This is a genomic window from Streptomyces adelaidensis (genome assembly GCF_016598475.1).
GTDB lineage: Bacteria > Actinomycetota > Actinomycetes > Streptomycetales > Streptomycetaceae > Streptomyces > Streptomyces adelaidensis.
This window is the reverse complement of the sequence record NZ_JAEMUX010000033.1, coordinates 1-56,228: the sequence shown is the minus strand read 5'-3', so window position 1 is coordinate 56,228 and position 56,228 is coordinate 1. Positions and strand designations below refer to the sequence as shown.

Genomic DNA, 56,228 nt, shown 5'->3' with positions numbered 1-56,228 from the left:
GGCCTGGCGGGCCTCGGCGATTCTGCCGGGGTCGGAGGAGAGCAGCAGCAGTCCGTCGGAGGAGACCACCGCGACCGACAGCAGCCCCGGCACCTCCTCGACGAGGTTCGTCAGCAGCCAGTGCAGGTTACGGGCTTCACTGCTCAGTCCGAAGGTAATGGGCGCGGTCAACTGCTTTCCTCCTCGGAAGTGCCCCCCGTGGTGTCAACTGCCTCTGTTCGGTACTCGATCGTCGCGGGAATCCGTGTCTCGCCCGACTGCTCGGCGATCTCCGCCTCGACGTCGCGGCGCCCCTCCTTGGCCCCCTGGTGGAATCCGCCGAGCCGCCGGCGGAGCTCCTCGGCGTTCACGCCCCCGACCCTGGGCCTGGGGGCCGTGGGCACGGGCGCGGTGATCCTGGGTGTGCGCTTGGGCAGGCCCTTGTCGGTGACGCGTGGGGCCTGCTCGGCCCGCGGCGCCTCCGCCGGGGGCCACGCGGCCTCCGCCGTGCGCGCCGAGTCCCCTTCGCCGGCTTCGTCGGCGGCACGCTCATGCGTGTCGGATCCGAAGCCGTACGGATCGTCGGCGTCCGCGGCCGCGATGTCCTCGTCGTCGAGGTCCGCCTCGTCGGCCCTCCCCGGGCCCACCGGAGCGAAGAGCTCCATGGTCGTCTCGGACACGGATTCGGAGACGGGCGCGGACTCAGGCGCGGGTGCGGGCGCGGGTGCGGGCGCGGGCGCGGGTACGGGCGCGGGTACGGGCGCGGGCGCGGGTACGGGCGCGGGCGCGGGTGCGGGCGCGGGTGCGGGCGCGGGCGCGGATTCGAAGACGGACTCGGTCCGGGCGTCGGCGGCCGTCCCCACGGCCTCCCTCGCCAGGATCGCCCGCTCGGCCGCCTCGATGAGCGGGTCGCCGTCGCCCTCCGGCTCGCGTACGGCGACGGATCGGCCGGGCAGGACGTTGGAGTTGGCCTCGGCACCGGCGCCCGGCAGGGTGAGCGTGGGCATGACTCCGGCCGGGGTGCCCGCGGGTGCGGCGGACCCGGTGGCCAGCAGCCCCTTGGGCACGACGACCACCGCGGCGGTGCCTCCCGAGCCGTGCTCCTGGAGCCGTACGCGGGTGCCGAGCCGGTGGGCGAGGCGGGCGACGACGTACAGGCCGAGGCCGAGGCCCTGGCCGCCCTCCTGGTCGTAGGGGGCGTCGGGGTCGAAGTCGGTGAGGCGGGAGTTGAGCCGGGCGAGCCGGTCGGGGGCGACACCGATGCCGCCGTCCTGGACGCAGAGGGTGATCTCGCCGTTCTCCGTCAGCCGGCCGGAGACCTCGACGGACATCTCCGGCGGCGAGAACGACGTGCCGTTCTCCAGGAGTTCGGCGAGGAGGTGGCTGAGGTCGTCGGCGGCGAACCCGGCGACGTGCGCGCCCGGCGGCAGCGTGGCGATGCGGACCCGCTCGTAGCGCTCGATCTCGCTGACCGCGGCGCGGACGACGTCGACGAGCGGGACGGGTCCGGCGTGGTGCTGGATGTGCTCGTGGCCGGCCAGGACGAGGAGGTTCTCGCTGTGGCGGCGCATGACGGTCGCGAAGTGGTCGAGCTTGAAGAACGTGGCGAGCCGGTCGGGGTCCTGCTCGCGCTCCTCCAGGGACTCGATGACGGCGAGCTGCCGCTCGACGAGGCCGAGGGTGCGCAGCGCGAGGTTGACGAAGGTGGCGTGCACGCTGTGCTGGACCTTCGCCAGGTACCCGGTGGCCTCGGCGAGTTCGGCGCGCAGCCGGTCGCGGTCGTCGGCCATGGTCCGGCGCTGGCCGATGAGGTGCTTGCGGTCGCCTTCCAGGGGCGCGAGGCGCTCGTGCAGCGCGAGGGCGTGCGCGTGGAGCGCGTTGACGGAGCGCACGACCTGGGCGAACTCGTCGTTACGGCCGGTGAACTTGACGGGTTCCTCGGTGGCCGGGTCGCCGGCGAGCCGGGCCGAGCCGATGCGCAGGACCGCGAGCGGGCGGGTGAGCGAGCGGGCCATGCCGGTGGCGACACCGACGGCGAGCAGCATCAGGGCGCCGAGGAGGGCGACGCGGATCTCCAGCGCGGTGACGTCGTCGTCGCGGAGCTGGGCGAGGTCCTTGGTGCGCCGGTCGTAGAGGGAGGACTCGGCGCCGCGCATCAGGTCCACGCGGGCGGAGAGCGCCGCGTCGACCTTCTTGGCGCTGGTGCCCGCCTCGCTGTCGGAGAGGGTGGGCTGGTCGGTGAGGCTCGCCAGGTACGTGTCGGCGGTGTCCGCCTCGGGTCCGGTGACCGTGGCGTCGTACGAGGAGCGGGCGGTGGCGGGCGCGATCTCGCGGAAGTGGGCGAGAGCGGCGTCGGAGCGGACGCGGGCCTGCTGGGCGGCGGCACCGAGGGCGTCGCGCTGCTTCTCGTCGGCGGCCGTGGCGCCGGTCGTGGTGGTGGGCAGCCCGGTGATCGGGTCGACGACCGTCCGGGTGGTGGTCGGCACGCTGAGCGCGGCGACCAGCAGGCCGCGGGCGGCGGCGGCCTGCTGGACGGCGCTGTCGAGTTCGGCGAGCGCGTACGCCCCGCCGCCCGCGCGGGGCGGCAACTGCTCGGCGAGTTCCTCGGCGAGGGCGTGCAGTTCGGTGACGACGGCGGTGTACGCCTGATGCGTTTCGAGAGCGGTGCTCTTTCCGGAGAGCGCCGCTTCCCGTACGCCGGCGATGGACTTGATGTCCTCCCGCAGCGCGGCGGACGTGTCGGTGTCCGCGCTCAGCTCCTCGACCTGGAGGTCGACGCGGTCACCGCGCTGTTTGCCGGGCACGGCCGACTCGGGCCGCCCGGCGGCGACGTACACGGTGATCTCGTCCCGCTCGTCCGCCAGCGCGTGCGCCAGCGTGAGCGTCTCCTGGGTCTGTTCGGCGAGCGTCACCAGGCTCTGGGTGTCGTGCAGTTGCTCCGAGGCGGCGAGGACCGAGGGAGCTCCGGCGCCCGCTATGGCGGCGGCCACGACGGCCACGGCGACGATGAGCCGGTTGCGTACGTGCGCCTTCCGCCCGGTGCCGACGGCGGGGGCCTGCCGGTCCGCCGTCCCCTGCTGGTTCGGGGAGGCCGCGGAGGCCTTCGAGGCCGCCTGCTTGCCTGCGCGCCGAGGCCGCGTCTTCTGCACCGGTGCTCGCATTCCTGACTCGTTTACCCATGGGCCCGGGTGACGTTCCGTCAACTTATGAGCGTCCCCCGGTACGGCTCCCGACCCTCCCAGTGCCGGTGGGCAGCGGTCCCGCATCATCAGTCCCGCCACCCGAAGGAGTGAACATCCCCGGGGAGTTGGCGAGCAAGTTCCTTCGGCTCGTGCCGATGCCCCGTGTGGCGGGCCGGTTGGACGTCGGCGACGCGCTTTGACAGTATTCGCCGCCGCGCTTCGCCACTGACGTTCATTCCATGCCAAACCCGGCGCCCGGCCTGGAGGGTCCGGGGCGTACGGCGACCATTGTCGGCCTTTCGCGGATCTCGTGGAGGGCTCGTGCAGACTGGCCGAATGCGCACTGAACTCGTCTCGGAGCCCGGCGACCCCACTCGCCCCAACGAGGACTTCGCGTCGGTCGCCCTGCCCGCGGCGGGACAGGGCGGCGCCCTCGTCCTCCTCGACGGTGTGACCCCACCGGCCACCGACTACGGCTGTCGACATTCGGTCGCATGGTTCACTTCCCGCCTGGGCGGCGCCCTGACCGAACTATCCGTTTCACTACGGGATTCCCCCTTGCCCGAGGTCCTCGCACAGGCCATCTCTCGTACCGCGCGGGCCCACACCCAAACCTGTGACCTTTCTCACCAGCGAACTCCGCAGGCCACAGTGGTTCTCGCCCGCTGGTCCGCCGCCGCCCTGGAGTACCTGGTCCTGTCGGACTCCGCCCTCCTGTTCGAGCGGCCGGACGGCACCGTGACAGCCGTACTGGACGACCGCCTCTCCCGGCTCCCGAGGTCCTCCCTGGCCACCGCCGCCATCGCCGATTCCACGGTCCGCAACAAGGAGGGCGGCTTCTGGACGGCGGCCGCCGATCCGGCCGTCGCCGCGCGGGCGGTGACGGGCGTCGTGCCCCGCGAGGAGGTCCGGGCACTCGTCGCGTTGACGGACGGGGCGAGCCGGTGGGTGGAGAAGTTCCGCGAGGGCGACTGGGCGGACTGCCTCACCCTGGTACGGAAGACGGGGGCCCGGGGGCTGGTGCAGCGGGTGCGGGAACTCGAAACCACCGATGTGGAGCGGGAGTTCCTGGGGCGGAGCAAGACGCATGACGACGCGAGTGTGGTGGTCGTGGAGTGGTGAGGGTGCGCAGTGGTGAGGTGCGCAGTGGTGCGGGTCAGGGGTAGTGGCCCTCAGCCCTCCACACCCCGGTTCAGCTGATGCAGCAGCCGCGCGAGTTCGGCCACCTCGTCCCGGTCCCACCCGGCCAGCTGTCGTACGTACGCGACCCGGCGGGCGTCCCGGACCGCGCGGAACCGGTCCCGGCCCTCCTCCGTGAGGTGGACGAGCCAGGCGCGGCCGTCGGCGGGGTCGGGTTCGCGGGCGATGAGGCCGAGGTGTTCCAGGGCGCGGAGTTGACGGGACATGGTGGCCTTGCCGACGCCGATGAAGGCGGCCAGTTCGGTGGCGCGCAGGCGGCCGGTCTGGTCGAGTCGGGCGAGGAGGCCGTACGCGGCGGACTCCAGGTCGGGGTGGACGGCCCGGGCCATCTCCCCGGACTTGGCGCGGGCCCGCCGCAACAGGACCGTCAGCTCCCGTTCCAGCGCCAGATACGCCTGGTCCATGCCGCCCACCGGCGTACCGGCCGGGGGCATACCGCCCACCGGCATGTCGGCCCCGACGCCGCCGTCGTCGTCGCCTTTCCCGCCCTCGTCGTGCACGTCGGTGCTCCTGATGTCGATGCCGCGTCTCTGAGAAATTTCCGCCGAAGACCGCCATTGCCGGCAGCAGCGCAAGTATTTCGCAGGATGGGGCCGTCGGCCGACAACCCTTCACCCGGCCGGCGCGAAGGAGAGGCCCGGACCCCTTCACGGGACCCGGGCCTTCTCCCCTCCGGTGGGTGTCCGTCACACCACCACCGGAGCCTTGTGGAGCCGCCGTGCCTGGCGCGGCCGCGCCTCGCGGAGCAGCCGTCGGGGTCAGGCGGCCACCGGCACCTCCACGGCCGCCGGAGCGAGCGCCAGCTCCAGCACCTGGCGTACGTCCGTGACGGCGTGGACGTCGAGCTTGTCGAGGACCTCGGCGGGGACGTCGTCGAGGTCGGGCTCGTTGCGCTTGGGGATGACGACGGTGGTGACGCCGGCCCGGTGCGCGGCGAGCAGCTTCTGCTTGACGCCGCCGATGGGCAGCACCCGCCCCGTCAGCGAGACCTCACCCGTCATCGCCACATCCGTACGGACGAGCCGCCCGGACAGGAGCGAGGCGAGGGCCGTCGTCATGGTGACGCCGGCGCTCGGGCCGTCCTTGGGGACCGCGCCCGCCGGGAAGTGGATGTGCACGCCCCGGTCCTTGAGGTCGGCGACGGGCAGCTCCAACTCCGCGCCGTGCGAGCGCAGGAAGGAGAGGGCGATCTGCGCGGACTCCTTCATCACGTCGCCCAGCTGGCCGGTGAGGGTCAGCCCCGCCGCGCCGGTCTCCGGGTCGGCGAGCGACGCCTCGACGTAGAGGACGTCGCCGCCCGCGCCGGTGACCGCGAGGCCGGTCGCGACACCCGGCACGGCCGTCCGCCGCTCCGCCGGGTCCTGCGCCGACTCGGGCACGTGGTGCGGGCGCCCGATGAGGCCGCGCAGATCGCCGTCCGTGACGGTGAACGGCAGCTCCCGCCGCCCCAGTTCGTGCTGGGCCGCCACCTTGCGCAGCAGCCGGGCGACGGACCGCTCCAGGTTCCGTACGCCGGCCTCACGGGTGTACTCACCGGCGAGCTTGCGCAGCGCGCTCTCGTCGAGGGCGACCTCGTCGGCGGCGAGCCCGGCGCGCTCCAACTGCCGCGGCAGCAGGTGGTCCCGGGCGATGACGACCTTCTCGTCCTCGGTGTACCCGTCCAGCCGGACGAGCTCCATCCGGTCGAGCAACGCCTCCGGAATCGCCTCGAGCACATTGGCCGTGGCGAGGAAGACGACGTCGCTCAGGTCCAGTTCCACTTCCAGGTAGTGGTCGCGGAAGGTGTGGTTCTGGGCGGGGTCGAGGACTTCGAGGAGGGCCGCGGCGGGGTCGCCCCGGTAGTCGGAGCCCACCTTGTCGATCTCGTCGAGGAGGACGACGGGGTTCATGGAACCCGCCTCCTTGATGGCCCGGACGACCCGTCCGGGCAGTGCGCCCACGTACGTACGCCGGTGTCCGCGGATCTCCGCCTCGTCGCGCACACCACCGAGCGCGACCCGGACGAACTTGCGCCCCATGGCATGCGCCACGGACTCGCCGAGGCTGGTCTTGCCGACGCCGGGCGGCCCGACGAGGGCGAGCACAGCGCCGCCGCGCCGTCCGCCGACGACGCCCAGCCCCCGCTCCGACCGCCGCTTGCGCACGGCGAGGTACTCGGTGATGCGCTCCTTCACGTCCTCCAGACCCGCGTGCTCGGCGTCGAGCACGGCCTTGGCGCCCTGGATGTCGTACGAGTCCTCGGTCCGCTCGTTCCAGGGAAGCTCGAGAACCGTGTCCAGCCAGGTACGGATCCAGCCGCCCTCGGGCGACTGGTCGCTGGACCGCTCCAGCTTGTCGACCTCCTTGAGCGCGGCCTCCCGTACCGTCTGAGGCAGATCGGCGGCCTCGACGCGCGCCCGGTAGTCGTCCGACTCCTCGCCGTCCTTCTCCCCGTTCAGCTCGCGCAGTTCCTTGCGTACGGCTTCGAGCTGGCGGCGCAACAGGAAGTCGCGCTGCTGCTTGTCGACGCCTTCCTGGACGTCCTTGGCGATGGTCTCGGCGACGTCCTGCTCCGCGAGGTGGTCGCGCAGCTGCTGGGTGGCGAGCTTCAGCCGGGCGATCGGGTCGGCCGTCTCCAGGAGCAGCACCTTCTGCTCGGTGGTCAGGAAGGGCGAGTATCCGGAGTTGTCGGCGAGCGCGGAGACGTCGTCGATGGCCTGGACGCGGTCCACGACCTGCCAGGCGCCGCGCTTGCGCAGCCAGCTGGTGGCGAGTGCCTTGTACTCCTTGACGAGTTCACCGGCATGGCCGGGCAGCGGCTCCGGCACGCTCTCGTCGAACCGCGTCCCCTCGACCCACAGCGCGACGCCGGGCCCGGTCGTCCCGGCCCCGATCCGCACCCGTCCGATCGCGCGGATGAGCGCCCCGGGATCCCCGTCGGCCAGCCGTCCGACCTGCTCGACGGTCCCGAGCACACCCGTGCCCGCGTACGCCCCGTCGATCCGCGGCACCAGCAGCACCCGCGGCTTGCCGGACTCCGCCCGCGCCGCCGCCTGCGCGGCCTCCACCGCGGCCCGTACATCCGTGTCATTGAGGTCCAACGGCACCACCATGCCCGGCAGCACGACCTCTTCGTCGAGCGGCAGCACGGGCAGAGTGAGCGGTGCGGACGTCGAAGCCATGATCTCTCCTCAGGCAGTCAAGTTGAGCAATGCCGACTCAATGCAGCTGAGCGGAGGAATGTTCCCCGGGAGAGCGTGCGTTCGCTGTGGGCGATCACCGCAGGGATACGGGCACGCAGTCGACGTAATACCCTTAGGTCAATCACACCTATTACACACATGGAGTCGCGGTGGACGGAATCGTGCGGGCCTGGGTCGACGGATGGGTCGTATCGCGTGGCGCGGCGCCCCCGGCGGCCGAGCCCTGGGGCTGCACGATCGACATGGGCATGGCCCACCACGTCACCCGCCACGTCTTCTCCGCGACGGGCGACGAGGTGGAGGAAGCGACCGTCCGGAAGGTGGCGGACGCGGTCACCGGAGCGGGGGTCTGGCTCAAGGTGTTCGCGGAGCCACAGAGGGTGACCCCCTGGCTGGGCGAGGGCTGGTGGGTCGACCCGGAGCCGGGGTACCTGATGTCCGTACGACTGAAGGCGGATGAGACCCCGCCCCCCGCCCCCGACGGCTACCGGTTGCGCACCTGGTCGCGCGGCGGCGTGACCCGGGTGATGGTCGCAGCGCCGGACGGCTCCCTGGCCGCGCGCGGCCAGATCGCGCCGACGGGGAGGACGGCGGTCGTGGACCAGATCGAGACCTCCCCGGCCCACCGCCGCCGCGGCCTCGGCACCCTCGTCATGCGCACCCTGGCCCAGGCCGCCGCCGAGCTGGGCGCGGAGACAGGGGTGTTGGGTGGAACACCGGACGGGCGGGCACTGTACGAGTCCTTGGGCTGGGCGGTGGTGGCGCCGCTGACGAGCGCGAGGTTCACGGGCTGAGGCCGGGGGCAGCGCGCGCCCCCGGCCTGACCGGCGCGCGGGCCGTGCCCGCACCACCGGCGCACACCCCCGTCCCTGAGGACCTGACGGCCCGATCGACCGACGGCCACCGACGCCGCATGACCACGTTTCCCGGGTGCCGGTCCTGCACCGACCCGCCGCCCGCACCCGGATCAGGGCCATCGGCGCCGCCGTACTCGTAGAACTCCTCTACCTCCGCCACCACGCCTTCAGCACCCCCGCCCACCCCGGGGCCCCGGTGACTCACACCGACCGTCTCTCCGTACGCCGCCGCGCCCTGATCCTCGACGATCTGACCCTCACCCTCACCCCCGGCGTGGGCGTCCACGCCGTCCTCGGCCCCAACGGCGCCGGAAAGTCCACTCTCCTCCGGGTCCTCGCCACCACGACCGCCCCCACCGAGGGCTCGGTGAGCCTCCTGGACCGCGACCCCCGCGTCCCGGCGCAACGTCTCGAAATCCGGCGCCGTCTCGGCTGTCTCCCGCAGGAATTCGGCGTGTTCCGCGGCTGCGCGGTCCGCGAGTTCCTGTCCTACGCGGCCTGGTTGCGCGAGATGCCAGGTCGGCGCGTCCCGAAGGCGGTCACCAGTGCGGCGGAAGCCGTCGGCCTGCGCGACCGCCTCGGCCACAGACTCCGGACCCTCTCCGACGGCATGGAGCAGCGCGCCGGCATCACCCAGGCCATCGTCAACTCACCCGCCCTGCTCCTCCTCGACGAGCCGACGAGCCGACGACCGGTCTCGGCCCCCGTCGGCGATCCGACTTCCACGCCCTCGTACGGCGGTTGGGCCGCTGGGCCTGCGTGGTCGTGTCGACGCACCTCATGGAGGACACGGAAGGCGCCTGCGACGACGCCACCGTCCTGTCGCCCGCCGGCCGGGTCGCCTTCCACGGACCGCCGGCCACCCTCGCCGCGGCCGGCGGCTACGCGGCCGTCGTGGCGGCCTGAGCCGCCCGCCGACGCGGGCACCACCGCCGCACCACCGGCCACGTCGCGACCCCGATCGCCAACGCCATCAGGTGCCCCCAGTTCGTCATCGGGTCCGTGAACGCGAGCAGGTCGTCCACCAGCATCGCCCCGTAGCCCACCAGGATCGGCCACCGCAGCCACTGCGACAGCAGCCCCGCCAACGACCCGGCAGTGGCCGCCACCCCGAAGCTGATGCCGTAGTCGAGGCGGTGGAGGGAGCTGTCGGGAAGGTGGCCCGCCAGGACGGCGAAGCCCACCGGGACCTCGGTCGCGAGGGTGGCGAGCACATGACCCAGCAGGAAGACGCCAGCCGTGCGCCACCCGCCGATACGGCGCTCCAACGCGGTCAGCACCAGCAGAAAACCGAGGGCGTACGGCGAACCGACCCCACCCGCGACCCACAGCGCACTCGCGAACAGCACGAGCGCCGGGGTCCGGACGAGGTGTGCCACGTCCGTGCTGGAGCCCTGGTGCAGCGCGTGCACGAGGGCCGGGTCGGCGTACGCGGCGACGACCGAGGTGATCACCAGGACGGTGGCGTAGGAGAAGGTGAAGGGCGTGGCCCTGGGGGTGGGGAGCAGCCGCCAGGGGCGAAGGCGGGTGAGCCGGGCGGGCCCCTCTTCCGGTTCCGACGCCCTCACCCGCGCGGGTGCCGCCCCCGCCTGCCTCGGAATCCCGTCGAGCACCGGACCAGCCACCGACGGCGTCACGTCGGCCCCCGCCGCCGCCCCGGCAGGGGCCTCGGCGGTCTCCGCGGTCACCACGGTCTCGGCGACATCCAAGGTGAGGCGCTCCTTCCGTTTCACCCCACCCTCGACGCCCCGGTACGCCCCTGTCTGTGACCCCCGCCACCCTCGACATGATTCACAGTCAACCGACAGCTCTACGCCGTCTCCGTGCTACGCGCTCTCCGTGCCGATCCCCCGCAACACCCGCTCCGCGTACGCCCGGAACCGGCCCGTCATGTCGAACCCCTTCGGGTCCAGCACCCACTGGACCTGGAGGCCGTCCATCACGGCTGCCAACTCCTGCGCGACGGCGACCACATCCGTGTCCGGCCGCAGTTCACCCGTCTCGATCGCCCGCCTCAGCGCACCGGACACGGTGTCCACCACCATCGCGTACCGCTTGACGAAGTACGCGTGGGCGGGGTGCCCGGGGTCGCCCGCCTCGGCCGCGAGGATGTTGAACATCCGGGTGCGGCCGAGCCTGGTGCTGTTGTACTCGGCGAGCTTCACGAGCACGGCGAACATCTCCGCGGCCGACCCGAAGTCGCGCGCGAAGAACCGCTCCTGGTCGTTGTCGTCTATGCGCTCCAGCACCTGGACGAGGAGGTCCTCCTTGGTGCGGAAGTGGTGCAGGAGCCCGCCCTGGGTGATGCCGACGGCCTTGGCGATACGGGCGAGCGAGGAGGCGTGAAAACCCCGCTCGGCGAAGTGGTCGACGGCCGTGTCGAGAATCCGCAGCCGCCGCTCGTCACCGACGGCGTACGAGCCACGCGCACCGGACCCTTCCCGCTTCCCTCCGGCGGAACCCTCTCGTTTCCGTCCGCCGGACCCTTCCCGCTTCCCTCCGCCGGAGCCCTCCCCCCTCCGGCCGCCGGAGCCTTCTCCCCCTCGCGCGCCGGAGCCGTCCCGGCTCCGCCCACCGGACCCTTCCGGCCCGCCCGCGCCAGACCCTTCCGACCTCCGGTTCTGCACCATGCCCGTCACCATATCCCCGGATCAGCCGCGTATCCCGCGCCCTCGAAGGCCCGCGCGAACCGTCGGTTACACGAGTCAACCGGCCCTCCCTTCAAGCCATGCGCGGCGTGATTCTGGCCACTTGACCAATACCTAGCACCCACTCGGTTTTGCTGCTTCCCTGAACGGGCCTGCGCGGCGATGATGCCGCCCTCGTCCCCCAGGAGAGCCCATGGCCGTCACCCCAGACGCCTCCCCGCTCAGCAAGGCGACCGCTGCGTCCCCCACTCCCTCGGAACAGATCGAGCCCGCCTCCGCCACCCTCGTCCTCGGCCTGGCCCTCGCCCAGTTCGGCGCCTATCTCGCCGTCCTCACCCCGGTCATCGTCACCCTCGCCCTGCGGGTGAACCAGATCGTGCCGGAGGCGAACCGGGGTGCGGCCCTCGGTCAGGTGCTGTCCGTCGGCGCGCTGCTCGCGATGCTCGGCAACCCGGTCTTCGGCGCCCTGTCGGACCGTACGACCAGCCGTTTCGGCCGGCGCCGCCCGTGGCTGCTCGGCGGCATGGTCGCCGGGTTCGCCGGTCTTCTCGTGGTCGCCCTGGGCACCAGCGTGCTCACGCTGATGCTCGGCTGGGCGCTCGCGCAGCTCGGCATCAACGCCACCCTCGCCGCGCTCACCTCGTGCGTACCTGACCTGGTCCCGGACCGGCAGCGGGCCCGGGTCTCCGGGATCGTCGGCATGACGCTGTCGCTGTCGATGGTCGCCGGGGCGGGGCTCGCCCAGCTCTTCAGCGGTTCGCTCTTCCTCGCGTTCCTCGTGCCCGGGCTGATCGGGCTGGCCTCCGTCGGCTTCCTGACCGTGGTCATCAAGGACCGCGACCGCCCGGCGCGCGCCGGCGCTTTCCAGCCGTACAGCGTGAAGGAGTTCCTGCGCAGCTTCTGGGTGAATCCGCGCCGGCACCCCGACTTCGCGTGGAACTTCGCCGGCCGCTTCCTGATCTTCACCGGCGCCGCCTGCGTGACCAGCTACTCCGTCTACTTCCTGATGGACCGGATGGGTTACGACGGCACCGAGGTCGCCGACAAGTTCTTCGTCGGCATCCTCGTGATGGTCGCGGCCACCGTCGTCGGCTCGCTCGTCGGCGGTCAGCTCTCCGACCGCTCGGGCCGCCGCAAGCCGTACGTCCTGGGCTCCTCGCTCGGCATGGCCGTCGGTCTGGGGCTGGTCGCGACCTCCCAGACGTTCGGGATGTACCTGGTCGCCATGGTCGTGTTCGGCTTCGCGAAGGGCCTCTACCTCTCGGTGGACATGGCACTGGCCGCCGCGGTGCTGCCCAACCCGGAGGAGTCCGCCAAGGACATGGGCGTCCTGAACATCGGCAACGCCCTGCCCCAGTCCCTCGTCCCGATCATCGCCCCCAGCCTGCTCGCCATCGGCGCGGGAGGGAGCGGCGGCAACTACAGCGCCCTGTTCCTCTTCGGCGCCGTCGTCTCGGTCGCGGGCGCCCTCGCCGTCCGGTTCGTCCGCTCGGTCAAGTAGCCCCGCACCGGCCCGCCCGGCCGCCACATACAAGGAACCCGGATGCCCACGTCCCCGTACCGCGACCCGAACCGCCCCGTCGACGAACGGGTGGCGGACCTCCTGGCCCGGATGACCCTCGCGGAGAAGGCGGGCCAGCTCTTCCACTCGATGCTGACGATGAACGGCGACGGGACGCTCGTCGACGCCACCGACGGACCGTTCCTCCGGCGCGGCACCACCGAGCTGGTCACGGAGGGGCATCTGACCCACTTCAACCTCCTGGGTCAGCACGGCGTCCGGGAGACGGCCGAGTGGGTCAACCGGCTCCAGGCGCTCGCGGCGGACACCCGGCTGGGCATCCCGGTCACCCTCTCCACCGACCCGCGCCACTCGTTCACCGACAACCCGGGCGCGTCCTTCAACTCCGGCGCCTTCTCGGCCTGGCCCGAACCCCTGGGCCTGGCCGCGATCGGCGAACCGGAGCTGGTGGAACGGTTCGGCGACACGGTCCGCCGCGAGTATCTCTCCGTCGGCTTCCGCGTCGCCCTGCATCCGCAGATCGACCTCGCCACCGAGCCCCGCTGGTCCCGCCAGTCCGGCACCTTCGGCTCGTCCGCCGAGGTCACGAGCGCACTCGTACGGGCGTACGTACGCGGTCTTCAAGGACCCCGGCTCGGTCCGCGCTCCGTCGCCGCCATGGTCAAGCACTTCCCCGGCGGCGGACCGCAGAAGGACGGCGAGGACCCGCACTTCCCGCACGGCAAGGACCAGATCTATCCGGGCGGCATGCGCGACCACCACCTCGCGCCGTTCAAGGCGGCCATCGAGGCCGGCTGCTCGCAGATGATGCCGTACTACGGCCGGCCGATCGGTGTGGACGACTGGGAGGAGGTCGGCTTCGGCTTCAACCGGGACGTCCTGACCGGGCTGCTGCGCGAACGCCTCGGCTTCGACGGCATCGTCTGCACCGACTGGGGCCTGCTCACCGACGCGCCCATCGGCGACGAGATGCACGAGGCCCGCGCCTGGGGCGTCGAACACCTCACCGTCGCCGAACGCGCGGCGAAGTCCCTGGACGCGGGCGCCGACCAGTTCGGCGGCGAACAGTGCCCCGAGGTGATCGTGGAGCTGGTCCGCTCCGGCCGGATCTCCGAGGAGCGCCTCGATACCTCCGTACGCCGGCTCCTGCGCGAGAAGTTCGTGCTCGGGCTCTTCGAGCGGCGCTACGTCGACCCGAACCGGGCCGAGGAGACCGTCGGCGCGAGCGAGTTCACCGCCCTCGGCCGCGCCGCCCAGCGCCGCTCCCTCACGGTCCTGACCAACCACTCCCTGCTCCCCCTCACCGACCGCCCGAACCTGTACGTCGAGGGCGTGGGCGCGCAGACGGCGTCCCTGTACGGCAATGTCGTGGCCGAGCCGGCCGACGCGGACGTGGCCGTGCTGCGGCTGCGCACGCCGCATGAGGAACGGCCGGGGTTCTTCGAGTCGTTCTTCCACGCCGGGTCGCTGGCGTTCGGCGAGGAGCGGCTGAAGGAGATCCTGGCGCTGCTCAAGGCCGTGCCCACCCTGGTCTGCGTCAACCTGGAACGCCCCGCCGTACTCCCGGAGATCGCCGCGAAGGCCGCCGCGCTCGTCGCCGACTACGGGGCGTCCGACGCGGCCCTGCTGGACGTGGCCTTCGGACGGGCCCGCGCCGAGGGCCGGTTGCCCTTCGAGCTGCCGCGTTCCATGGCGGCCGTCGAGGCGTCCCGCTCCGACGTACCCAACGACACCGAGGACCCGGTCTTCCCGTACGGCCACGGCCTGGTGCTCTGATCACGCCAAGTGGCGGCGGGGCCGCCGTAATTCGGCCGCCCGCGTGCCAAGGACGCGTGAAGATGGGCCAATGCCCACCACTGACCCACCCGAAGTCATCGACCGGCGCGAGGGCCCGTACGGCGAGGTCGTGCTGCGGCGGCACGGGGAGCTGCTGCAGATCATCGCCAACGGGTGCTTCCTCATGGACACTTCGGACGGGCGCTCGGAGCGGTTACTGGTCGACGCCGCCCTCGACGCGCTGGCCGGTCGTTTTCGGCCGAGTGTGCTGATCGGGGGTCTGGGCGTCGGTTTCTCGCTCGCGCACGCCGCGGCCGACCCGCGTTGGGGGCCGATCACAGTTGTCGAACGCGAACTCTCCGTCATCGAATGGCATCGCGCGGGACCACTGGCCCAAGTCTCCGAGCGGGCGCTCGCCGACCCCCGCACGGACATCGTCGCAGCGGATCTCGTCGAGTACGTCAATGAGACATCCGACACGTTCGACGCGCTCTGCCTCGACATCGACAACGGGCCTGGTTGGACCGTCTGCGAGGGCAACGGAAACCTGTACTCACCTGCCGGACTGGCAAGCTGCGCAAGGGTGTTGAGGCCTGGTGGGGTACTCGCGGTGTGGTCCGCCCAGCCATCTGCGGAATTCGAGGAAACCTTGGGGAATGCCGGGTTCCAACACGTGCGTACCGAAGAGATCCCGGTTGCCCGGGGAGTTCCGGACGTCGTACATCTCGCGGTCCGACCTGGATAGCCGTGGCGTGGTGACTGCCCGTACCCTGCTTGCCTGGCGCCGATCATTCAAGCGTCAATCGCAGTCATGCGCACCCATGCGCAGTCAAGGGATCACCCCACTGATTCCGGAAAGCAACTCAGGGGCGGGCGATGGAGCAGACACACACCTCCCACAGCAGCACGACAGCGACGCCGGGCGCGCAGCGCCGGGTGCTCGTGGTCGAGGACGACCCGACGATCGTCGACGCCATCGCGGCCCGCCTGCGCGCCGAGGGTTTCGTCGTACAGACCGCGTCCGACGGTCCGGCCGCCGTGGACACCGCCGAGGCCTGGCAGCCCGACCTGCTGATCCTCGACATCATGCTGCCCGGCTTCGACGGCCTGGAGGTGTGCAGGCGCGTCCAGGCCCAGCGGCCCGTCCCCGTGCTGATGCTCACCGCCCGGGACGACGAGACGGACATGCTGGTCGGGCTCGGCGTCGGCGCCGACGACTACATGACCAAGCCGTTCTCCATGCGTGAGCTGGCCGCGCGTGTGCACGTCCTGCTGCGCCGGGTGGAGCGGGCCGCGCTGGCCGCCACCACACCGCGCTCGGGCATCCTGCGCCTCGGCGAGCTGGAGATCGACCACGCGCAGCGCCGGGTCCGGGTGCGCAGCGAGGACGTACACCTCACGCCCACCGAGTTCGACCTCCTCGTATGCCTCGCGAACACCCCGCGTGCCGTACTCTCGCGCGAACAGCTGCTCGCCGAGGTGTGGGACTGGGCGGACGCGTCGGGGACGCGGACCGTGGACAGCCACATCAAGGCGCTGCGGCGGAAGATCGGCGCGGAGCGGATCCGCACGGTGCACGGTGTGGGGTACGCCCTGGAGACCCCGACGCCCTGAACCGGTGCTCGCACCGCGTGCGCAGAGCACACGCAGGCACGTAGGCACAGGGGGCTGGTGGCGGTATGAGCGGTGTCGGTGACCCACGGTCGCGGAACCTCGGTGACCCACGCCCGCCGAGCGTGGGTGACCCACACTCGCCGAGCGTCGGTGACCCACACTCGCCGAGCGTCGGTGACCCACACTCGCCGAGCGTCGGTGACCCACGCCCGCTGAGCGTCAGTGGCACGCAGTCGCGGAAGGGCGCGGGACCGCTCGGCGGTCTGCGCCCCTTCTCGATCAAGACGAAGCTCGGCGCGCTCGTCGTCATCTCGGTCCTGATCACCACCGGTCTGTCGATGATCGCGGTGCAGACCAAGACCGAGCTGCGCTTCATCATGGTGTTCTCGATGATCGCCACACTTCTGATTACGCAGTTCGTGGCGCATTCGCTCACCTCCCCGCTGGACGAGATGAACGCGGTCGCCCGGTCCATCTCGCGCGGCGACTACACGCGCCGGGTCCGGGAGAACCGCCGGGACGAGCTGGGCGACCTCGCGCACACGATCAATCTCATGGCCGACGAGCTGGAGGCCCAGGACCGCCAGCGCAAGGAGCTCGTGGCGAATGTCTCGCACGAGCTGCGCACGCCCATCGCGGGCCTGCGGGCCGTCCTGGAGAACATCGTGGACGGCATCTCGGCCGCCGACCCCGAGACGATGCGTACGGCCCTGAAGCAGACCGAGCGCCTGGGCCGGCTGGTGGAGACCCTGCTGGACCTCTCCCGCCTGGACAACGGCGTCGTCCCCCTGCGCCGCCGCCGCTTCGAGGTGTGGCCGTACCTCTCGGGCGTCCTCAAGGAGGCCCAGATGGTGTCCACCGCGCGCGGCGGCATCACTTCGGGCTCCGGCAACCACACGCGAACGGACGTCCATCTGCACCTCGATGTGCACCCGCCGGAACTGACGGCCAACGCGGACCCGGAGCGGATCCACCAGGTCGTCGCCAACCTCATCGACAACGCGGTCAAGCACAGCCCGCCGCACGGCCGCGTCACCGTCAAGGCCCGCCGCGGCCCCACCCCCGAGTCCATCGACCTCGAAGTCCTCGACGAGGGCCCCGGCATCCCCGAGTCCGAATGGCACCGCGTCTTCGAACGCTTCAACCGAGGTGCCGTCAGCTCCCCCCACGGCCCCGGCAGTGACGGCGGCACCGGCCTCGGCCTCGCGATCGCCCGCTGGGCGGTGGACCTGCACGGCGGCCGCATCGGCGTGGCCGAGTCCCCCAAGGGCTGCCGCATCCAGGTGGCGCTACCGGCGCCATGAGGCGCCGCCCCGCGACAGGGGCGCCCCGGATACCCGCCACACCCCTGGCTGAATCCCCCCGCCATTGCCGGATTTCGCTCATCCTCCCGGGGCTTACTTCTTCGCCAAGTTGACGTAAAGTTCGAAACGGAGCCACAAGATCCACGCCAGGTCCGCACTGACGGACACGTGTGATCAGGTGCGTTCGGGCAAAGGGCCGCGTGTACATCACCGCAGGCCCGACCGTACGCATGCCCACACCGCGCCCCTCACCCCCGTTCCGGACCGGAACCACGCTTGTTTCCCGCCATTTCCGCCACCGAAACGCACTTTCCGATGTGACTTACACGACGATGGGCGGGCTCGGCCTGACCTTCCCGGCCACGGGGGCGTAGCCTTTATTCCCGCTGTCCATCACCTTGTGAAGCGGAAGAGGGCGGTTGCCGCCGTGTCGCCACAGTCCCCCAGTAACTCGAGCATCTCGACCGACGCAGACCAAGCGGGTAAGAACCCCGCTGCGGCCTTCGGTCCGAACGAATGGCTCGTCGACGAGATCTATCAGCAGTACCTCCAGGACCCGAATTCGGTAGACCGAGCCTGGTGGGACTTCTTCGCCGACTACAAGCCGGGCGCAGCTGCCGCCTCGGCTCCGTCGGCCACTGCGGCCGCGGGGGCCGCAGCGACCACCACACCCGCGGCGCCCGCCGCCCCGGCCAAGGCCGCCCCGGTGGCCCCGGCCGCGCCCGCGCCGGCGGCCCCGAAGCCCGCCGCTGCCGCCCCGGCCCCGGCCGCCGCGAAGCCCGCGGCCGCCAAGCCGGCCGCTGCCGCCGCCCCCGCGAAGGCCGCGTCCGCGGCTCCCACCGGGGGCCCGGAGCTGGTCACGCTGCGCGGCCCCGCCGCCGCGGTGGCGAAGAACATGAACGCCTCCCTGGAGCTGCCCACGGCCACGTCCGTGCGCGCCGTCCCGGTGAAGCTGCTGTTCGACAACCGCATCGTCATCAACAACCATCTGAAGCGCGCCCGGGGCGGGAAGATCTCCTTCACGCACCTGATCGGCTACGCGATGGTGCAGGCCATCAAGGCCATGCCGTCGATGAACTGGCACTACGCGGAGAAGGACGGGAAGCCCACCCTCGTCAAGCCGCCGCACGTCAACTTCGGCCTCGCCATCGACCTGGTGAAGCCCAACGGCGACCGTCAGCTGGTCGTCGCGGGCATCAAGAAGGCCGAGACGCTGAACTTCTTCGAGTTCTGGCAGGCCTACGAGGACATCGTCCGCCGCGCCCGTGACGGCAAGCTGACGATGGACGACTTCACCGGCGTGACGGTCTCCCTGACCAACCCCGGCGGCCTCGGCACCGTCCACTCCGTGCCCCGTCTGATGCCCGGCCAGTCGGTCATCATGGGCGTCGGCTCCATGGACTACCCGGCCGAGTTCCAGGGCACCTCCCAGGACACCCTGAACAAGCTCGGTATCGCGAAGGTCATGACGCTCACGTCGACCTACGACCACCGGGTCATCCAGGGCGCGGCCTCGGGCGAGTTCCTGCGGGTCGTCGCGAACTCCCTCCTCGGCGAGACCGGCTTCTACGACGAGATCTTCGAGGCGCTGCGCATCCCCTACGAGCCGGTCCGCTGGCTCAAGGACATCGACGCCTCGCACGACGACGACGTCACCAAGGCCGCGCGGGTCTTCGAGCTGATCCACTCCTACCGGGTCCGCGGCCACGTGATGGCCGACACCGACCCGCTGGAGTACCGCCAGCGCAAGCACCCCGACCTGGACATCACCGAGCACGGGCTCACCCTGTGGGACCTGGAGCGCGAGTTCGCGGTCGGCGGTTTCGCCGGCAAGTCCCTGATGAAGCTGCGCGACATCCTCGGTGTGCTGCGCGACTCGTACTGCCGCACCACCGGCGTCGAGTTCATGCACATCCAGGACCCCAAGCAGCGCAAGTGGATCCAGGACCGCATCGAGCGCTCGCACTCCAAGCCGGAGCGCGAGGAGCAGCTGCGCATCCTGCGCCGCCTGAACGCGGCGGAGGCCTTCGAGACCTTCCTGCAGACGAAGTACGTCGGCCAGAAGCGCTTCTCGCTCGAAGGCGGCGAGTCGGTCATCCCGCTGCTGGACGCGGTCCTCGACTCGGCGGCGGAGTCCCGTCTCGACGAGGTCGTCATCGGCATGGCCCACCGCGGCCGCCTGAACGTCCTCGCGAACATCGTCGGCAAGTCGTACGCGCAGATCTTCCGCGAGTTCGAGGGCAACCTCGACCCGAAGTCGATGCACGGCTCCGGCGACGTGAAGTACCACCTGGGCGCCGAGGGCACCTTCACCGGTCTCGACGGCGAGCAGATCAAGGTCTCCCTGGTCGCGAACCCCTCGCACCTGGAGGCGGTGGACCCGATCCTGGAGGGCGTCTCGCGCGCCAAGCAGGACATCATCAACAAGGGCGGCACGGACTTCACGGTCCTGCCGGTGGCCCTGCACGGCGACGCGGCCTTCGCGGGCCAGGGCGTGGTGGCCGAGACCCTGAACATGTCGCAGCTGCGCGGCTACCGCACCGGCGGCACGGTCCACATCGTCATCAACAACCAGGTCGGCTTCACGGCGGCCCCCGAGTCGTCGCGTTCCTCGATGTACGCCACGGACGTGGCCCGCATGATCGAGGCCCCGATCTTCCACGTGAACGGCGACGACCCGGAGGCCGTGGTCCGCATCGCGCGGCTCGCCTTCGAGTTCCGCCAGGCGTTCAACAAGGACGTGGTGATCGACCTCATCTGCTACCGCCGCCGCGGTCACAACGAGTCGGACAACCCGGCCTTCACCCAGCCGCTGATGTACGACCTGATCGACAAGAAGCGCTCGGTGCGCAAGCTCTACACCGAGTCCCTCATCGGTCGCGGCGACATCACCCTGGAAGAGGCCGAGCAGGCGCTGCAGGACTACCAGGGCCAGCTGGAGAAGGTCTTCACGGAGGTCCGCGAGGCCACCTCGCAGCCGGCGTCCGCCGAGGTCCACGACCCGCAGGACGGCTTCCCGGTCTCGGTGAACACCGCGATCACGGCGGAGGTCGTCAAGCGCATCGCCGAGTCCCAGGTCAACGTCCCCGACCACATCACCGCCCACCCCCGTCTGCTGCCGCAGCTGCAGCGCCGGGCGGGCATGGTCGAGGACGGCACGATCGACTGGGGCATGGGCGAGACCCTCGCGGTCGGCTCCCTCCTCCTTGAGGGCACCCCGGTCCGCCTGGCGGGCCAGGACTCGCAGCGCGGCACCTTCGGCCAGCGTCACGCGGTCATCATCGACCGTGAGACCGGCGAGGAGTTCACGCCGCTGATGTACCTCTCCGAGGACCAGGCGCGCCTGAACGTCTACAACTCCCTCCTCTCCGAGTACGCGGCGATGGGCTTCGAGTACGGCTACTCGCTGGCCCGCCCCGACGCGCTCGTCCTGTGGGAGGCGCAGTTCGGCGACTTCGTCAACGGCGCGCAGACGGTCGTGGACGAGTTCATCTCGTCGGCCGAGCAGAAGTGGGGCCAGACGTCCGGCGTCACGCTCCTGCTCCCGCACGGCTACGAGGGCCAGGGCCCGGACCACTCGTCCGCCCGCCCGGAGCGCTTCCTCCAGATGTGCGCGCAGAACAACATGACGGTCGCGATGCCGACCCTGCCGTCGAACTACTTCCACCTCCTGCGGTGGCAGGTGCACAACCCGCACCACAAGCCGCTGGTGGTCTTCACCCCGAAGTCGATGCTGCGCCTCAAGGCCGCCGCGTCGAAGGCGGAGGAGTTCACGACGGGCCAGTTCCGTCCCGTCATCGGCGACGCCTCGGTCGACCCGGCCGCGGTGAAGAAGGTCGTCTTCTGCGCCGGCAAGGTCTACTACGACCTGAACGCCGAGCGGCAGAAGCGCGGCATCACGGACACGGCGATCATCCGCATCGAGCGCCTGTACCCCCTCCCGGGTGCCGAGCTCCAGGCGGAGATCGCCAAGTACCCGAACGCCGAGAAGTACCTCTGGACCCAGGAGGAGCCGGCGAACCAGGGCGCCTGGCCCTTCATCGCCCTCAACCTGATCGACCACCTGGACCTGGCCGTCGGCGCGGACGTGCCGCACGGCGAGCGCCTGCGCCGCATCTCCCGCCCGCACGGCTCGTCGCCGGCAGTGGGCTCGGCGAAGCGGCACCAGGCCGAGCAGGAGCAGCTGGTGCGTGAGGTGTTCGAGGCGTAACAGCTCTCGCGGACCGTACGCGGCCGGGCCGCACCCCCTCTCCAGGGGGTGCGGCCCGGCCGTTTCGGCGCACTTATCCTTGACCCATGTACTTCACGGACCGTGGCATCGAGGAACTGGAGAAGCGGCGCGGCGAGGAGGAAGTCACCTTCGAGTGGCTCGCCGAGCAGCTGCGGACGTTCGTCGATCTGAATCCGGACTTCGAGGTTCCGGTGGAGCGGCTGGCGACGTGGCTGGCACGGCTGGACGACGAGAACGAGGACGAGTAGCCACTCCCGCGAGGACTCGCGTCAGTCGCGGGGGTGGGCCAGGTCGTACAGCAGGCCGAGGGCGCCGTGGGCGAGGAGGAGGCCGCCGGCGACCAGCCAGCCGGGGCTGCGGCGGTGCAGGCCCCAGGCCGTGAGCGGCAGGCCCGCGAGCAGTTGGGCGGTGGCGAGGGCGCGGGCCCTCGGGGTGCCGGCCCAGGGGAGCCAGGGGCCGAGGCGACCGCGTTCGAGAACGTCCAGTTCGCTGCGGACGGCTCCGCGCCAGCCGGTCCACTCGATGCGCTGGACGTCGGGCTGCACTCGGGCGGCCTCGCGGAGACGGTCGGCGGGTTCGCCCGGGACGAAGCCGGCCGGGAGGGTTACCCCCGCACGGGTGAGGACGGCGAGGAGGCCACGCATCCGGGCGCGCGCGTCCGCCTCCGGGTCGGGCCTCGTGAGGTCGTCCAGGGACTGCGTGTCGAGGACCGGGTCCAGGCCCAGCCGGGCGGCGAAGGTGCGCATCGCCTCGTCCTCGCCGACCGGGGTGCCGTTCGCGAGCCAGACATAGCCGACGGTGCGGCGGAAGCCCACGGCGAGGGTGTAGCCGCTGCGGTCCGCGTCCCACCACACGGCCAGTACCGGCCAGGGGACGCCCACGGCCAGGGCGGTGGCCCAGCCGGTGAGGACCCGGTCGACCGGCTCCCCGCCGTGCGTCCACGGCTTGCCCTCGGGTACGAGCACGCTCCACTCGGGGCCGGCCGAGGTGAGCAGCATCCGCTCGCGGAGCAGCTGGGCGACGGGGGCGACGGAGTCGGGATCCGCCCGGCAGAGCAGAAGCGCGCCACGCGCTCCCTGAGAGTTTTCCGTCGACATACCCCCCACGCTAGGTCGATTTGTTCGCATATATCCCTGCGGGATCACCAGAACGGGTGTCTTGACTTTCCGTGACCGCGATATATCGTGAATTACGTGAGACGCGATATTGCGTGTCTCGCTTCTGTCGCTCCTGTCGGTTCCATCTGGTTCTGTCTGGTCTTTTCGAGGAGGTCAGCACCATGTCCGAGTGGTCCGTCGCCGAGCCGCGGAAGCTCACGTTCGACGAGCCGGTGACGGCGCTGCGGGTGCGAGTCGTCCACGGAACGGTGAACGTCGTGGGCACCGACGAGGGTTCCGCCCGTCTGGAAGTCTCCGCCTTGGAGGGCCCGCCACTGACGGTGACGCAGAAGGACGGCACACTGACCGTCGCCTACGACGACCTGCCCTGGAAGGGCTTCCTGAAGTGGCTGGACCGCAAGGGATGGCGTCGCAGCGCACTGGTCTCGCTCGCCGTCCCGAGCGGCACCCGCGTCGAGGTGGGCGTCGTCGGCGCCACCGCCGTCGTGACCGGTCTCGCCGGGCGTACGGAGGTGAAGGGCCTCTCGGGCGACACCACCCTGGTCGGCCTGACGGGCCCGGTGCGCGCCACGACGGTGTCCGGGAACGTCGAGGCACAGGCCCTCACCGGCAGCCTCCGGCTCAGCTCCGTCTCCGGCGATCTGACCGTCATCGAGGGTGCCTGTCCCACCGTGAAGGCCGAGTCGGTGAGCGGCTCCATCGTCCTCGACCTCGACTCCACGGGCGGCCCGGCCGACATCGGCCTCACCAGCGTCTCCGGCGGGATCGCCATCCGCCTCCCCCACCCCACGGACGCCGAGGTCGAGGCCAACACCGCCGCCGGCACCATCTCCAACGCCTTCGACGACCTCCGCGTCAGCGGCCTCTGGGGCGCCCACAAAGTCACCGGCCGCCTCGGCACGGGCAACGGCCGCCTCAAGGCCATGACCGTCTCCGGCTCGATCGCCCTCCTCCGCCGCCCTCCGGCGGAGGACGAGCCCTGGGGCGAGGACCCGGGCACGGGCGCGGGCGCCGGTCGGGGGCTGGGCGACGGGGCCACCACCCCGGCGGCCGAGCGACCCGCTCCAGTGACCGACAATTCCACTGTGGACTCCCCCATTCCGCCTGCCGCGCCCGCTGCCGTTCCCCCCACCGACCTCGACGGTTCGGCCGGCGATTCGGCCGCCACCGGCTCGGCCGAGCCATCGGCCGATGGCTCGGCCGATGGCGCGCCCGTCGAGGCGACCTCCCGCACGACCGACAAGAAGGTGCTCTGACATGCCTCCCGTCTTCGCCCACGGACGCCTGCGGCTGTATCTGCTGAAGCTGCTGGACGAGGCGCCGCGCCATGGCTACGAGGTGATCCGGCTGCTGGAGGAGCGCTTCCAGGGCCTGTACGCCCCCTCCGCCGGCACCGTGTACCCCCGGCTGGCCAAGCTGGAGGCCGAGGGCCTGGTCACCCACACCACCGAGGGCGGCCGCAAGGTCTACGCGATCACGGACGCGGGCCGCGCCGAACTCGCCGACCGGAGCGGGGAGCTGGCCGACCTGGAGCTGGAGATCCGCGAGTCGGTGGCGGAGTTGGCCGCCGAGATCCGGGCCGACGTACGGGGCGCGGCGGGCGACCTGCGCCGGGAGATGCGGGCGGCGGCCTCCGAGGCCCGCAAGGGTGCCGGGACGGGTGCCGGGGAGCAGGGCCCGCCCGGGGACTTCGGGGAGCACGCCGACAGCGAGGCCTGGCGTGCGGCGAAGGAGGAGATGCGCCGCGTCAAGCAGGAGTGGAAGGAGCAGGCCCGGCGGGCGAAGGACGAGAGCCGGCGGGCCCGCGAGGAGGCCCAGCGCGCCCGCCGCCAGGCCAAGGAGGCGCAGGACCGGGCGCGCACCCAGGCCCAGGAGGAGCTTCAGCGCATCGCTCAGCGGGTCCAGGACCATGTGCAGGACCACTTCACGCGGGGTGACTGGCCGACCGGGGTGCGCGAGGGGCTGACCGAACTGGCCAAGGAGTTCGGCGAGTTCGGGAAGGACTTCGGAAAGGAGTTCGGCAAGGACTTCGGCTTCGGGCGTACGGGTACGGGAGCCGGGGCCGAGAGCGGCGCGGGGCCCCGGACCGACACCCGGACCGGCAGCGGGGCCGGGGCGGGCGTCGGGGAGCCCGAGTACACGACCACCCCGGAGGACTTCCCGGCCGACTACGACCCCACCTGGGTGCACGAGGCCCCCACGGGCGACCCGGCCCGCGATCTCGACCGCCTGCTGGACCGTTTCCGGGACGACATCCGTGACGCGGCCCGCGACCACGGCGTCACGGAGGCCCAGCTCCGCGACGCCCGCCGCCATCTGTCGACAGCGGCGGCCCACATCGGAGTGACGCTGCGGGTGCCCAAGGGGTAGGGCGGGTCAGCCCGCCTTGGCCTCCCCCGCGCCGTACAGGACGCGTTCCAGTGCCTCGTAGGTCACCCCGTGGTCCGCGAGGATCTCGGCCGGGACTCCGGGGCGGGTGGTGAGGGCGAGGAGGAGGTGTTCGTCGCCGAGGTGGCGGTCGCGGTGGGCCTGGGCCGTGCGGAGGGAGCGGGTGAGGACGTCCTTGGCGTCCCGGGTGAAGGGGCGATGGCCCGAGCGGCGCCCCTTGCCCTTCCTGCCCGACGCCAACGCACCCACTCCATGGGCCTCTTCGACACGGGAGACGATCTCCGAGACGTCGATGCCGAGGTCACCGAGGGCGTCCGCATCGGCGCGGGAGAGGCCGCCCCGGCGGCGGGCCTCGGCGAGGGCCTGTGTCACCGAGTCCCGGCAGTCGGCCAGGCCCAGCGCGGTCAGGGCGAACGAGGCTCGACCGGCCTCGCGGTCCAGCAGCGCGAGCAGCAGGTGCTCTTCGGTCACCGCGTTCGCGTGCGAGCGCTCGGCGTGGTCGACCGCGCCCAGGACCACGGCGCGGGCGTCCTTCGTGAATCGTTCGAACATCAATGCCTCCCGTACTTCTTGTGCACGGCCTGCCTGCTCACACCGAGTTCCGCGGCGATCTCCTGCCACGACCAGCCCTGATTGCGCGCGCCGCGCACCTGTACCGCCTCCAGCTGCTCCAGCAGCCTGCGCAGCGCGGCGACGGCACGCAGCCCGATCCGGGGGTCGCGGTCGCCCGCGCGCTCGGCGAGATCCGTTGCTTCGGTCATGCCGTCAACTTACGTTGACACCACCGCTCGCGTCAACCCCGGTTGACATGACGACGGCCGGCCCGATGTCCGGGCCGGCCGTCGCACGAGAGGAGTCAGCACTCAGGGACCAGTGAGGACGATCTTGCCGAACTGATCGCCGGACGCCAGGCGTTCGAAGCCCTCGCGGGCGCGGTCCAGGGGCAGCACCTCGTCGATGACGGGGCGTACGCCGGTCGCGGCGCAGAAGGAGAGGAGGTCTTCGAGTTCGTCCTTGGTGCCCATGGTGGAGCCGACGACCTTGAGTTCGAGGAAGAAGATGCGGGTCAGCTCGGCGTGGGAGGGACGGTCGCCGCTGGTGGCGCCCGAGATGACGAGGGTGCCGCCGGGGCGCAGCGACTTCACCGAGTGGGACCAGGTGGCGGCGCCGACGGTCTCGATGACCGCGTCGACACGCTGCGGCAGCCGAGCCCCCGGCTCCAGTGCCTCCACCGCGCCCAGTTCCAGGGCCCGCTTGCGCTTGGCCTCGTCCCGGCTGGTGGCGAACACCCGCAGGCCGGCCGCCTTGCCGAGCACGATCGCGGCGGTGGCGACACCGCCGCCGGCGCCCTGCACGAGGACGGAGTCGCCGGGACGTACGCCCGCGTTGGTGAAGAGCATGCGGTAAGCCGTCAGCCAGGCGGTGGGCAGGCAGGCGGCCTCTTCGAAGGAGAGTTCCCTGGGCTTGGGGAGCACGTTCCAGGTGGGGACGGCGACGAGTTCGGCGAAGGTGCCCTGGTAGCGCTCGGTGAGGATCGAGCGGGGCTCCTCGGGGCCGACGCCGTGGCCGGTCTGGCCGATCACCGAGTGCAGGACGACCTCGTTGCCGTCCTCGTCGACGCCGGCGGCGTCGCAGCCGAGGATCATCGGCAGTTTGTCCTCCGCGAGGCCGACGCCGCGCAGGGACCAGAGGTCGTGGTGGTTCAGCGAGGCGGCCTTCACCTTCACGGTCGTCCAGCCGGGCCTCGGGTCCGGGGCCGGGCGGTCGCCCAGCTCCAGTCCGTCGAGCGGTCGGTCACGGTCGATGCGGGCGGCATAGGCAGCGAACATGGGCCTGACCATAGGGGGACGCCGGGGGCGATGGAACCGAAGAGCACTGTGACACGCGTCCCGTCGCGCTCGGTGCGGCAGGGTGGGGCTGTTCGGTCGGCTGCGGGCCCGGTGGGGGCTGGTCTTCAGGGGCGCGGGGAACTGCGCGACCAGCCCCCACCGGACCCGCAGCCGAACACCCCGCGATCGACCCACGAACCCAACGGCCCCGCCCCCCACACACAGGGACGGGACCGTCAACGCTCGTATCCATCCCCGGCGTCAGCGCCGCGCCACACCCTCCGCCCGAGCCGCCGCGGCGACCGCCGCGGTCACGGCCGGGGCGACCCGCTCGTCGAACGGCGACGGGATCACGTAGTCGGGCGCGAGGTCGTCCCCGACGACCGAGGCCAACGCCTCGGCGGCCGCGATCTTCATCCCCTCGGTGATCCGGGAGGCCCGCACCTGGAGGGCGCCCGCGAAGATGCCCGGGAAGGCGAGGACGTTGTTGATCTGGTTCGGGTAGTCGGAGCGCCCGGTCGCGACGACGGCCGCGTACTTGTGGGCCACGTCCGGGTGCACCTCGGGGTTGGGGTTGGCCATGGCGAAGACGAACGCGCCCTCGGCCATCGAGGCCACCGCCGCCTCCGGGACCGTACCGCCGGAGACGCCGATGAAGACGTCCGCGCCCGCGAGGGCGTTCTCCAGGGAGCCGGACAGCCCGGCCTTGTTGGTGAGCTCGGCGAGTTCACGCTTGACCGGCGTGAGGTCGTCGCGGTCCGCGGAGACGATGCCCTTGCGGTCGGCGACCGCGACGTCTCCGAGGCCCGCCTCCAGCAGCATCTTCGCGATGGCCACACCGGCCGCGCCGGCGCCGGAGATGACGGCGCGCAGGTCGCCGATGCCACGGCCGGTCAGCTTCGCCGCGTTGCGCAGGGCCGCGAGCGTCACCACGGCCGTGCCGTGCTGGTCGTCGTGGAAGACGGGGATGTCGAGGCGCTCCTGGAGCCGCTTCTCGATCTCGAAGCAGCGGGGCGCGGAGATGTCCTCCAGGTTCACGCCGCCGAAGGAGGGCGCGAGGCGGACCACGGTCTCGATGATCTCGTCGACGTCGGTGCAGGCGAGCGCGATCGGCACGGCGTCGACGCCGCCGAACTGCTTGAAGAGGATCGCCTTGCCCTCCATCACGGGCAGGGAGGCCTCGGGGCCGATGTCGCCGAGACCGAGGACCGCCGTACCGTCCGTCACGACGGCGACGACCGACGACTTCCAGGTGTAGTCGTTGACCAGATCCGGCTGCTCGGCGATCGCGGTGCACACCCGCGCGACGCCGGGCGTGTAGGCGAGGGACAGGTCGTCCTTGTCCCGGATCGGCACGGTGGCCTGCACGGCCATCTTGCCGCCGCGGTGGAGCGCGAACGCCGGGTCGAAGGAGTCCAGGGAATTGAGAGGGTCCCCGCCGCCTTCGTGGCCCGTACTGCCGTCGCCGCTCCCGGTGCGAGGATTGACAATCTCCGCTGCCACTTTGTTTACCCCTTAGGTCTTCATGGTTTGAGGGTGACCGCTCCCGGTTCGGGGGCGGGCGGGCACCGCGCCAGTCCCGGATCACCGATACGTACGGCGTCAGGTATGGACTCAGACGCGACGGGCGCGCCGCACACGCGCCCTGGGCCCCGGATGAGGGGTGTAAGGAACCTTCTTACCGGACGGACGCTGTCGACGACGAGTCCACACCTGTTGATACCTCGAAGGTCACAACTCGAAGGTCATTCGCAGCCGATCTCGGCCGGTTCGGCTCATCTACGGATGACAGGAGAAGTCAGACAAGTCATAACAAACCCTGTACGACCACGTGTGCGGAGTTCGCAGCCGATCGCATCCTGAGATGCACCGAAGATCTTCCGGCCGGAAGGGAGGATCCCCGCACAGGATCCGGCGGGATCGCCTGGTCCGCAGCGGTTCGTAGGTCATCCGGCGGTCATTCGGGGATCACCCGTTATCCGATTTTGACATGGCTGGTCATCTGAATGCACATGTCCGAATGGCAAGATGCCGTAATCACACGAGGTCGCCACACTCGAAGACGCGTGTTAATCGTCGACCTGTCGGCAACTCCACACCACCCCGCCGGAGGAACCCACCATGACCGCAAGCACCACCTGTCGTACGACCGGCCTGCGTTCCCGGACAGCCGCGGTCGGAGCGATCGCGGTCGCGGGCGCACTGCTGCTCACCGCCTGCGGTGACCAGACCAAGGACAACGGTTCCGACAAAGCCTCCGCCAGCGCGGCCCCGCTGGCCGACCAGCTCCCCGCGACGATCCGGGACAAGGGCGTGATCAACGTCGGTTCGGACATCGCGTACGCCCCGGTCGAGTACAAGGACGCCTCCGGCAAGGTCGTCGGCATCGACCTCGACATCGCCGCGGCGATGGGCAAGCAGCTCGGTGTGGACTTCAAGTTCCAGAACGCCACCTTCGACACCCTCATCGGTGGTCTGGCCGCCAAGCGGTACGACATCGCGATGTCGGCGATGACCGACACCAAGGACCGCCAGGACGGCGTCGACTCCGACACCGGCAAGAAGGTCGGCTCCGGCGTCGACTTCGTCGACTACTTCACCGCGGGCGTCTCGCTCTACACCAACAAGGGCGACGATCAGGGGATCAAGACCTGGGACGACCTGTGCGGCAAGACGATCGCCGTGCAGCGCAACACGTTCTCGCACGATCTCGCCAAGGACCAGGCGAAGAAGTGCAAGGAGGACGGCGCGAAGACCCTCAAGATCGAGGACTTCGCCACCAACCCCGAGGCCGAGACCCGGATGCGTTCCAAGGGCGCGGACGTCGTCTCCGCCGACTACCCGGTCGCCGCGTACTCGGTGAAGACCTCGGGCGACGGCGAGTACTTCGAGATCGTCGGCGACCAGGTCGAGGCGGGCCCGTACGGCATCGCGGTCGCGAAGGAGAACACCGAGCTGCGCGACGCGCTGCAGGCCGCCGTCCAGGCGATCATCGACAACGGCGAGTACGAGAAGATCATCAAGAAGTGGGGCGTCGAGGACGGCGCGATCACCGAGTCCAAGATCAACGGCGGCTCCTGATCTCTCGCGCGGTATCTCTCGGCTCGGCTCTGAAAGGCTCCACCCTTGACTGTTGACGTCAACAAGACGGACGGTCCCGCCGACACACCCCCTGCCGGTCCGGAGGCCATCAAGGCCATCCCGGTCCGGCATCCGGGGCGCTATGTGTCCGCGGCCATCGCACTCGCTGTCCTCGGCTCGATCGTCTACGCGTTCGCGCAGGCGAAGAAGATCAACTGGGGCGCGGTCCCCGACTACTTCTTCGACGACCGCATCATCGAGGGCGTACTGAACACCCTCCTGCTCACCGTGCTGTCCATGGTGATCGGCATCGTCGGCGGCATCCTGCTGGCCGTGATGCGGCTGTCGAAGAACCCGGTGACCTCGACGGTCGCGTGGTTCTACATCTGGTTCTTCCGCGGTACGCCGGTCCTGGTCCAGCTCTTCGTCTGGTTCAACCTGGGTCTGGTCTTCGAGTACATCAACCTCGGGCCGGTCTACAAGGACTACTGGTCGTCCTTCATGACGCCGCTGCTGACGGCGCTGCTCGGCCTCGGTCTCAACGAGGCCGCGTACATGGCGGAGATCTGCCGGGCCGGTCTGCTCTCGGTCGACGAGGGCCAGACGGAGGCCTCGCACGCGCTCGGTATGAGCCACGCCAAGACCCTGCGCCGGATCGTCATCCCGCAGGCGATGCGTGTGATCGTGCCGCCGACGGGCAACGAGGTCATCAACATGCTGAAGACCACGTCGCTCGTCTCGACGGTGCAGTACGTGGACCTGCTCAAAGCGGCCCAGGACATCGGCCAGAACGCGGGCTCCATCGTGGAGATGCTGTTCCTCGCCGCGGCCTGGTATCTGATCCTGACCAGCATCTTCAGCGTCGGGCAGTACTACCTGGAGAGGCACTACGCGAAGGGCTCCAGCCGGTCCCTCCCGCCGACGCCGATCCAGCGTTTCAAGGCGGCGGTACTGCCCACGCGCCGCCCGAAGGGAGTCTCGGCATGACCGCCATGGTGAAGGCCGAAGGCATCCACAAGTCGTTCGGCCCCGTCGAGGTCCTCAAGGGCATCGACCTGGAGGTGCGGGCGGGCGAGGTGTTCTGCCTCATCGGCCCGTCCGGCTCCGGCAAGTCGACGTTCCTGAGGTGCATCAACCACCTTGAGAAGATCAACGCCGGCCGGCTGTACGTCGACGGTGAGCTGGTCGGCTACCGTCAGAAGGGCGACAAGCTGTACGAGCTCAAGGACAGCGAGGTCGCGCTCAAGCGCCGTGACATCGGCATGGTCTTCCAGCGCTTCAACCTGTACCCGCACATGACGGCCCTGCAGAACGTCATGGAGGCACCGGTCCAGGTCAAGGGCGTGAGCAGGGCCCAGGCAGGCGAGCGCGCCCGTGAGCTGCTCGACCGGGTGGGCCTCGGTGACAAGGTGGGCAACTACCCCTCCCAGCTCTCCGGCGGCCAGCAGCAGCGGGTGGCGATCGCCCGGGCGCTGGCCATGGAGCCGAAGCTGATGCTCTTCGACGAGCCGACCTCGGCGCTCGACCCGGAGCTGGTCGGCGACGTCCTCGACGTCATGCGCGACCTGGCCGAGTCCGGCATGACCATGGTCGTCGTCACCCACGAGATGGGCTTCGCCCGCGAGGTCGGCGACAGCCTGGTCTTCATGGACGACGGTGTGGTGGTCGAATCCGGCAACCCCCGCGACGTACTGACGAACCCACAGGAGGAACGGACGCAGTCCTTCCTGTCCAAGGTGCTGTAAGCGCGGCATGAGCCATGAGTGAGGGGCGGTACGGAATCCCGTACCGCCCCTCATCCGTGCGCCCTGCGGTCTACTTCACCGCCAGGACCAGCGCGTCGGAGGGCGAGGACCACACCGCGCGGGCCTCGGCGAAGCCCTTGTCGCGCAGGACGCGCGCATGCCAGTCGACGCCGGGGCAGTCGCCGTCGGCGTGCTCGCCGTAGATCTCGAACCGGCGGGCCGTCGGCGCGGCGAGGGCGGGGTCCTGGGCGGCGAGCTGCCACCATTCGGCCCAGTCGACGACGCCGTTCGCCTTGGCTTGTTCCATACCGGCGTGACGGTGCGCGCGCTCCGCCGCGTTGATCCGGGGCGTCGTCTCGTCGATCATGTGGTCCGCGTTCATGAAGACTCCGCCGTCGCGGACCAGCTCCGCGACCTGACCGTAGAGGGCGGCGAGGGGTTCGCTGTGCAGCCAGTGCAGGGCGGTGGCCGTCAGGACGGCGTCGTACGAGTCGTACGGCAGCCGTGTCGTCCAGTCGGGGTCGGTGAGGTCGGCCGTGACGAAGGTGACCCGCCGGTCGCCTTCGAACGTGCCCTCGGCGATGGTCAGGAGCGCGGGGTCGAGGTCGACGCCGGTGCTGACGGCCTTCGGGAACCGGGCGAACAGCCTGGACGTGATGGAACCCGTGCCGCAGGCGAGGTCGAGGACGCGGGGTTCGGGGCCGACGAAGGCCTCGACCATGTCCAGCATCACCCGGAACCGCTCCTCACGGTCCGGCATGTACCACTCCTGCTGCCGGTCCCAGCTCTCCTGCCAGGCGTGCCAGTCGGTTCCGGTCGTGGTGGTCGTGGTGGTCATGGAAGCCCCTTCCGCCGCGTGTCGCTTCTGCCCGGTACCGCGCGAAATCCCCAGCACCGCGATACCCGTCATACCCGTCACACCCGTAATACCCTGTAAGTGCGAGCAGCTGTTACCTGACCCGCATCACGACGATAGAGCGCCCTCGTAAGGACTACAAGTGGAACTGGCCTATTACTCGGACTATGCCGTACGCCTCGTCAACACCGAGGAGCCGGCCCGGGGCAAGGACTCGCTCACCTCGGTCGATGCCGTCCGCGATCTCTTCGGCGGCAACCAGTCGGCGGCCCGGCGCGCGGCGGACGCCGACGTCACCCGGTTCCGGTCGGTGCGGGGCCGGCTGCGCTCGGTCTTCGAGGCGGCGGACGGCGGCGACGAGACGCTCGCCGTGGACCTGTTGAACTCGCTCCTGCTGGAGTTCCCGGTGAGCCCGCAGATCTCCGGGCACGACTTCCGGGACGACGACGGCCGCCCGCTGTGGCACATGCACCTGGCGGACCACCCGTCGAACGCGACGGCCGGCTATGCCGCCATCGCCGCGATGGGCCTGGCCTTCCATCTCACCGAGTACGGCGTGGACCGGCTCGGTCTGTGCGAAGCGGCGCCGTGCCGCAACGCCTACCTGGACACCTCGACCAACCGCTCCCGGCGCTACTGCTCGGACCGCTGCGCGACCCGCGCCAACGTGGCGGCCTACCGGGCCCGCAAACGCCTGGAGGCGGACCGGTCGCAGAGCACGGGACGGGCGGCCGAGAACGCCCAGCGGGCGAGCGCGAACGGCGAGCGCTGACCGGCGGCCCTGGGCCGATACCTGAACCGGACTTTGCCGAGGACGAGTTCGCCGGGCACGGCCCCGTAGTCCGTGCTGTCCCCGCCGGCGTACGCGTTGTCCCCGAGCACCCACCAGCCGCCGTCGCGCCGTTCGGCGATCCGTTTGACGACGAGCAGGTCCTGCTGGAAGGGATGCCGCAGCACGATCACGTCACCGATCCGCAGCCGCGCCCCGTAGTGGACCAGCAGTTGGTCCCCGTGGCGCAGCGTCGGGACCATCGAGGGTCCCGTCACCTCGGCCGCCCCCCAGGGCAGGAGGCCCCGCCCCTCGGTCTCCTGCGACAGCTCCGGCATCACCCGGCACCTCCCCGATCCGATCCTCCGCCAGTCCCAGTCTGGCCCCGGACTTTTGTCCTAAGCCCATGGGGGCACTCGCCGAAACCACTCTCGCAGGGAGTAATGTCCCACCTGAGAAGACGATCACGAGGAAGGAATGCTCCATGCTTTCCCGCCTGTTTGCCCCCAAGGTCAAGGTCAGCGCGCACTGCGACCTGCCCTGCGGTGTGTACGACCCGGCCCAGGCCCGCATCGAGGCGGAGTCGGTGAAGGCCGTGCAGGACAAGATGGCCGCCAACGACGACCCTCACTTCCAGGCTCGCGCGACCGTCATCAAGGAGCAGCGCGCCGAGCTCGCCAAGCACCACGTGTCGGTCCTGTGGAGCGACTACTTCAAGCCCCCGCACTTCGAGAAGTACCCGGAGCTGCACCAGCTGGTCAACGACGCCCTCAAGGCCCTCTCGGCCGCCAAGGCGTCCACCGACCCGGCGACGGGCCAGAAGGCGCTCGACTACATCGCCCAGATCGACAAGATCTTCTGGGAGACCAAGAAGGCCTGATCCTCGATCAAGCCGCTGGACCTGCGCTCGCTCCGATCGCCCGGTCCACCCCCCGCACCCGGTCCGCGGGTCGCCGAATCCGGCGTCCTTGACGGTCCGGGTGCGGTCTTGTTCGGGCGGCCGGGGGTGGGTGTGGATCCGCAGCGTGAGGACGCTGAGGAGTCGGCCCTCAGCGACGGCGGACGAGATGCCACCCAGGCACGTGACGTGATGACGGCCGGGAAGGCGAAGACCCACGAGCCCGCCCCCGACGGCAGGCCTGCGCCAGCCGAGCCACCGGCCCATACCGCCCGGGCGGTACGGGCGGTACCGCCACGGAGCGGGCGCCGCCCGAGGACGACAACTCCGGTTGCCGGCCGGGCGAAGAGTCGGCCGAGTGAGGGTGCTGCGGATCTCGGACCTCACGAGATAAATGAATTGAGGCGAGACGATTCGTCTTGTTATGGTGAGGGCATGGCTTTCCTTTTCTTCGTCTGAGTCCGGGCCCGGCCGATGTCGCCGTTTCTGCTGCCCGTAGACCCTTCGCATGCCCAGGGAAAGTCATATGCGCGACCGCGCCCATACCGCCGTGCCCGCCGTCGCCCCCGCTGCCGTGGTGCAGCTGTCCGTCAAGGACGTCACCAAGTCCTATGGCACCCGGACCGTCCTCGACCAGGTCCACTTCACCGTCCGTCCGGGCGAGAAGGCCGCCGTCATCGGCGAGAACGGCTCCGGCAAGTCCACCCTGCTGCGGCTGCTCGCCGCGGTCGAGGTGCCGGACGCCGGGGAGATCACCGTCAGCTTCCCCGGCGGCACCGGCCACCTCGCCCAGACCCTCGCCCTCGACGCGGACCGCACCGTGCGGGACGCCGTCGATCTCGCCCTCGCCGAACTGCGTGACATGGAGCGCCGGTTGCGGGTGGCGGAGGAGTCCCTCGGGGAGGCGGCGGAAGAGGAGCTCTCCGCGTACGGCGAACTGCTGATCGCGTACGAGGAACGCGGCGGATACCAGGCGGACGCCCGGGTGGATGCCGCGCTGCACGGGCTCGGGCTCGCCCGGATCACCCGCGACCGCCGGCTCGGCTCGCTGTCCGGCGGCGAACAGTCGCGGCTCGCGCTCGCCTGCGTGCTGGCCGCCGCCCCCGAACTGCTGCTCCTCGACGAACCGACGAACCACCTCGACGCGGCGGCCACGCGCTGGCTGGAGGAGCACCTGCGCGCCCACCGCGGCACCGTCGTCGCGGTCACCCACGACCGCGGCTTCCTGGAACGCGTCGCCACCACGGTCCTCGAGGTCGACCGGGACGCGCGCACGGTGCTCCGGTACGGCGACGGCTGGGCCGGCTACCGCGCCGCGAAGGCCGCCGCCCGGCGCGGCGCGGCGCAGCGGTACGCGGACTGGGTCGAGGAGGTGGCCCGCACGGAGGAGCTGCTCGATGCCGCGGGGAGGCGGCTCGCCACCACCGGCCGCGACCCGAAGCAGGGTTTCGGCAAGCACCGCCGGTCCAGCGAGGCGAAGCTCGGCGGGCAGGTCCGCTCCGCCCGGGAGCGCCTGGCCCAGCTGCGGCGCGACCCGGTGACGGAGCCGCCGGCACCGCTCCGCTTCACGACGACGCTGTCGGCGGCAGACAGCCCCGGCCAGGGCCCCCTCGCCGAGTTCGACGGCGTACGGGTCGGCGAGCGGCTGCGTCTGGACGGGCTCCTCGCGATCACGCCCGGACAGCGGCTGCTGGTCACGGGTGAGAACGGCGCGGGCAAGACGACGCTCCTGCGCGTCCTGGCGGGCGACCTGGAACCGGACGCGGGCACGGCACGCCGCCCCGCCCGGATCGGCTACCTCGCGCAGGAACTGCCCGCGCACTCCACGCGGCTCCCGCTGCTCGCCGCGTTCGCCGCCGGACGGCCCGGACTGCCGGACGGGTACGCCGAACAGCTCCTGGCACTGGGCCTGTTCCGTGAGGAGGACCTGTACGTCCCGGTCGCCGCCCTGTCCGCGGGCCAGCAGCGGCGTCTGCAGATCGCCCGCCTGGTGACCCGGCCCGCGGACCTCCTCGTCCTCGACGAGCCGACCAACCACATCGCGCTCGACCTGGTGGAGGACCTTCAGGCGGCGCTCGCGACGTACCCGGGGGCGGTGGTCGTGGTGTCGCACGACCGCGACTTCCGCGCACGCTTCGACGGGGAGCGGCTGGAACTGCGTGCCGGCCGCAGATGCTGACCTTTTCGGGTCCTCCTCCGCCACCGCCGCGAACGGCCCTCGCCCCCGCCTCCGCCCCGACCTGCCCGACAGCCGGAAACCCGCTGCAACGAACGAGGGAGCCATGACCACCTTCCTGACACCGCGACAGCTCGCCCGCCGCACGTCCGCCGCTGTCGACGCGGCCGTCGCGGCGGGGCGCGAGCTCGGCCTGACCGTCACCGACCCCACGGTCCTCCACGACCTCTTCTCCGTCGTCGTCCATCTGGCGCCCTCGCCGGTCGTGGCCCGGATTCCCACCGTCCTGCCGCGGCCGGACGACCTGGCCGCCCTCGCCCGCCGCCAGCAGGACGAGCTGGAGGTGACACGTTGGCTCGCCGACCAGGGGGTCCCGGTGATCGCGCCCAGCCCGCTCGTGCCGCGGGAACCGGTGCGGCGCGACGGCTTCTCGATGACGTTCTGGCCGTTCGTCCCGGAGGACCGGGACAAGGAACCCGACTATGTGGCGAACGCCGAGAGCGTCGCCGACCTGCACGCGGCCATGCGCGCCTACCCGGGCCACCTGGAGTTCCTGGCCGCGGCCGATCCGCGGTTCATCGCGGAAAGCCTCGCCCGGCTCGACCGACACCCCACCTTGATCGGTGCGGCGGAGCTGGACCGCGCCCGCCGCGAGTGGCAGGTCCTGCAACCCCTCGTGCGCTCACGCACGGCCTTCGAAACCCGGTTCCCGGGCATCGGCCTCCAGCCCATCCACGGCGACTCCCCGCCCGCGAACATCTTCTCCGGGGTGGACGGCAACCTCTACGCCGACTTCGAACTGGTCACGCTGGGGCCCGTCGAGTGGGACCTGGCCTCTCTCGGACCCGAGCACGAATCCGCCTACAACCGTGGCGCGCGGCGCAACGGCACGAGACCGCTCGACGAGGAGGTCCTGGGCTTCGTCAACGCCCTGGGCATGCTGCGGGTCGTCGCCTCTCTCACGCTGGTCCCGCAACTGCCCCAGCTGATGGAGTACCTCGAGCCCGCCGTCGACCGCTGGCTCATGAACGGCCAGGATGACCTGGACGTGCGGGTGCAGGGTCCTGGGTGGCCGTCGAGCAGCACGCGTGGCCGATCCGGACCGCCGTGATCCCCACCTCCAGGCGGTGGGGGCGTCGAACTCCGCGCCAGTCACGCTTCAGAAGCTACGAGTGACGTGGTTTCAAGAAACCATTCCGACTGTCCATTTGTGAGAATCGTGCAGCGCCTCAGTCGTCCGGTCAGCCGCGTTGCCGGCGGGCACGCAGAGCGGCCCAGTGGCGCAGGCGCTCGGTGATCTGGGCTTCGTAGCCATTGCGGGTGGGCTGGTAGTACGTCTCGCGGTTCATGCCGCTGGGAAGGTAGTCGGCGCCGGAGAAGCCGTCGGTGGTGTCGGGGTCGTACTGGTAGTCCTTGCCGTAGCCGAGGTCCTTCATCAGCCGGGTCGGGGCGTTGAGGATGTGGGCGGGCGGCATGAGTGAGCCGGTGCGGCGGGCGGCTCGGTGCGCTGCGTTGAAGCCGCGGTAGACGGCGATGGACTTGGGTGCGGTGGCGAGGTAGACGACGGCCTGGGCAATCGCCAACTCGCCCTCGGGGGAGCCGAGTCGCTCGTACACGTCCCAGGCGGTGAGGGCCTGCTGGATGGCGTGCGGGTCGGCCATGCCGATGTCCTCGCATCCGAAGCGGACCAGACGGCGGGCTACGAACAGGGGGTCCTCGCCGCCGTCGAGCATGCGGGCGAGCCAGTACAGGGCCGCGTCCGGGTCGGAGCCGCGCATCGACTTGTGCAGCGCGGAGATCAGGTTGTAGTGGCCCTCCTGCGCCTTGTCGTACAACGGGGCGCGCTGCTGGATGTGGTGGGCGAGCGCGGTGGTGTCCAGGGGTGTCTCGGTGTCCGGGAGGGCCTGGAGTTGTTCGGCCATGTTGAGGAGGTAGCGGCCGTCGCCGTCGGCCAGGGCGATCAGGGAGCGGCGGGCGTCGTCGTCCAGGGGCAGGTGCTGGTCGGTGAGCTGCTCGGCGCGGTCGAGCAGCGTGGACAGGGCGGCTTCGTCGAGGCGTTTGAGGACGAGGACCTGGGTGCGGGAGAGGAGGGCGCCGTTGAGTTCGAAGCTCGGGTTCTCCGTGGTGGCGCCGATCAGGGTGATCGTGCCGTCCTCGACGTAGGGAAGGAAGCTGTCCTGCTGGGCGCGGTTGAAGCGGTGGATCTCGTCGACGAACAGCAGGGTGCCCTGGCCGATGCCGCGCCGGCTTCGTGCGGCGGCGAAGACCTTCCGCAGTTCGGCCACGCCGGAGAAGGTGGCCGACACCGGTTCGAAGGCCAGGTTGCTGCCGTCCGCGAGGAGCCGGGCGATGGTGGTCTTCCCGACGCCGGGCGGGCCCCACAGGATGGCGGAGCTGAGGCGCTGCTGGGCGACCATGCGGCCCAGCGGGGCGTCCGGGGCCAGGAGGTGGTCCTGCCCGACGACCTCTTTCAGCTGGGTGGGGCGCAGGCGGTCGGCGAGGGGCCGGGCAGGCTCCTCGCCGAAGAGCGGCAGAGTCGCTTCGGTCGGTTCCATCGGTCTCTCGGGTCGGAGGCGGACGTGTGCGGACGTGGCGAGCCTTGCACGGAACACTGACAGGCGTCGGCTCAGCCGCTCGTGGGGAAGCTCGCGGCGCTCATCGGGCACCGGGGCGGTCGCGTCGGGGCAGCCGCTCGGCGACCAGGTCGTAGGAATCCTCGACCGCGTCGGTGACCAGCCGCTCGGTGATGCCGGGGCCCGGCCCCAGCGAGATCCAGTGGCGTTTGTCGAGATAGCGGCCCGGGGTGATCGTGGCGTAGCCGTGTTCTTGCGCGCGGGCGTGTTCGGGTTCGCACTTGACCGTGATGATCTGCTCGTCCGGGTCGTCGGTGACGATCAGGAACACCTTGCCCGCGACCTTGTACACGTCGAGTCCGGGGGTGAAGGGGTATCCGTGGCTGACGTCGGGGAGGGCCAGGGCCACCTGGCGGGCGGTGTCCTGGAGCCGGTCACCGGCCGCGCTCACCGGGCCGCCCGCGTTCCGCTGCCGTAGGTCCGCGGGTCGACGGGCCGCTCGGCCCTGGGCAGGTGAGCGACGACGAGCCGGTAGGACTCGGTGACGAGTTCCTCGACCAGCTTCTTGTCGACGCCTTCCCCGCCCTCCAGCGTGATCCAGTGCTTCTTGTTCATGTGGTAGCCGGGGGTGATGTGGCTGTACTGCTGGCGCAGGGCGTGGGCCTCGCCGGGGTCCGCCTTGAGGATCACGACGGGACGCCCGGGGACCTCGGTCATCAGCATGAACACCTTGCCGCGCACCTTGAAGACCTCCCAGTCGGGGCCGAAGGGATGCTCCAGCTGGGCTCCGGGAAGTTCCTCCGCGCAGTCGGCGGCGGTCTTCTGCACGGTCGGTCCGTTCATGGGGGCGTTGTCTTCCTTGAGATGGTGACGGGCTGCGGCATCGAAGGACGCGGAGGATGCCGCCGCGCAGTCGCGGCGGCACAGCCCATCCTTTCCCTGGAACAGACGAAAACGGGCAGTAGGCTGCGGACACGTGATGGTCGACAAGCGACACCCCAGCTCCCCGAGGAGACAGGCCGGACCGGCCACGGTCCCGCTGTACGGTTTCCAGCCCCCGGTCGGCACTCCCTACGGGCTTGAGGTGAGCACCGTCGAGGACTTCTTCGCCCAGCACGACGACTGGCCGTGGAACCCTCCCCGTCCGGGCCGCGCCACCTTCCACTACCTCATCGCGGTCACCGAGGGTGAACTGCGGCACGACGTCGACCACGTCACGCGGACCGTCGAACCCGGCCAGTGGCTGTGGGTGCGCCCCGGACACACGCAGTGCTGGCATCCGCCCGGCGCCGCCCGCGGCCCGTTCATCCTGTTCGAGCCGGACGTGCTGACGCCCGGCACCGCCCGCCTCCTGGCCCCGCTCACCGCGCACGAGGCCCCCGCCGTGCTGAGCCCGCACCCCGCCGACGCCGCCTGGCTCCGGCAAACGGCACTCCAGCTCCTGGACGAACACCGCGCACTGGGGCGCCGCCCCCTCGACATCCACCACGCGCTGCGCCGCAGCCTGCTCGAATCGCTGCTGCTGCGTCTTGCCGACGCCCCCGGCATCACCTCCACCGACGCGGCGAAAGTCGGCACGGGCCGTGGTGGCACCTACGGACGGTTCGTGGACGCCTTGGAGCTGCACTTCCGCGAACTGCACCAAGCCGCGGACTACGCCGAGCTGCTCGGCTGCTCGGTCCGCACCCTCAGCCGCGCCGCCCGGGACGCCACCGGCAAGGGAGTACGTGAGCTCATCGACGAGCGGCGCCTCCTCGAAGCCCGGCGCCTGCTGGGAGGTGCCCGGTGGGGCGCCCGCGCGGTGGCCGTCCACCTCGGCTTCACCGATCCCGCGAACTTCGGCCGCTTCTTCCGCGGCCGCACCGGTCTCACCCCGGCCGCCTTCGCGGCCCGCCAAGCCACGCCCCACCCATGAGCAGAGCGCGGCGGCGGCCCGCGGAACCCTGACCGTCCGGGAAAGCAACGGGCGCTCATGCTGCGGGACTCCCGATCGCTTCGGAGGTCCCCTTGGGGTGGGATCAGACCCAGTTCGGGGTGTGCTCTTCGGTGTAGCGGGCGCCGAATCCGCCGGTCGGGAGGATCTCGCGGATCGCGGCGAGATCGCCCTCGGTGAGGGCGACGTCAGCCGCGTGGGCGTTCTCCTCCACGCGGGCGGCGCTCCGGGTGCCCGGGATCGGGACGATGTGCTCGCCCTGGGCGAGCAGCCAGGCCAGGGCGAGCTGGGAGACGGTGATGCCCTTGGCAGTGGCCAGCCGGCCAAGTCGGTCCACGGCTTCGACGTTCTTCTCGAAGTTGCCGGGCTGCCAGCGCGGGTTGGTGTTGCGGAAGTCGGTGGCGTCGTACTGCCCCGCGGGCTTCGCGGTACCGGTGATGAAGCCGCGGCCGAGGGGCGAATAGGGGACGAAGCCGATGCCGAGCTCCTTCAGGACCGGGAAGAGCTGCTCGACGCCGCGCTCGAAGAGCGAGTACTCGGTCTGCAGGACCGAGACCGGCTGGACGGCGTGCGCCTTGCGGATGGTCTGCGGGCCGGCCTCGCTGAGGCCGAAGTACTTGACCTTGCCCGCGTCGATCAGTTCCTTGACGGTGCCCGCGACGTCCTCGATCGGCACGTCCGGGTCGACGCGGTGCTGGTAGAGGACGTCGATCTGGTCGACGCCCAGGTAGCGCAGACTGTTGTCGGTGACTGTGCGGATGTTGTCCGGGCGGCTGTTGAGGCCCAGGCCCTGCCCGGTCTGCGCGAAGCCGAACTTGGTGGCCAGCACGACCTCGTCGCGGAAGTCGCTCACCGCCTTGCCGAGCAGGACCTCGTTGTTGCCCGTGCCCCAACCGTAGAGCTCGGCGGTGTCGAAGAAGGTGACGCCCAGGTCGTGGGCGCGGCGGATGGCGGCGACGCCCGCCTCCTCGTCACCGGGGCCGTAGCCCATGGTCAGGCCCATCGAGCCGTAGCCGATGGCCGAGACGGTCAGGCCCTGGGTGCCGAGTGTCCTGTGCTGCATGTGGATCTCCTCATATCAAACCAAACGGTTCGGTTTTAAGCCTACGCCGACCACCGCCCAGCGGCAAACCAAACGGTTTGGTCGGGTAGCGTGGCGGCATGAGCCCCCCAACCCGCGCAGACTCGGTCCGCGACCGCATCGTGAGTGCCGCCAAGGCCGAGTTCTCCCAGTACGGGATCGCCGGGGCACGGATCGACCGGATCGCCAAGGCCGCCAGGACGAGCAAGGAACGCGTCTACGCCTACTTCTCCAGCAAGGTGGCCCTCTACCGTTTCGTCTGCGCGCAGGAGCTGGCGGCCGTGGCCGAAGCGACCGGCATGGACCCCACCGATCTGCCCGGTTACGCCGGCCGCGTCCATGACTACTTCACCGACCACCCCGACCGCTTCCGGCTCATGAGCTGGGGGCAGCTGGAGCTCGACGCCGGCGACTCGCTCCCCCACGACACCTTCCGGGAATCGGTGGCCGGAAAGATCGAACAACTCCGCGAGGCCCAGGAAGCCGGTCGGCTGGACGCCCACTGGGACCCGGTCGACATCCTGGTCCTCGTCCACCAGATCGCCACCGCCTGGGCCGCGCAGCCTGACCTGCTGCCCCCTCACGACGAGGGCCGCGCCACGTTCCTGGCGGCACGCCGAGCCGCCATCGTCGCAGCCGTCGAGCGCCTGTTTCCCGCGACTGCGAACTGACAGGTGCCCCGAGCCCTCGAAGCGGCGCCTCGCTTCATTGGAGGACGACGACGTGCTTGCCCGGCGTGGTGCCGGACTCGACGTCGGCCTGGGCGTCACGGATCTGTTCGAGGCCGTGGTAGACCTTCGCGACCGGGACTTTGAGGCGCCCTGCGGCGATGGCCTGGAGCTGGCGGGCGAAGACGTCGGCCGGGAGGTCGGTGGCCTGACCGCCGTAGGAGGTCAGCCGCACCCCGTTGGGGATCATGAACGGGGTGAAGTCGGGGATCGTCCACCGGCCCGCCAGGGCTCCGGTGAAGCAGACGGTGCCGTGCCGGCGGACGGTGCGCAGGGTGTCGGCGAGGACCGAGCAGCCCACCAGCTCCAGTGCGGCGTCGACGCCGTCCGGCATCAGCTCGCTCACCCGGTCGGCGAGGGTGCCGTTGTCGACGAGGGCATGGTCGACGCCCGCGGCCCGCAGTTCCCCGGCCCTCTCCGGGCTGCGGGTGGTGGACAGCACGGTGGCTCCGAGGTCCTTCGCGATCGTGGCCGCGCTCAGCCCGACCGCGGAGGTGCCGCCGCGGATCAGCAGCGTCTGCCCGGCCTTGAGGTCCAGGCCGGTGGCCAGTGATCCGTAGGCGGTCTGGAACATCTCCGGCAGCGCCCCGACGACCTCCCACGGCAGGTCGGTCTCGAACGGGATGACCTGCGCCGCGGGGACGGTCACGTACTGGGCGTACGCGCCGTCGTACGAGCGGCCCATGCCGCCCATCATCGTGGCCACCTGCTGCCCCGGCCGCAGCCCGCTGTCCGCGTCGGCCTCATCGACCACGCCGACGCCCTCGATGCCGGGAATCCGCGGGTAGGTGACCACCGCGTCCGACTCGCCCTTGCGGGTGGTGACCTCGGACTCGTTGACGCCGAACGCCTTCACCCTGATCCGCACCCGGCCGGGCTTGCGGACGGGCACCGGCACATCCTTGATCTCCAGTGCGTCGAGGTCGCCGGGCCGGGTGACGACGACGGCCCGCATCGTCGCCGGTGCGGCGCCGCCGGCTGCTGTCGATTGGCTCATGCCGAGCTCCTTGCTCTGTTCGTCCCCCGGGGAATGTGAAGGCGGAGCCGGGACTCCGGGCGCAGGTACCCGGGCGGTCAGTCAGTGGTGACCCGGCGCCGCTCTGCATCTCGGTACCGCCCGGTGACCGTCAGGGGCGGTCGATGCTCTCCCACAGGCCGAGGGCCGCCTGGTAGTGGGCGCCGGCCCCGAAGGGCGGGTCGCCGACGCTTCCCGAAGTGGGCCTGTCGGTGACGGCGGGCCACAGACGGGACTGCTCACCGGTGACGAAGTCGAGCACGAGGTCGCGGATACGCGTGTCACGGTCGGCCTGTTCGGGGCTGCGGCCCGGCTGTTCCTGCCCGACCAGGGCGTACATCTCGGTGCCGTGCACAGCGGGCGCACCCGCGGCGGGCCCGATCGCCAGGAGATGGGCGTTGCCGCCCGCGGCGGCGTGCGCCAGGGCGCCGCGGGCCGCGGGGAGCGCGAAGAGGTAGTCCGCCATGACCGCGGCGCGGACCTCGGCCGGGGTACGGCCGCCCTGGTCGTAGGCATCGACGATCTCCTTCGCGCGGGAGCGGGGAATGCGCCATCCCGCGACCTCGTCGGTGACACGGTCGAGGGTGTGCGGGTCGAAACGGTCGAGGTCGTTCGCCACCCACCAGCCCATGTCGTCACTCGCCATGCTCAGCAGGACGTCGACGTCACGGTGCGCGCCCGAGGCGAGGACGTCCATGGGGTGGGCGTGCAACACCGCGCCGGGCTGTCCGGTGTCCAGGACGACGCCGGTGGCCTGGTTGTCCACCCCGCCACGGACTCCGAGATCCGTCGGACAGACCTTGCGCAGGGCGGCCGTCAGGGAGGTCGCGTCGAGGTCGATCAGCTTGTCGGGATTGTCCGCGACGCCGAGTTCGGTGACGAACCGGTGCGCGAGCTCCTCCGCCCACCACGCCGGGACGATACGAGAAGGCCCGCCGGAGAACCCGGCCAGCCGCCGGTACAGGCCGTCGGCGGAGGAGGCGCCGAGCAGCCCGAAAGTGGAATAGGCGCCGGCGCTGTGGCCGTAGACCGTGACGTTGTCGGGGTCGCCGCCGAAGGAAGCGATGTTCTGCCTGACCCAGGCAAGCGCGGCGATGACGTCCTGCAGGCCGAGGTTGCTGGCCTCGGCCAGCCGCCCGCCGTACTGCGAGAGCGAGAGCGCGCCCAGTGCGCCGAGCCGGTAGTTGACCGACACGCCCACCACGCGCCCCGACGCGGCGAGACCGGCGGCGTTCGAGGTGATCTGCGTGTTCGCGCCGTACTCGAATCCGCCGCCGTGGATGTACACGGCCACCGGCAGCGCCTCCCCGGCCGGCTGCTCGGGGGCCCACACGTTCAGGTTCAGACAGTCCTCACCCATCCCGCTGTCCGCTTCGAGCCAGTCGCCGCTGTCGGGCTGGACAGAGACGACGCCCTTGCGGTCATAGGGGCGGTCTGGATCGAAGTCCGCGACGACGGGGCGGCGGTATCGCTCGGCGGTGGCGTACGAAATTCCCCACCAGGACCGCACCCCTGGTGCGGTCGGGGCCTTGGGAGCGGTGGCGGTCATGACGTGAGATTCCTTCCGGCGCGGTTCGGGTGTTCGCGCGGTGAATCGGCGGCTGGTTGCTCGCGGTGGCGCTCTCCCATCGTTCCCTGGGATCCGATCAATCGTCCGGCGGACAGCGGTCACCTGATGGTCACGAGGTGACACAGGTACGCGCCGAGCCCGAGCCGCACCAGGCCCCCTCGCCCGTCCCGGCAAAAGGGCCGACCTTCGGTCCGAAGGTTACTGGCGGGTTACTTGTCACCTGGTTCGCCGCTCGTCAACGGCACCCCAACAACGCTCGTGATCAATTCACCTGGACCGCCGCTTCGGCCGCCGCCGGCGCCTCCCCGCCCTTGGCCCGCAGCAGCTCCTCACGCTTGGCGCCCCCTGAGACGCGGTGCAAGCTGTACGAACCCGGCTTGTGCGCCTCGTCGGCCAGGTGCTTGACGATGCCCTTGCACACGAACTCCTTGAGCTTCGCGCCGGGGCGGCCGGCGACGTGGAACCACACGGCGACGTCGTACCTGTGGGCGAACTGGAAGATGCCGGCGCGTCGTCCCAGGCTGATGCACTGACCGGCGAACGTCTGGTTGAGGGTGTCGGGCCGCTCACCCTCGATCCTGCTGAGTACCGTGTCGGCGGCCCGCGCGCCGAGCGGCATCGCGGCCTGGCAGCTCATCCGCAGCGGCAGGCCCGACGGCGCCGCCGAGTCGCCGGCCGCGACGATACGTACGTCGTCGACGCTGGTCAGCGTCTCGTCCGTGAGCAGGCGGCCCAGGGCGTCGGTGGTCAGGCCGCTGCGCGCCGCCAGGTCCGGTATGCCGAAGCCGGCGGTCCAGACGGTCACCTGGCTCGGCAGTTCGCGGCCGTCGGCGAGCCGTACGGCGTCCCGGGTCACCGCCGTCACCTTCGCGTCGGCGCCGTCGAGCACGCTCACCCCGAGCGCCGCCAGCCGCCCGGCCACCGAACGCCGGCCCCGAGGGTGCAGGTACGGGCCGAGCACGCCGCCGCAGACCAGGGTCACGGCGCGGCCCGCCTCCGCGAGCTCGGCGGCGGTCTCGATGCCGGTGGGACCGGCGCCGACCACGGTCACCGCGGCCGTCGCGGGTGCCGCGTCGAGGACCGGCCTCAGCCGCTCCGCGTCCTCCAGGGTGGCGATCGGGTGGGCGAACTCGGCCGCTCCGGGCACGCCCGGGTCGGCGCTGCCGCTGCCCACCGCGTAGACCAGGTAGTCGTAGCCGACCGTGCCGCCCGTCCCCAGCCGTACCCGGCGCTCGGCGGCCTCGATTCCGGTCACGGTGTCGACGACCAGGGCGACACCCTCGGCCAGAACGTCCCGGTACTCGACGACCGCGTCGTCGGACCCGGCGACCAGCTGGTGCAGCCGGATCCGCTCGACGAAGGTCGGGCGCGGGTTGATCAGGGTCACGGTCACGTCGTCGCGCCGCGTCAGGCGGTTGGCCGCCATGACGCCCGCGTACCCGCCGCCGATCACGACCACGTCGGTGTTCCCGTTCGTCCCGGTGTTCCCGGTGTTCCCGTTCGTCCCGGTGTTCCCGGTGTTCCCGTTCGTCTCCGTGTTCCCGGTCATGGTGTCTCCCTCGTTCGTGGCTCGGGCCCGCTCGTGGCGTGCGTTCGCCTTAGAGACACCGCGCGGCCGGCGTTTGTGACATGTGTGAGGCGGATCACTCCAGCGGACGGCTTCAGCGGCCCTCTCCCCGAGGTGCGGGCAGGACAGCCGTACGTCCGCCCCTTCGCCTTCTCCGACGACAGCGGCACCACGGCCCGAGCCCTCGATCTGGACGCGCGGCGTGCGGAAGGCATACGGCGAGCACGCCGTGCTGGACGGGATCGACATCTCGGTGGCCGAGGGAACGGTCTTCTCGCTGCTCGGCACGGACGGCGCGGGTTGACGGGGTTCTCGGGCCGCCCGTCGGGGCCACAGTCCGTCGGGGAGCCGGGCGGTGCCGCAGCCGGTGCGCAGATCGTCGGCGAAGAGCGCGAGCAGGGCCCGGTGACTTCCCGGTCGCGATGGGCGACGCGTGGGAGGAAGGTCGGCTCGGCGGTCATCCGGCCAGGCCGGCCGATCCGCCCGCCGGACGCCCCATGGACCGCCTGTTGTCAGTGGCCGGTGCGATGCTGTGAGCATGAACCGGGACGATCTGGTGCGGCTGCGGCGGGCGCGGGACCGCATGGACCGCGAATACGCCGAGCCGCTGGACGTGGCCGCCCTCGCCCGCACCGCGCTGATGTCCCCCGGCCACTTCCAGCGCAGCTTCCGCGCGGCCTACGGCGAGACCCCCTACGGCTATCTCATGACCCGCCGAACAGAGCGCGCCAAGGCCCTGCTGCGCCGCGGCGACCTGAGCGTGACCGAGGTGTGCCTGGCCGTGGGCTGCACCTCCCTCGGCTCCTTCAGCTCCCGCTTCACCGAACTGGTCGGCGAGACCCCGAGCGCGTACCGCGCCCGCTCCCACGACGAGGGCGCGGCGGTCCCCGCATGCGTGGCGAAGCGCCTTACCCGCCCGTCCCGCCATCGCATACGTACGGCGGAACCGAGCGAGGCGCCGTAGCGGCAGCGGCGGGTGGGACCTCGGCAACAGGGCCTAGCGTGAGGGCATGGATACGAACAGAGTCCTGGGCACGGACGTGAAGCTCGCCCAGTGCTTCCTGGCCGTCGACGACCACGACAAGGCGCTCGCCTTCTACCGCGACGTGCTGGGCATGGAGGTCCGCGGCGACGTTGGCTTCGAGGGCATGCGCTGGGTGACCGTCGGCTCCCCCCTCCAGCCGGACGTGGAGATCGTCCTGGAGCCCCCCGCCGCCGACCCCGACATCTCCGCCGCCGACCGCGAGGCCATGGCCACCCTCCTCGCCAAGGGCGTCCTACGCGGCGTCAACTTCACCACCACCGACTGCGACGCCCTCTACGCTCGGGTCGAGGCCTCCGGCGCCGACGTCCTCCAGGAGCCGACGGACCAGCCGTACGGGGTACGCGACTGCGCTTTCCGCGACCCTGCGGGGAACATGCTCCGTTTCATGGAACGCCGGGGGTAGGGGTAGGCCTGGGCCGTGTCATCGAATTCCCGCCGTCGCCCGGAGGCCGGCCTCGCGGCGTCATGGCGGCCCCTCCCGTTGGAGCGAAGCCGAGAATGGGGGAGCGTGCACGGCGTCGTGAGGCAGACGGGAATTGACGACACCGCCTAGGGCGGCCGGGGCCAGGCGCGACTCGAAACGAGAAGAGACAACGGTGTGGGCGGAGTAGACGGATTGGACGGTGTAGGCAGAGTGGGCGGAGTGGGCGGGGCGATCCGGTGGACGTATGCCTTCGTCGACCGGCCGATGGCCGGATTCGAGCGGGCCTGTGCTTTCTGGACGGCGGTCACGGCGACCAGGCTGTCCGCACCGCGGGGTGAGCGGGGCGAGTTCGTGACCCTGCTGCCCGAGGTGGGCGACGCGTGTGTGAAGGCGCAGGCCATCACGTCCGGCGACGGCGGCGCCCACCTGGGTCTCGCCGTGGAGGACGTACCCGCGCTCGTCAACAGTGCCGTCCGGCTCGGCGCCGAGGTCGTCGCCCCGAACAAGGGCTGGGCGGTGCTCCGCTCACCAGCCGGGCAGCTCTTCTGCGCGGTGCCCTGGCACGGCGAGTCGGCGCGGCCCCCGGTGGTCGACGGCACCCGCCTGGACCAGGTCTGCCTGGACGTGCCACCGGCCGACTTCGACAGCGAGGTCGCCTTCTGGACCGCCCTGTCCGGCTGGGACTCCTACCCGGGCTCCCGCCCGGAGTTCCACGTACTACGCCCCCCGACCGGCCTCACCACCCGCATCCTCCTCCAACGCCTGGAGACCCCCGGCCCCGCCTCCGCCCACCTCGACCTGGCCTGCACCGACATCGACACCACCCAGGCCCACCACGAACACCTCGGCGCCACGCCAGTGACCCGCCACCCCCACTGGACCGTGATGCGCGACCCGACAGGCGGCACGTACTGCCTGACGGCCCGAGCCCCGGAAACAGGCGGATTGCCGACACCGAACTGAAGGATCACGAACCCGGCGGAGCGCTGCGCCCCTGACGGGGCCCAAGGAATCCAGCGGCGCCACGGGGCACAGCGGCCTTGACGGCACCCGAGAAATAAAGCGGGGCTCACGAGCACACCACTCTGGCGACGCCCGAAAACCTGGGCGGAAGCCCAGCGAACGTGCCCCAGCCTTTGACCGAACCGGAAGCAACCAGCGGGGTCCAGCGAGGGCACCAGCCCTCACCCAGCCCGAAACCCAGCAGGGTCCGGGATTCGCAGTACACCTGGCGGAAGCCCAGGAATCTCGCGGGGGCCGGGGGCGCATCACCCCTGCGGAACGGGGGCCGGGAGGATCACCCCTGCTGGAATCCGGGGAGCCTGGCGGCGGCGCCCAGAAAGCCGCAGGTCCGCAGAACCCAGCGGGGGTCCAGGGGGCGCAGCGCCCCTGGCGGGTCGGGGGAGCCTGGCAGGACCCAGAAGCCGCAGGTCCGCAGAACCCAGCGGGGGTCCAGGGGGCGCAGCGCCCCTGGCGGGGTCCGGGGCGGAGCCCCGTGAGGGCGTGCGCAACGGGCGCGCAGGCAGGGTCGCAGGGGCGGCAGCCCCTGGGGATGGGACGGGTAGGGGCGGCGGGGGCGAGAAAAGACCCTCACCCACTCACCTGCTCAGATGTCCCCCGCCCCATCCAGCACCGGCCGAATCACCACCGGATACTCCGTAAGCCCCGCGGGGCCAGGGCACTGAGCGACACGGACCGCGATCTCCGTGACACGGTCCAGGCTCGCGCAGTCCAGCAGCCAGTAGCCGGCAAGCGACTCCTTGGTCTCCGAGTACAGCCCGTCCGTGACCACGGGCTCGCCGCCGGCGCCGGCCGTGACGAACCGAGCCCGCGCCGGCTCGGCCAGCCCCTGCCCGTCGACCATCTCCCCGCTCTCGGCGAGGTCGTCGTTGATCGCGCTCATGTGGGCGTGCATGGCCCGCACCTGCTCCCGCGTCCAGGCCGGTGACCCCTCGGAGGCCTTGCCTCGCATGCCCTCGTAGTCCGCCTGTGTGCCGAGGACCATCACCAGGTACTTCATGAGCCCACTCCTTCGCCTTCCTCGGTTCGAACCACCCGCGGTGGGCGGCTCTCGCGGAAGACGCCGGAGCCGCCCGCGCTCCTCGACACACCCGAGCGACTTGTTTCCCTGAGCCCATCGAAGCCCACGGCTCACTCGACTTGTTTCCCTGAGCCCATCGAAGCCCACGGCTCACTCGTCACGGCTCATCCACCCCATGCTGGCCATGCCCCCCGTGTGTGCCATGCGTGCCATGCGTCCGCCGAGCCACAGCCCGCGGCTTCTCCTCGGCGCTCTCCTCGGCCTCGACAGCCGCGTCGACATACGCCTCACACTTCACGTTCCTGCACGGGCCCGGACCCCACACGGGTACCCACGCGCCCAGCGTCTTGTGCCGCCGTACGACCGTGGTCACCGGCTGTCCGCAGACCGGGCAGACCTCCTCGTCGATGCCCATGTTTCCAGGATATTGCCGACACCCCCGGGGCGCTTGCCGCTGTACACCGACATCAACCCGTCGACCGACGGCCGGCCACCGACCAGCCGTCAGCCCCTCCCCCACCGCCGCCGACCGTCAGCGCTTCCTGCCGTACGTCCGCACCAGAACCCCGTTGTCGAAGGTCCGCACCCCGTCGAGCGTGAACTCGGAGAGGGCGAAGCCGGAGCCGAACATCGGCATGCCGGTGCCCAACACGATCGGATACGTCTTGATGATCAGCTCGTCGATCTCGTCGACCAGCGCGCCCGCGACGGCCGAGCCGCCGCACAGGTAGATGCCGCACAGGTAGATACCGAGTCGGCCGTCCTCCGCCTTGAGCTCGCGGATCTTGCCGACCAGATCGTCCGAGATGATCTCGACGTTCGGGTCGGGCGACTCCGTGAGCGTGCGCGAGGCGACGTACTCGCGCAGACGGGCGTAGGGGCTGGTGATGCCCTCCTTCAGCGCCACGTCGTAGCTGGCGCGGCCCTGCACGACCGTGTCGTAATCCTTGTTCTCCAGGCCGTCGGTGCCGACTAGCCGACGCACATGGGTGGGATTGGTGTCCGGATGCTCCGTGTTGAGGTACTCGGCGAAATCCCCCACCACGAAGGGGTACATGAACGACGCGTCGCCGTCCGAGTCCCCGATGAAGCCGTCGATCGAACAGGCGACCAAGTATGTGAGCTTACGCAAACCGGTCTCTTTTCTCGTCCCGACGGGCCCCGCACACCGTGGGGATGTGCGGGACCCGCCCCTGGCCGAAGGCTCCGGGACCGTGCGGTGTCAGGTCGCACGGCACCGGTACCTCCGGGGCTTCACCGGAACCCGCGACGCACAGTGCCGCCTCAGCTACCGCGTCTCCTCAACTACTTCGTCGCGTCACGAACTCGGCCAGCGCGAGAAGCCCTCCGGCCGCCGCCGGATCCGGTACCGCGCGGGACAGTTCGTGCATGGCCCGGGCCATGCGATCGGCGGCCTGGATCTGTGCCCAGTCGCGACCGCCCGCCCGCTCCACCACCAACGCCGTGCGCTCCAGATCCCCCTCCTCGTACGGCAGTCCGTACAGCTCGGCCAGTTCGGCCGCCTCCGGGGTGCCGGAAGCCAGCGCGGCGACCACCGGGAGGGACTTCTTGCGGACCATGAGGTCCGCCCCGGCCGGCTTGCCCGTGCGGCTCGGGTCCCCCCAGATGCCGATGACGTCGTCGATGAGCTGGAAGGCCAGCCCGGCCTCCCGACCGAACGCGTCCAGGGCCTCGACGTCCTCCTCGTCGGCGCCCGCGTACAACGCGCCCAGCGCACAGGCGCAGCCGAGCAACGCGCCCGTCTTCGCCTCGGCCATCGCCAGCACCTCGTCGAGAGTGACCTCCTGCGGACCGCGCCCCTCCATCTCCGTGTCCGTGTGCTGTCCGGCGCACAGCTCGACGACACAGGAAGCGAGCCGCGCGGAAGCCGCGGCCGACGCCGGATGCGGGTCCTCGGCGAGCAACTGCTGCGCCAGGGCCTGTAACGCGTCCCCTGCGAGGATCGCGTCGGGGATGCCGAACACGGTCCACGCGGTGGCCCGGTGTCTGCGGGTGGCGTCCCGGTCCATCACGTCGTCGTGCAGCAGCGTGAAGTTGTGGATCAGCTCCACCGCGGCGGCGGCCCGTACGGCGACGGACTCACGGCCGCCGAGCGCGGCGACCGCGGCCAGGACCAGCGCGGGGCGTATCGCCTTGCCCGCGTTGCCCGTGGCCGGGGTGCCGTCCGCGTGCTCCCAGCCGAAGTGGTAGCGCGCGACCCGGCGCATCGAGCCGGGCAACGACTCGATGGCACGGCGCAGTTCGGGATCGACGGAGATCCGCGCCTGCTCCAGGATGACCGCAGCCTCCTGCCCGTCCAACGAACCCGGTGTGCCCGGCCCGTCCGACGACCCGCGTGTGCCCGGCCCGTCGAGCCGCCCCGGCGCACCCGGCCCGCCGCCCGGTCCCCGCTCGCCGGCGGGAGTCACCGCGCCCGGAGCCACCACCCGCGCCGGAGCCACGGCTCCGGTCGGTTCCCCGCCTCCCGCCGGCTCCGCACCACCCGTCGGGTCCGAGGGAATCGTGATGGGGCTCCGCCTTTCCGGTGTGCTCCCTGGGTGCACCCGCCCTGACGGGCGGGGACACGGCGTCCGGTCGGCCAAGGTCACCGCCAGCGGCCGATCTCGACGTTCTCCAGAACGCCGAGCGCGTCGGGGACCAGGACCGCGGCCGAGTAGTAGGCCGTCACGAGGTACTTGATGATCGCCTGTTCGTTGATGCCCATGTAGCGGACGGACAGGCTGGGCTCGATCTCGTCCGGGATGTTCGCGGCCCGCAGCCCGATGACGCCCTGGTCGTCCTCGCCGGTACGCATGGCGATGATCGAGGTGGTCCTGGCCTCGGTCACCGGGATCTTGTTGCACGGGTAGATCGGCACCCCGCGCCAGGTCGGGATGCGGTTGCCGGCGATGTCGATGGTCTCCGGGACCAGTCCGCGCTTGTTGAGTTCGCGGCCGAACGCGGAGATCGCGCGCGGGTGGGCGAGCAGCAGCTTGGTGCCCCGGCGGCGGGTGAGCAGTTCGTCCAGGTCGTCCGGGCTGGGCACGCCGTCGTGCGGCTGGAGCCGCTGGTCGTACTCGCAGTTGTGGAGGAGGCCGAACTCGCGGTTGTTGATGAGCTCGTGCTCCTGGCGTTCCTTCAACGCCTCGACGGTGAGCCGGACCTGCTGCTCGGTCTGGTTCATCGGCTGGTTGTAGAGGTCGGCCACGCGCGTGTGGATGCGCAGGACGGTCTGGGCGACGCTCAGTTCGTACTCGCGCGGCGCCGCCTCGTAGTCGACGAAGGTGTGCGGGATGTCCGGCTCACCGCTGTGGCCGGCGGCGAGGTCGATCTCCTTCTCGCCGTAGGTGTTGGTGCGCTGCGACGGGATGGCACGCTGCTCCTGAAGGTGCGCGCTCAGGGTCTCGGCGCGCTCCGCGAGCTGTTCGACGGCCCGACGTGGCAGGACGAGCACCGTGCACGCGGTGACCGCGCGGGCCGTGTACTCCCAGATCGCGTCGTCGTCCAGCAGCGCCTGGTCGCCGAAGTAGGCCCCGTCGGCCAGAACTCCGAGGACCGCGTCGTCTCCATAAGGTCCGGTGCCGATCTTCTCGACCTTGCCGTGCGCGAGCAGGAACACCTCCTCGGCCCGGCTGCCGAACTCGCCCAGCACATCGCCGGGTGCGAACTCCCGCTGCTCGCACCGCTGGGCCAGCTCGCCCAGCACCTCGATGTCCTCGTAGGTCCGCAGGGCCGGCAGTTCGCCCAGCTCCGCGGGGATCACGGCGACCCGGTCGCCGGTCTTCACAAAAGTGACGCGGCCGTCGCCGACCGCGTAGGTGAGCCGCCGGTTCACCCGGTACGTGCCGCCCTGCACATTCACCCAGGGCAGGTTGCGCAGCAGCCAGCGCGAGCTGATCTCCTGCATCTGGGGCGCGGACTTCGTGGTGGTGGCCAGGTTCCGGGCAGCGGCCGTGCCGAGACTCTGCTGCGGCTTGTCCTGCTGCGAGCGAACCTCTTCGCCTACCGACATACGGATTCCCCTCCGGGTATGCACTGATATCGCGGTCACCGATCTCGCGATCAAGCCTCGCACCACGGAGCGTGCCGGTGCTATTACCCGAAAGAGCGGGAATGGATCTTACGAACCCTGGGCATATCAGGGGACTTTGTCGACCACCCGTACTCCTGACCGAATCTGACCGGATCGACTCGCACGTCCCACGTACCCCTGGCTCCCATCGGAAGTCGGGGGTACAAGCGTGCGTACGAGGCGGCCACGACCGGCGGCCGTCGCACCGCACGCGCGAAGGAGGCGGCCATGGCCCCACCCATGTCCGCGGGCAGATTTCTCACCGTCCTCAGGAACGAGGGCGTCACAGTCGTGGAGGTCGGCGACTGGGAGCATCACAACCGCAACCACAAGGGCCCCTGGGGACCCGTCCACGGCGTGATGATCCACCACACCGTCACCTCCGGCAGCGCCCGCACCGTCCGCATCTGCCGCGACGGCTACGCGGGCCTGCCCGGCCCCTTGTGCCACGGCGTCATCACCAAGGACGGCCGTGTCCATCTCGTCGGCTACGGCCGCGCCAACCACGCCGGCCTCGGTGACGACGACGTCCTGCGGGCCGTGATCGCCGAGACGGCCCTCCCGCGGGACAACGAGGCCAACACCGACGGCAACCGCCACTTCTACGGCTTCGAGTGCGAGAACCTCGGCGACGGCGAGGACCCCTGGCCCGCGCCCCAGCTCGACGCCGTCGAACGGGTCTCCGCCGCCGTCTGCCGCCACCACGGCTGGACCCAGCGGTCCGTCATCGGCCACCTCGAATGGCAGCCCGGCAAGATCGACCCCCGAGGCTTCACGATGGCCCACATGAGAGACCGAATACGGGCCCGCCTGCGGTGAGGGCCCGGCCGTAGGCCACCGGACGCCGACCGGTCATGTGTCCGACAATGGCCATGTGACCGGCCAGCCCTCCACCCCTGACCCCACCCCCGACGCCACCACCGCGCTGCGCCCCCGGCTGCCGTCCCCCCTTCAGGAGGTCGTCGACGACCGCTTCGCCCGCCACGGCGTCCGGCTGCTCCTCAAGCGCGACGACCTGATCCATCCGCAGCTCATCGGCAACAAGTGGCGCAAGCTCGCCCCCAACCTGCGCGCGGCGGCCGGCCGCCCGCTGCTCACCTTCGGCGGCGCGTACTCGAACCACCTGCGCGCCACCGCCGCCGCGGGCCGCCTCCTGGGGCTGCCCACCATCGGCGTGGTCCGCGGCCAGGAGCTGGCCGACCGCCCCCTCAATCCGTCCCTGGCCCGCTGCACGGCGGACGGCATGCGGCTGCACTTCGTCGACAGATCGACGTATCGCCACAAGACCGACCCGGCCACCCTGGCCGCCGTCCGTCGCGCCGCCGACGCCGGGGACGCGTACGTCGTCCCCGAGGGCGGCAGTAACAGCCTGGCCGTACGCGGCTGCGAGGAGCTCGGCGCGGAGCTGCGCGGCCGGGCCGACGTGGTGGCCGTCGCCTGCGGCACCGGCGGCACCCTCGCCGGTCTGGCCGCCGGCCTGGCCCCCGGCCGGCGTGCTCTCGGCGTCCCCGTCCTCAAGGGCGGCTTCCTCGAAGAGGAGATACGCCGGCTCCAGCACCGGGCCTTCGGCGGCCCGCGCGGCGACTGGCACCTCGACGACCGCTTCCACTTCGGCGGATACGCCCGCACGACCCCCGAACTGGACGCCTTCGCGGCCGACTTCGAGAGCCGCCACGCCCTCCCGGTGGAGCGTCTCTATGTCGCCAAGTTGCTCTACGGACTTGTCACCCTGGCCTCGGAAGGCGCCTTCCCGCGCGGGACGACGATCGCCGCGGTGATCACGGGAAGCCCGTTTCCCAGCGAGAAGCCCGAGCTGCCCTAGGA

General features: G+C 71.0%; 51 protein-coding genes and 1 pseudogene (1 of these 52 running past the window's edge). 27 read left to right on the top strand and 25 right to left on the bottom strand.

Translation table 11 applies throughout. From position 1 onward, the window contains the following. A protein-coding gene (locus I8N67_RS20410) for a roadblock/LC7 domain-containing protein (protein WP_200304590.1) crosses the window boundary here: on the bottom strand, positions 1-171 show its 5' end (the start). Its footprint begins 351 nt before the window's first position; only the first 171 of its 522 coding nucleotides appear in the window; the start codon lies at positions 169-171; its stop codon lies beyond the left edge, outside the window. Continuing rightward, a complete protein-coding gene (locus I8N67_RS20405; protein ID WP_200304589.1) occupies positions 168-3,140 on the bottom strand; it encodes a sensor histidine kinase in 2,973 nt (990 codons plus the stop codon). Before I8N67_RS20405 ends, I8N67_RS20410 begins: the two co-directional genes overlap by 4 nt. A 357-nt stretch (positions 3,141-3,497) precedes the next feature. Here I8N67_RS20405 and I8N67_RS20400 point away from each other — a divergent pair, with 357 nt between their 5' ends. Next, positions 3,498-4,283, top strand: coding sequence for a protein phosphatase 2C domain-containing protein (locus tag I8N67_RS20400; protein WP_200304588.1), 786 nt, complete (start codon positions 3,498-3,500; stop codon positions 4,281-4,283). A 50-nt stretch (positions 4,284-4,333) separates the two neighbouring features. On the opposite strand, the gene I8N67_RS20395 is transcribed toward I8N67_RS20400, so the two are convergent. Together I8N67_RS20395 and lon are read right to left on the bottom strand one after the other, a co-directional pair. Next, positions 4,334-4,861 carry a MarR family winged helix-turn-helix transcriptional regulator gene (locus tag I8N67_RS20395; RefSeq protein WP_372443763.1) on the bottom strand — a complete coding sequence of 176 codons (528 nt, stop codon included), beginning with the start codon at positions 4,859-4,861 and terminating at the stop codon, positions 4,334-4,336. Between the two features lie 258 nt (positions 4,862-5,119). Then, positions 5,120-7,522: an endopeptidase La gene (gene lon / locus I8N67_RS20390; RefSeq protein ID WP_200304587.1), complete on the bottom strand. Its 2,403-nt coding sequence runs from the start codon at positions 7,520-7,522 to the stop codon at positions 5,120-5,122. Between the two features lie 170 nt (positions 7,523-7,692). Between lon and I8N67_RS20385 the strand changes: the two genes are divergently transcribed. The 3 genes and pseudogenes from I8N67_RS20385 (at position 7,693) to I8N67_RS43880 (ending at position 9,306) form a co-directional block, all read left to right on the top strand. Further along, positions 7,693-8,337, top strand: coding sequence for a GNAT family N-acetyltransferase (locus I8N67_RS20385; RefSeq protein ID WP_200304586.1), 645 nt, complete (start codon positions 7,693-7,695; stop codon positions 8,335-8,337). Between the two features lie 316 nt (positions 8,338-8,653). After that, positions 8,654-9,025, top strand: a pseudogene (locus I8N67_RS44635) (ATP-binding cassette domain-containing protein); the annotation flags it as partial. A gap of 155 nt (positions 9,026-9,180) precedes the next feature. After that, positions 9,181-9,306 (top strand): hypothetical protein, encoded by a 126-nt coding sequence (locus I8N67_RS43880; protein ID WP_267912789.1) that lies wholly within the window; start codon positions 9,181-9,183, stop codon positions 9,304-9,306. Here the strand turns inward: I8N67_RS43880 and I8N67_RS20375 are convergent. Beyond that, the gene (locus I8N67_RS20375) at positions 9,282-10,109 is read right to left on the bottom strand and encodes a rhomboid-like protein (RefSeq protein ID WP_234045990.1); all 828 of its coding nucleotides are present in this window, start codon (positions 10,107-10,109) and stop codon (positions 9,282-9,284) included. The two genes, I8N67_RS43880 and I8N67_RS20375, sit on opposite strands and share 25 nt — an antisense overlap. Positions 10,110-10,226: 117 nt before the next feature. Beyond that, entirely contained in the window at positions 10,227-11,030 is an 804-nt protein-coding gene (locus tag I8N67_RS20370; RefSeq protein WP_234045989.1) for a TetR/AcrR family transcriptional regulator, read from the bottom strand. 211 nt (positions 11,031-11,241) lie between these two features. Between I8N67_RS20370 and I8N67_RS20365 the strand changes: the two genes are divergently transcribed. The 7 genes from I8N67_RS20365 to I8N67_RS20335 all read left to right on the top strand — a co-directional run bounded on the left by I8N67_RS20365 (position 11,242) and on the right by I8N67_RS20335 (position 21,743). Next, complete coding sequence (locus I8N67_RS20365; protein ID WP_200304585.1) at positions 11,242-12,549, top strand: MFS transporter; 1,308 nt, start codon at positions 11,242-11,244, stop codon at positions 12,547-12,549. A 42-nt stretch (positions 12,550-12,591) separates the two neighbouring features. Then, positions 12,592-14,346, top strand: coding sequence for a glycoside hydrolase family 3 protein (locus tag I8N67_RS20360; RefSeq protein WP_200304584.1), 1,755 nt, complete (start codon positions 12,592-12,594; stop codon positions 14,344-14,346). A gap of 70 nt (positions 14,347-14,416) precedes the next feature. Then, positions 14,417-15,091 carry a spermidine synthase family protein gene (locus I8N67_RS20355; protein WP_200304583.1) on the top strand — a complete coding sequence of 225 codons (675 nt, stop codon included), beginning with the start codon at positions 14,417-14,419 and terminating at the stop codon, positions 15,089-15,091. Positions 15,092-15,222: 131 nt separating this feature from the next. Then, entirely contained in the window at positions 15,223-15,960 is a 738-nt protein-coding gene (locus I8N67_RS20350; protein ID WP_009341146.1) for a response regulator transcription factor, read from the top strand. Positions 15,961-16,082: 122 nt separating this feature from the next. Continuing rightward, positions 16,083-17,264 (top strand): HAMP domain-containing sensor histidine kinase, encoded by a 1,182-nt coding sequence (locus I8N67_RS20345; protein ID WP_372443761.1) that lies wholly within the window; start codon positions 16,083-16,085, stop codon positions 17,262-17,264. A 427-nt stretch (positions 17,265-17,691) separates the two neighbouring features. Further along, positions 17,692-21,474, top strand: coding sequence for a multifunctional oxoglutarate decarboxylase/oxoglutarate dehydrogenase thiamine pyrophosphate-binding subunit/dihydrolipoyllysine-residue succinyltransferase subunit (locus I8N67_RS20340; RefSeq protein ID WP_200304582.1), 3,783 nt, complete (start codon positions 17,692-17,694; stop codon positions 21,472-21,474). Between the two features lie 86 nt (positions 21,475-21,560). Next, a complete protein-coding gene (locus I8N67_RS20335) occupies positions 21,561-21,743 on the top strand; it encodes a DUF6104 family protein (RefSeq protein WP_200304581.1) in 183 nt (60 codons plus the stop codon). Between the two features lie 21 nt (positions 21,744-21,764). On the opposite strand, the gene I8N67_RS20330 is transcribed toward I8N67_RS20335, so the two are convergent. Further along, positions 21,765-22,592 carry a hypothetical protein gene (locus I8N67_RS20330; protein ID WP_200304580.1) on the bottom strand — a complete coding sequence of 276 codons (828 nt, stop codon included), beginning with the start codon at positions 22,590-22,592 and terminating at the stop codon, positions 21,765-21,767. Between the two features lie 182 nt (positions 22,593-22,774). On the opposite strand from I8N67_RS20330, the gene I8N67_RS20325 reads away from it, so the two are divergent. Further along, positions 22,775-23,869: a DUF4097 family beta strand repeat-containing protein gene (locus tag I8N67_RS20325; protein ID WP_200304579.1), complete on the top strand. Its 1,095-nt coding sequence runs from the start codon at positions 22,775-22,777 to the stop codon at positions 23,867-23,869. Between the two features lies 1 nt (position 23,870). Beyond that, the gene (locus tag I8N67_RS20320) at positions 23,871-24,983 is read left to right on the top strand and encodes a PadR family transcriptional regulator (protein ID WP_200304578.1); all 1,113 of its coding nucleotides are present in this window, start codon (positions 23,871-23,873) and stop codon (positions 24,981-24,983) included. A gap of 6 nt (positions 24,984-24,989) precedes the next feature. On the opposite strand, the gene I8N67_RS20315 is transcribed toward I8N67_RS20320, so the two are convergent. The 4 genes from I8N67_RS20315 to I8N67_RS20300 all read right to left on the bottom strand — a co-directional run bounded on the left by I8N67_RS20315 (position 24,990) and on the right by I8N67_RS20300 (position 28,333). Continuing rightward, positions 24,990-25,553: a Clp protease N-terminal domain-containing protein gene (locus I8N67_RS20315; RefSeq protein WP_200304577.1), complete on the bottom strand. Its 564-nt coding sequence runs from the start codon at positions 25,551-25,553 to the stop codon at positions 24,990-24,992. Beyond that, on the bottom strand, positions 25,553-25,762 hold the full coding sequence (locus tag I8N67_RS20310; RefSeq protein WP_200304576.1) for a helix-turn-helix domain-containing protein: 210 nt from the start codon (positions 25,760-25,762) through the stop codon (positions 25,553-25,555). Before I8N67_RS20310 ends, I8N67_RS20315 begins: the two co-directional genes overlap by 1 nt. A gap of 102 nt (positions 25,763-25,864) precedes the next feature. Further along, positions 25,865-26,830 carry a zinc-binding dehydrogenase gene (locus I8N67_RS20305; protein WP_200304575.1) on the bottom strand — a complete coding sequence of 322 codons (966 nt, stop codon included), beginning with the start codon at positions 26,828-26,830 and terminating at the stop codon, positions 25,865-25,867. Positions 26,831-27,091: 261 nt separating this feature from the next. Beyond that, the gene (locus I8N67_RS20300) at positions 27,092-28,333 is read right to left on the bottom strand and encodes an NAD(P)-dependent malic enzyme (RefSeq protein WP_200304574.1); all 1,242 of its coding nucleotides are present in this window, start codon (positions 28,331-28,333) and stop codon (positions 27,092-27,094) included. 618 nt (positions 28,334-28,951) lie between these two features. Between I8N67_RS20300 and I8N67_RS20295 the strand changes: the two genes are divergently transcribed. Genes I8N67_RS20295 through I8N67_RS20285 form a run of 3 tightly spaced genes read left to right on the top strand, consistent with a single transcriptional unit; the run spans position 28,952 to position 31,656 of the window. Further along, positions 28,952-29,911, top strand: coding sequence for an ABC transporter substrate-binding protein (locus I8N67_RS20295; RefSeq protein ID WP_200304573.1), 960 nt, complete (start codon positions 28,952-28,954; stop codon positions 29,909-29,911). Between the two features lie 45 nt (positions 29,912-29,956). Further along, positions 29,957-30,898: an amino acid ABC transporter permease gene (locus tag I8N67_RS20290; protein ID WP_200304572.1), complete on the top strand. Its 942-nt coding sequence runs from the start codon at positions 29,957-29,959 to the stop codon at positions 30,896-30,898. Further along, the gene (locus tag I8N67_RS20285; protein ID WP_307835292.1) at positions 30,895-31,656 is read left to right on the top strand and encodes an amino acid ABC transporter ATP-binding protein; all 762 of its coding nucleotides are present in this window, start codon (positions 30,895-30,897) and stop codon (positions 31,654-31,656) included. Before I8N67_RS20290 ends, I8N67_RS20285 begins: the two co-directional genes overlap by 4 nt. 70 nt (positions 31,657-31,726) lie before the next feature. On the opposite strand, the gene I8N67_RS20280 is transcribed toward I8N67_RS20285, so the two are convergent. Beyond that, positions 31,727-32,494: a class I SAM-dependent methyltransferase gene (locus tag I8N67_RS20280; protein WP_200304571.1), complete on the bottom strand. Its 768-nt coding sequence runs from the start codon at positions 32,492-32,494 to the stop codon at positions 31,727-31,729. Between the two features lie 160 nt (positions 32,495-32,654). On the opposite strand from I8N67_RS20280, the gene I8N67_RS20275 reads away from it, so the two are divergent. Then, complete coding sequence (locus tag I8N67_RS20275; RefSeq protein ID WP_200304570.1) at positions 32,655-33,284, top strand: CGNR zinc finger domain-containing protein; 630 nt, start codon at positions 32,655-32,657, stop codon at positions 33,282-33,284. Here I8N67_RS20275 and sodX read toward each other — a convergent pair. Continuing rightward, on the bottom strand, positions 33,188-33,619 hold the full coding sequence (gene sodX, locus I8N67_RS20270) for a nickel-type superoxide dismutase maturation protease (protein WP_200304569.1): 432 nt from the start codon (positions 33,617-33,619) through the stop codon (positions 33,188-33,190). The genes I8N67_RS20275 and sodX overlap by 97 nt on opposite strands. Before the next feature lie 146 nt (positions 33,620-33,765). Between sodX and sodN the strand changes: the two genes are divergently transcribed. The 3 genes from sodN to I8N67_RS20255 all read left to right on the top strand — a co-directional run bounded on the left by sodN (position 33,766) and on the right by I8N67_RS20255 (position 37,466). Beyond that, positions 33,766-34,161: a superoxide dismutase, Ni gene (sodN, locus tag I8N67_RS20265; RefSeq protein ID WP_005480378.1), complete on the top strand. Its 396-nt coding sequence runs from the start codon at positions 33,766-33,768 to the stop codon at positions 34,159-34,161. A gap of 544 nt (positions 34,162-34,705) precedes the next feature. Beyond that, positions 34,706-36,358 carry a ribosomal protection-like ABC-F family protein gene (abc-f, locus tag I8N67_RS20260; protein WP_200304614.1) on the top strand — a complete coding sequence of 551 codons (1,653 nt, stop codon included), beginning with the start codon at positions 34,706-34,708 and terminating at the stop codon, positions 36,356-36,358. Positions 36,359-36,461: 103 nt separating this feature from the next. Next, positions 36,462-37,466 (top strand): phosphotransferase, encoded by a 1,005-nt coding sequence (locus I8N67_RS20255; protein ID WP_200304568.1) that lies wholly within the window; start codon positions 36,462-36,464, stop codon positions 37,464-37,466. 130 nt (positions 37,467-37,596) lie between these two features. Here I8N67_RS20255 and I8N67_RS20250 read toward each other — a convergent pair whose 3' ends face one another. From I8N67_RS20250 to I8N67_RS20240, 3 genes are all read right to left on the bottom strand, one after another. Continuing rightward, complete coding sequence (locus I8N67_RS20250; protein ID WP_200304567.1) at positions 37,597-38,910, bottom strand: replication-associated recombination protein A; 1,314 nt, start codon at positions 38,908-38,910, stop codon at positions 37,597-37,599. A 100-nt stretch (positions 38,911-39,010) separates the two neighbouring features. Then, a complete protein-coding gene (locus I8N67_RS20245) occupies positions 39,011-39,379 on the bottom strand; it encodes an MmcQ/YjbR family DNA-binding protein (protein ID WP_200304566.1) in 369 nt (122 codons plus the stop codon). Further along, positions 39,376-39,771, bottom strand: a complete 396-nt coding sequence (locus I8N67_RS20240) for an MmcQ/YjbR family DNA-binding protein (RefSeq protein WP_200304565.1) — start codon at positions 39,769-39,771, stop codon at positions 39,376-39,378. The genes I8N67_RS20245 and I8N67_RS20240 overlap by 4 nt, the downstream gene beginning before the upstream one ends. A gap of 133 nt (positions 39,772-39,904) precedes the next feature. Here I8N67_RS20240 and I8N67_RS20235 point away from each other — a divergent pair, with 133 nt between their 5' ends. Continuing rightward, positions 39,905-40,843: a helix-turn-helix domain-containing protein gene (locus I8N67_RS20235; RefSeq protein ID WP_372443760.1), complete on the top strand. Its 939-nt coding sequence runs from the start codon at positions 39,905-39,907 to the stop codon at positions 40,841-40,843. Positions 40,844-40,946: 103 nt separating this feature from the next. Here I8N67_RS20235 and I8N67_RS20230 read toward each other — a convergent pair whose 3' ends face one another. Further along, a complete protein-coding gene (locus tag I8N67_RS20230) occupies positions 40,947-41,924 on the bottom strand; it encodes an aldo/keto reductase (RefSeq protein WP_200304564.1) in 978 nt (325 codons plus the stop codon). A 98-nt stretch (positions 41,925-42,022) separates the two neighbouring features. On the opposite strand from I8N67_RS20230, the gene I8N67_RS20225 reads away from it, so the two are divergent. Next, a complete protein-coding gene (locus I8N67_RS20225; RefSeq protein ID WP_200304563.1) occupies positions 42,023-42,613 on the top strand; it encodes a TetR family transcriptional regulator in 591 nt (196 codons plus the stop codon). A 34-nt stretch (positions 42,614-42,647) separates the two neighbouring features. Here the strand turns inward: I8N67_RS20225 and I8N67_RS20220 are convergent, their stop codons facing one another. From I8N67_RS20220 to I8N67_RS20210, 3 genes are all read right to left on the bottom strand, one after another. Beyond that, entirely contained in the window at positions 42,648-43,667 is a 1,020-nt protein-coding gene (locus tag I8N67_RS20220; RefSeq protein ID WP_200304562.1) for an alcohol dehydrogenase catalytic domain-containing protein, read from the bottom strand. Between the two features lie 130 nt (positions 43,668-43,797). Continuing rightward, a complete protein-coding gene (locus tag I8N67_RS20215; protein WP_200304561.1) occupies positions 43,798-45,234 on the bottom strand; it encodes a carboxylesterase family protein in 1,437 nt (478 codons plus the stop codon). 283 nt (positions 45,235-45,517) lie between these two features. Continuing rightward, positions 45,518-46,804, bottom strand: coding sequence for an NAD(P)/FAD-dependent oxidoreductase (locus tag I8N67_RS20210; RefSeq protein ID WP_200304560.1), 1,287 nt, complete (start codon positions 46,802-46,804; stop codon positions 45,518-45,520). Between the two features lie 556 nt (positions 46,805-47,360). Between I8N67_RS20210 and I8N67_RS20200 the strand changes: the two genes are divergently transcribed. From I8N67_RS20200 to I8N67_RS20190, 3 genes are all read left to right on the top strand, one after another. Beyond that, complete coding sequence (locus I8N67_RS20200) at positions 47,361-47,786, top strand: helix-turn-helix transcriptional regulator (protein ID WP_200304559.1); 426 nt, start codon at positions 47,361-47,363, stop codon at positions 47,784-47,786. 46 nt (positions 47,787-47,832) lie between these two features. Beyond that, a complete protein-coding gene (locus tag I8N67_RS20195) occupies positions 47,833-48,270 on the top strand; it encodes a VOC family protein (protein WP_200304558.1) in 438 nt (145 codons plus the stop codon). Positions 48,271-48,555: 285 nt separating this feature from the next. Beyond that, positions 48,556-49,254, top strand: coding sequence for a VOC family protein (locus I8N67_RS20190; protein ID WP_200304612.1), 699 nt, complete (start codon positions 48,556-48,558; stop codon positions 49,252-49,254). 643 nt (positions 49,255-49,897) lie between these two features. Here the strand turns inward: I8N67_RS20190 and I8N67_RS20185 are convergent. The 5 genes from I8N67_RS20185 to I8N67_RS20165 form a co-directional block, all read right to left on the bottom strand. Then, positions 49,898-50,311, bottom strand: coding sequence for a YciI family protein (locus tag I8N67_RS20185; protein ID WP_200304557.1), 414 nt, complete (start codon positions 50,309-50,311; stop codon positions 49,898-49,900). A 178-nt stretch (positions 50,312-50,489) separates the two neighbouring features. Beyond that, on the bottom strand, positions 50,490-50,747 hold the full coding sequence (locus I8N67_RS20180) for a hypothetical protein (protein ID WP_200304556.1): 258 nt from the start codon (positions 50,745-50,747) through the stop codon (positions 50,490-50,492). A 117-nt stretch (positions 50,748-50,864) separates the two neighbouring features. Beyond that, entirely contained in the window at positions 50,865-51,464 is a 600-nt protein-coding gene (locus tag I8N67_RS20175) for a dihydrofolate reductase family protein (RefSeq protein WP_200304555.1), read from the bottom strand. A gap of 169 nt (positions 51,465-51,633) precedes the next feature. Next, entirely contained in the window at positions 51,634-52,794 is a 1,161-nt protein-coding gene (locus I8N67_RS20170) for a family 2 encapsulin nanocompartment cargo protein polyprenyl transferase (RefSeq protein ID WP_372443759.1), read from the bottom strand. A gap of 143 nt (positions 52,795-52,937) precedes the next feature. Then, the gene (locus I8N67_RS20165) at positions 52,938-54,344 is read right to left on the bottom strand and encodes a family 2B encapsulin nanocompartment shell protein (RefSeq protein ID WP_200304554.1); all 1,407 of its coding nucleotides are present in this window, start codon (positions 54,342-54,344) and stop codon (positions 52,938-52,940) included. 288 nt (positions 54,345-54,632) lie between these two features. On the opposite strand from I8N67_RS20165, the gene I8N67_RS20160 reads away from it, so the two are divergent. Together I8N67_RS20160 and I8N67_RS20155 are read left to right on the top strand one after the other, a co-directional pair. Continuing rightward, a complete protein-coding gene (locus I8N67_RS20160; RefSeq protein WP_200304553.1) occupies positions 54,633-55,223 on the top strand; it encodes an N-acetylmuramoyl-L-alanine amidase in 591 nt (196 codons plus the stop codon). A 55-nt stretch (positions 55,224-55,278) separates the two neighbouring features. Next, entirely contained in the window at positions 55,279-56,226 is a 948-nt protein-coding gene (locus tag I8N67_RS20155) for a 1-aminocyclopropane-1-carboxylate deaminase/D-cysteine desulfhydrase (protein ID WP_200304552.1), read from the top strand. Positions 56,227-56,228 lie beyond the last annotated feature (2 nt).

What these genes read in the sequence shown, in the direction of transcription:
- I8N67_RS20280 (WP_200304571.1), bottom strand. Translation starts at nt 32,494, where the DNA reads ATGACCACCACGACCACCACGACCGGAACCGACTGGCACGCCTGGCAG.
- I8N67_RS20210 (WP_200304560.1), bottom strand. Translation starts at nt 46,804, where the DNA reads ATGACCGGGAACACGGAGACGAACGGGAACACCGGGAACACCGGGACG.
- I8N67_RS20190 (WP_200304612.1), top strand. Translation starts at nt 48,556, where the DNA reads ATGGCCGGATTCGAGCGGGCCTGTGCTTTCTGGACGGCGGTCACGGCG.
- I8N67_RS20295 (WP_200304573.1), top strand. Translation starts at nt 28,952, where the DNA reads ATGACCGCAAGCACCACCTGTCGTACGACCGGCCTGCGTTCCCGGACA.
- I8N67_RS20325 (WP_200304579.1), top strand. Translation starts at nt 22,775, where the DNA reads ATGTCCGAGTGGTCCGTCGCCGAGCCGCGGAAGCTCACGTTCGACGAG.
- sodX (WP_200304569.1), bottom strand. Translation starts at nt 33,619, where the DNA reads ATGCCGGAGCTGTCGCAGGAGACCGAGGGGCGGGGCCTCCTGCCCTGG.
- I8N67_RS20305 (WP_200304575.1), bottom strand. Translation starts at nt 26,830, where the DNA reads ATGTTCGCTGCCTATGCCGCCCGCATCGACCGTGACCGACCGCTCGAC.
- I8N67_RS20350 (WP_009341146.1), top strand. Translation starts at nt 15,223, where the DNA reads ATGGAGCAGACACACACCTCCCACAGCAGCACGACAGCGACGCCGGGC.
- I8N67_RS20405 (WP_200304589.1), bottom strand. Translation starts at nt 3,140, where the DNA reads ATGCGAGCACCGGTGCAGAAGACGCGGCCTCGGCGCGCAGGCAAGCAG.
- I8N67_RS20185 (WP_200304557.1), bottom strand. Translation starts at nt 50,311, where the DNA reads ATGAAGTACCTGGTGATGGTCCTCGGCACACAGGCGGACTACGAGGGC.
- I8N67_RS20355 (WP_200304583.1), top strand. Translation starts at nt 14,417, where the DNA reads ATGCCCACCACTGACCCACCCGAAGTCATCGACCGGCGCGAGGGCCCG.
- I8N67_RS20200 (WP_200304559.1), top strand. Translation starts at nt 47,361, where the DNA reads ATGAACCGGGACGATCTGGTGCGGCTGCGGCGGGCGCGGGACCGCATG.
- I8N67_RS20240 (WP_200304565.1), bottom strand. Translation starts at nt 39,771, where the DNA reads ATGAACGGACCGACCGTGCAGAAGACCGCCGCCGACTGCGCGGAGGAA.
- I8N67_RS20335 (WP_200304581.1), top strand. Translation starts at nt 21,561, where the DNA reads ATGTACTTCACGGACCGTGGCATCGAGGAACTGGAGAAGCGGCGCGGC.
- I8N67_RS20160 (WP_200304553.1), top strand. Translation starts at nt 54,633, where the DNA reads ATGGCCCCACCCATGTCCGCGGGCAGATTTCTCACCGTCCTCAGGAAC.
- I8N67_RS20310 (WP_200304576.1), bottom strand. Translation starts at nt 25,762, where the DNA reads ATGACCGAAGCAACGGATCTCGCCGAGCGCGCGGGCGACCGCGACCCC.
- I8N67_RS20165 (WP_200304554.1), bottom strand. Translation starts at nt 54,344, where the DNA reads ATGTCGGTAGGCGAAGAGGTTCGCTCGCAGCAGGACAAGCCGCAGCAG.
- sodN (WP_005480378.1), top strand. Translation starts at nt 33,766, where the DNA reads ATGCTTTCCCGCCTGTTTGCCCCCAAGGTCAAGGTCAGCGCGCACTGC.
- abc-f (WP_200304614.1), top strand. Translation starts at nt 34,706, where the DNA reads ATGCGCGACCGCGCCCATACCGCCGTGCCCGCCGTCGCCCCCGCTGCC.
- I8N67_RS20215 (WP_200304561.1), bottom strand. Translation starts at nt 45,234, where the DNA reads ATGACCGCCACCGCTCCCAAGGCCCCGACCGCACCAGGGGTGCGGTCC.
- I8N67_RS20225 (WP_200304563.1), top strand. Translation starts at nt 42,023, where the DNA reads ATGAGCCCCCCAACCCGCGCAGACTCGGTCCGCGACCGCATCGTGAGT.
- I8N67_RS20320 (WP_200304578.1), top strand. Translation starts at nt 23,871, where the DNA reads ATGCCTCCCGTCTTCGCCCACGGACGCCTGCGGCTGTATCTGCTGAAG.
- I8N67_RS20315 (WP_200304577.1), bottom strand. Translation starts at nt 25,553, where the DNA reads ATGTTCGAACGATTCACGAAGGACGCCCGCGCCGTGGTCCTGGGCGCG.
- I8N67_RS20220 (WP_200304562.1), bottom strand. Translation starts at nt 43,667, where the DNA reads ATGAGCCAATCGACAGCAGCCGGCGGCGCCGCACCGGCGACGATGCGG.
- I8N67_RS20255 (WP_200304568.1), top strand. Translation starts at nt 36,462, where the DNA reads ATGACCACCTTCCTGACACCGCGACAGCTCGCCCGCCGCACGTCCGCC.
- lon (WP_200304587.1), bottom strand. Translation starts at nt 7,522, where the DNA reads ATGGCTTCGACGTCCGCACCGCTCACTCTGCCCGTGCTGCCGCTCGAC.
- I8N67_RS20365 (WP_200304585.1), top strand. Translation starts at nt 11,242, where the DNA reads ATGGCCGTCACCCCAGACGCCTCCCCGCTCAGCAAGGCGACCGCTGCG.
- I8N67_RS20250 (WP_200304567.1), bottom strand. Translation starts at nt 38,910, where the DNA reads ATGGAACCGACCGAAGCGACTCTGCCGCTCTTCGGCGAGGAGCCTGCC.
- I8N67_RS20285 (WP_307835292.1), top strand. Translation starts at nt 30,895, where the DNA reads ATGACCGCCATGGTGAAGGCCGAAGGCATCCACAAGTCGTTCGGCCCC.
- I8N67_RS20400 (WP_200304588.1), top strand. Translation starts at nt 3,498, where the DNA reads ATGCGCACTGAACTCGTCTCGGAGCCCGGCGACCCCACTCGCCCCAAC.
- I8N67_RS20230 (WP_200304564.1), bottom strand. Translation starts at nt 41,924, where the DNA reads ATGCAGCACAGGACACTCGGCACCCAGGGCCTGACCGTCTCGGCCATC.
- I8N67_RS43880 (WP_267912789.1), top strand. Translation starts at nt 9,181, where the DNA reads ATGGAGGACACGGAAGGCGCCTGCGACGACGCCACCGTCCTGTCGCCC.
- I8N67_RS20370 (WP_234045989.1), bottom strand. Translation starts at nt 11,030, where the DNA reads ATGGTGCAGAACCGGAGGTCGGAAGGGTCTGGCGCGGGCGGGCCGGAA.
- I8N67_RS20330 (WP_200304580.1), bottom strand. Translation starts at nt 22,592, where the DNA reads ATGTCGACGGAAAACTCTCAGGGAGCGCGTGGCGCGCTTCTGCTCTGC.
- I8N67_RS20195 (WP_200304558.1), top strand. Translation starts at nt 47,833, where the DNA reads ATGGATACGAACAGAGTCCTGGGCACGGACGTGAAGCTCGCCCAGTGC.
- I8N67_RS20360 (WP_200304584.1), top strand. Translation starts at nt 12,592, where the DNA reads ATGCCCACGTCCCCGTACCGCGACCCGAACCGCCCCGTCGACGAACGG.
- I8N67_RS20180 (WP_200304556.1), bottom strand. Translation starts at nt 50,747, where the DNA reads ATGGGCATCGACGAGGAGGTCTGCCCGGTCTGCGGACAGCCGGTGACC.